Origin of the sequence: Petrimonas mucosa, assembly GCF_900095795.1 — a bacterium.
Classification (GTDB): Bacteria; Bacteroidota; Bacteroidia; order Bacteroidales; family Dysgonomonadaceae; genus Petrimonas; species Petrimonas mucosa.
This window is the reverse complement of record NZ_LT608328.1, coordinates 1,194,043-1,251,713: the sequence shown is the minus strand read 5'-3', so window position 1 is coordinate 1,251,713 and position 57,671 is coordinate 1,194,043. Positions and strand designations below refer to the sequence as shown.

Below are 57,671 nucleotides of genomic sequence, written 5' to 3'. Positions count from 1 at the left end.
GGTTCTGAATATTTTATATCAAGGTGTTGTCAAAGGATGGTATCCTCCAATTATTTTCATGGGTATCGGCGCGATGACCGACTTCTCGTCATTGATTGCCAACCCGAAACTGTTCTTGATCGGCGCTGCTTGCCAGTTCGGCATCTTCGGTGCTTATATCGTTGCACTTGCTTGGGGTTTTGCGCCCAATGAGGCAGGTTCTATCGGTATTATCGGTGGTGCGGACGGTCCAACGGCCATCTTCCTCACATCGAAACTGGCTCCTCAATTGCTGGGTGCAGTTGCCATATCGGCATACTCCTATATGGCACTGGTTCCGGTGATCCAGCCCCCCTTCATGAGATGGTTGACAACATCGAAGGAACGCATGATCAAGATGAAGGCCCCACGTGTGGTTTCGCAGACGGAGAAGATCCTGTTTCCCATTATTGGTCTTTTACTGACCACTTTCCTGGTGCCTTCGGGACTTCCCCTGCTGGGTATGCTCTTCTTTGGCAACCTGTTGAAAGAGTCGGGTGTAACCCGTCGACTGGCTGAGACTGCACGTGGTCCGCTGATCGACACCATCACCATCTTGTTGGGACTTACCGTAGGTGCCTCCACCCAGGCTACCACTTTCCTGCGTCCAGAATCGATCAAGATTTTTGTAATTGGTGCTTTCTCCTTTGTGGTGGCTACTTGCGCAGGAATTCTCTTTGTCAAGTTCTTCAACCTCTTCCTGAAAAAGGAGAACAAAATCAATCCGCTTATCGGCAATGCAGGAGTATCGGCAGTACCTGATGCAGCACGGATATCGCAGGTGGTAGGACTAGAATACAATCCCAGCAATTACCTGCTTATGCATGCTATGGGACCCAATGTTGCCGGTGTAATCGGCTCAGCCGTTGCTGCCGGTATCATGCTCGGGTTCCTCTATTGATACCGTTCACCGGACCCAAGTGGTCTGTAAAAGGGCGTTGCCGCAAGGCAATGCCCTTATTGTACAAAATGGACCTACTGCTACAAAATATTTGACATTAAAATCTTTAAACTATGGGATTTGAACAATTGATGCCTGCTATCGCAGGAATGAGATGGCAAGACCTGGTTATGATAGCCATCGGACTAATCCTCATCTACCTGGCCATTGCAAAGAATTATGAACCCACGCTGCTTCTGCCGATGGGTTTCGGGGCTATTTTGGTGAATATTCCTCTATCGTCTGCCATCACACAGCTTGACCCTGCTACCGGGGAGGCGGTGGAAGGTGTTCTCAATGTTTTCTTCAACGCTGGGATTGCAACGGAGATATTCCCCTTGCTCATCTTCATCGCAATCGGGGCGATGATCGATTTCTCGCCACTCTTCAGAAGTCCCTCGTTGCTTTTGTTCGGTGCGGCGGCACAATTCGGTATCTTCATGACCATGGTACTGGCCTCCTGCCTGGGCTACGATCTGAGAGAGGCTGCCTCAATCGGCATTATCGGTGCTGCAGACGGTCCAACCTCCATAGTGGTTGCCTCCCGGTTTGCTCCCAACCTGCTGGGTCCCATATCGGTAGCAGCCTACTCATACATGGCGCTGGTGCCCATTATCCAGCCGCCGGTGATCCGGTTGCTGACCACCCGCAAGGAGCGGCTGATCAGGATGACGGGAACCGGTCATGCCAACAAGAAGATTTCAAAAAAGGCACTGATTGCCTTCCCCATCGTAGTCACCATCGTTGCCGGCATCATTGCACCCTCATCACTAGCCTTGATCGGATTCCTGATGTTTGGCAACCTGATCCGCGAATGTGGGGTCTTGAACAAATTGTCGCTCTCTGCCCAGAACGAACTGGCCAGCCTCGTCACCATTCTGCTGGGAATCACCATTGCCAGCACCATGACCTCCGACCGGTTTGTCAGGGTAGATACCCTGTTGATCATCGCCCTGGGATTATTTGCTTTTATCTTCGACACCTTTGGCGGAGTGATCTTTGCCAAATTCCTCAACCTTTTCCGGAAGGAGGGTAACAAGATCAATCCCATGATCGGGGCATGCGGTATCTCTGCGTTTCCCATGTCGGCCCGTGTTATCCACCAGATGGGACAAAAGGAGGACCCGTATAACTATCTGCTCATGCCGGCCATCAGTGCCAACGTAGGCGGTCAGATCGGATCGGTTGTTGCAGGAGGAATAATTCTCACACTGGTTCCGTTATTCGCTTAAAAACTGAAGCATATGATAACGACAATAGAAAACACCTTGTTGATTGCCGCTATTGGAATAGCAGGCATCTTTGTCTTCATGGCCATCTTTTACCTGCTGATCGTCTGGCTGGACAAACTGCTTCCGTATGAGGAGGAGGCAAAACCGGAGGAGTAAAATTCTCCTCCGGTATTACTTTCTCCTTACATCTACACCCCACAACAGTTTATCGCGCAGAGTCTCGTAAAAGGTATGCCCCTTTCGCTTGACCACCTTAAGCGTAAAGTCTGCTTTCTGAACCTCGATCTCGGTGCGGACATGGCACACTTGCGACTGACCGTCGAGCGATACCAGAAAAGTGTTGCTACGGCTATCGATCATCAACCTGATCCGGGCATCGTCCTGGATGACCAGCGGTCTCGACGTCAAGTTGTGTGGAGCAATGGGCGACAACACAATACTGGGTGAACTGGGGACAAGTATCGGTCCCCCGACACTGAGCGAATAGGCTGTCGATCCGGTCGGCGTGGCGATGACCAGCCCATCGGCCTGGTATGAGGTAAGAAAATCGTCATCGATATAGGTATGGATGGTCAGCATCGATGCGGTGTCCTGTTTCATGATAGCCACTTCATTCAAGGCCCGACCGGGCTCACCTGCCGATATTTCACCTACCGATATTTCGAGCAGGGAGCGCTCCTCTATCATATACTCCTGCGCAAAAATCTCGCAAAGTGTCTGATCCAGGTCGCTGAAATTGACATCGGCTAAAAAGCCCAACCTGCCGGTATTGATACCCAGGACAGGTATACCCGAGTCACCCACAACAGCTGCCGTACGCAGGAAAGTTCCGTCGCCGCCGACACTCAGTGCCAGATCCACCGGTGGAAGATGGTCGAAAAGCAGGCAGAGGGGACGGATGTTGTCCTGTGTTGGTCGCGAGAGTGAACAGAACAGGGTTTCGGGCAAGTAGAGCGCTGCTGGATGTCGCGTCACTGCATGACAGACATCTATCAGTTGATTCTCAGACTGCGAAGTATATCCGGAAAAAAGGCTTCCAAATAGTGCTATTTTCATTTTTTCAGCTTGTCAAAAATATCTATCTTTGCCTTCCCGTGGGGCAAGGGGAACTTTTTTACATCGACAGATAATACAAAAGTTCATCCAGGCGTTCTTTGTGGGTGTCGGTAACGCTCCCCTCCTTCATCTCGTAATGCAGAACCTTGTAATTGAACCGCTCGAGACTCATCAGTAGAGGGGAGACATCCAGCAGGTTCAGTTTGATGGAGAGGATCAAGGTATTGCCGTCGGCCACCGGGAGGACGAAAAGATTCATGACGCGGGCGTTGTTGCTCTCCACGATCCGGGCGATCTCGGTGAGCGTATAATCAGCCAGCGGAATCTCAACCAGAACCAGTGAATTTTCCGTATCGGATAGTCCGAGAAAACTCTCTGCAGTAAAGGAGAGAGACTGTTTCTCTATCTGATGAGTGATAAAATCTTTCATCTGTTTTTTTAGGCAAAACCGTTATTTCGTATTAATTTTGTAACGTCTTACAAAGATGGGAATTTTTTGGTAAAAAACGGCCATTGGCAGTTTTTTATCGTTCCACATCAGGGAAAATAGCAAATATTTTTACAAAGAGAATAAGGTAAAATAAATGACAAAGCTAAGTGTAAACATCAATAAAGTGGCCACCCTTAGAAATTCCAGAGGGGGGAATATTCCGGATGTTGTCCAGGTGGCTATTGATTGTCAACTTTTTGGCGCAGACGGGATCACCGTCCATCCCAGACCGGATGAACGTCATATCCGCTATGCAGATGTGATCGACCTGCAACCCAGGATAAATACAGAATTCAATATTGAGGGAAATCCGTCACCGGAGTTTATTTCATTGATAAAACGGATACGTCCCACACAGGTAACACTTGTTCCGGACGCCCACGATGTGCTCACTTCCGATACCGGCTGGGACACGGTCGAGCACAAGGATTTCCTTACCGATGTGGTTAACGAGTTCCAGTCGATGGGGGTACGCACTTCCATCTTCGTGGATACAAACCTGGAGATGATAAAAATGGCATCGAAAATCGGTGCCGACAGGATCGAACTCTTTACCGGGCCCTATGCCATGGAGTACAAGAGCAACAGGGAAAAAGCCATCGCACCCTACATCGAGGCGGCAACCATGGCAAAGAAACTGGGACTGGGAGTAAACGCAGGGCATGACCTGAACTTGGAGAACCTCAACTATCTCTACGTAAATATTCCCTGGCTGAAAGAGGTATCCATCGGACATTCGCTCATCAGTGATGCACTCTACATGGGGTTGGAAAAAACAATCAAAGCATATAAAAATTGCTTAAATAGGCCACTTGACAGCCCTAAACCTTAGAATATTGTTTATCTTTACAGAAACTTATAATTACCCTACTCGATGAACTTGTTACAAATTGCTTCTGTTCAGGATACATTGCAGCAGATCACGACCTCGGTTGAACCCCAGACAACGACAAATGCTTTAGACCTGGCTTTTAAGGGTGGATGGCTGATGATCGTGTTGCTGGTTCTCTTGCTCCTTTCGGTATATGTATTGATAGAGAGGACATTGGTGATAAACAAAGCCAGACAGGAGGACAGCTCCTTTATGAACCGCATCAAGGATTACATCCTGGATGGAAAAATTGAGACAGCAATGTCGCTTTGCCGGAACACCAACACCCCCACCGCACGTATGGTGGAAAAGGGCATCTCCCGGTTGGGCAGGCCAACAGCCGATGTCATGTCGGCCATCGAGAATCAGGGAAATATCGAGATCTCCAAACTGGAGAAGGGGCTGCCACTGCTTGCAACCACCGCTTCCGGTGCTCCCATGATCGGGTTCCTCGGAACGGTCACCGGAATGGTGAAGGCCTTTATGAGCATGGCAAGCGCCGGTGCAAACGTGGATGTAACCATCCTGTCGACAGGTATCTACGAGGCGCTGGTAACAACCGTTGGTGGACTTGTTGTGGGTATCATTGCACTTTTTGCATACAACTACCTGACAACGCGGATAAAGGGCATCGTCAACAAACTTGAGATGCGTATCATGGAGTTTATGGATATTTTGAACGAGCCGGTGGCATAAAAGGGTAAGAAGATGGCATTAAAACAGCGATTCAATGTAGAAGCGAGTTTCAGCATGGCCTCGATGACCGATGTGATCTTTCTCCTGCTGATCTTCTTCATGATCACATCCACCATCGTAGTCCCCAATGCCATAAAGGTGTTGCTGCCCAAAGCTCAACAGCAGGCCCAGGCAAAACCGATCACCCGGGTTACCATCGACAAGGATCTGAACTATTATGTAGCCAACGCAAACGAGAGAGAACGGAAGGTCACTTTCGAGCAGATCACGCCCTTCTTGCAATCGGTCTACACGGCCGAACCCGACATCTTTGTGGCACTCTACGCCGATGAGGAGGTTCCTTATCGCGAAATAGTGAAGATTTTGGATATTGCCAATCAGAACCGGTTTAAAATGGTATTGATGACAAGGCCGAACTAATAAAAAAGTTCATTTTAAAACGGAATGGAGATTACAAGGGAAAAAACAGCAGGAATAGCAGGGACAATCCTCTTTGCCATATTGCTACTGCTTATCCTGATGTTCTCTTATTTCACACTGGCACTTCCACCACAGGAACTGGAAGGAATTCCTGTCATGTTCGGGAATGTGGATGAGGCGTTCGGTTCTACCGAGTCGCCCAAGCATGAGATCACACCTGAACCTACACCAGCCCCTACCCCCGCAGCTCCGAAACCGACACCCAACGAACCGTTGATTACACAGAAGAGCGAACCCTCCATTGAGATAGCTGAACGGAGGGAGGCCGAGCGGCGTCAGGCCGAGTTGGTAGAACAGCGCAGACGAGAGGAGGAGGCTGAACGGAGACGGCGCGAACAGGAGGAGGCCAAAAAGCGGGAGATCAACCAGAAGATGAGCGGCCTTTTCGGTGAAAATGCCGGTAACCGGGGTGAAACCCAGGGCAGCGGCACACAGGGGGTCTCCACAGGCAACGCTACCGAGGGTGCCAAATCGGGTATCGGAGGTATCGGCACCTACGATCTGGGCGGTCGCAGCGTTGGACCCGGCGGATTGATCCAGCCTAAATATTCGGTAAACGATTACGGAACAGTTGTCGTCAACATCACGGTAGATCCGAATGGAAATGTCATCAAGGCCGAGATCGGAAAGGGGACCAATACTCCCAATACCGCACTACTTAACGAAGCGCGACGTGCCGCACTCAGAACCAAATTCAACGCCATCAACTCAACCAACAACCAGCAGGGGACCATCACCTACAAGTTCAACCTCAACTGATTGCAATAGATCTACATCACAGGGCCACCACATCCCGGATGTGCGGGAGCCGAACAATTGTCGCTTCCACCTTGTTCAATGTCTAAACAACCCTAACGTTTAAATATTAATCCGATGAAGAAAGTAGCATTATTCTTGGCCAATGGTTTCGAAGAGATTGAAGCCTTGGGTACCGTAGACATTCTACGCAGGGCAGGTATTCCTGTTCAGACCGTATCGATAACCGACGAAAAAAGTGTTGCCGGCGCACACGGCATAACCGTCCAGGCCGATGCGACCTTCTCCGAAGTGGATCTTGCCGGCATGGATCTGCTGGTACTTCCAGGCGGTATGCCCGGCGCAAAGAACCTCAATGAGCAGAAAGAGCTGAAAGCGGCAATAAAAGAGCATGCCGAAAAGGGCAAGGTTGTAGCCGCAATTTGTGCCGCACCGATGGTTTTAGGCGGTTTGGGCCTGCTGGAGGGGAAAAAAGTCACCTGCTACCCCGGTTTTGAAACAGAACTGAGAGGAGCGGAGGTCACCGGCGACAAGGTGAGCGTCGACAACAACATTATCACCGGGAGAGGTCCCGGTCTGGTTTTCGACTTTGCGTTGGAACTGGTAGAAACGATTGCAGGTGCAGGAACGAGAAAAGAGGTACAGGAAGGGTTGCTGCTCTGATCCGGCTACGGAACTTTCGGTTAGCCCCTTCTTGATGTTTCTCGAAAATTCAGGGTGCAAAGAGTTGGTTATTAAGAAAAAACCGACTATCTTTGCACCGTTTTTTTGACAATATAAAGTCTAACTTATTTAATTATTAAAATTTTAAAAACAACAAATGACAGACAATTTAAAAAATGTAACTCCCTTAGAGAATTTCGATTGGGATGCTTACGCAAAAGGTGACGTCTACTCCAAAGAAAACAAAGAAAAACTTACCGAGAGCTACGACAACACGTTGAGCAAGATCAACGACAAGGAAGTGGTGACCGGTATCGTAACCTCCATGAACAAACGCGAAGTGGTTGTAAACATTGGTTACAAATCGGACGGTGTAGTGTCGATGAACGAATTCCGTTACAACCCTGATCTGAAAGTTGGCGACGAGGTAGAAGTATACATCGAAAGCCAGGAAGACAAAAAAGGGCAATTGATTCTTTCCCACAAAAAAGCACGTGCTTCGCGTTCTTGGGATCGCGTAAACGCAGCTTTGGAAAACAACGAAGTAATAAAAGGGTATATCAAGTGCCGTACAAAAGGCGGTATGATTGTGGATGTTTTCGGTATCGAAGCATTCCTTCCGGGTTCACAGATCGATGTGAAACCGATCCGCGACTACGATATTTTTGTTGACAAAACCATGGAATTCAAGGTTGTCAAGATCAATCCTGAATTCAAGAACGTGGTTGTTTCACACAAAGCCCTCATTGAAGAAGAGCTGGAACAACAGAAAAAAGAGATTATTTCGAAACTCGAAAAAGGACAGGTGCTCGAAGGTGTTGTCAAGAACATCACCTCTTATGGTGTATTCGTTGATCTTGGCGGCGTTGACGGCTTGATCCACATCACTGATCTTTCATGGGGCCGTATTCAACACCCTGACGAAGTGGTTAAACTGGACGACAAGATCAATGTGGTTATCCTCGACTTCGACGATGACAAGAAGCGTATCGCTCTTGGTTTGAAGCAGTTGACTCCTCATCCATGGGATGCTATGGACGACAGCCTGAAAGTAGGCGACATCGTTAAGGGTAAAGTGGTTGTCATTGCCGATTATGGAGCATTTGTAGAGGTAGCTCCAGGTGTTGAAGGCTTGATCCACGTTTCTGAGATGAGCTGGACACAGCACCTGCACAGCGCCCAGGACTTCATGAAGGTAGGCGACGAGGTAGAGGCTGTTATCCTGACACTCGACCGCGAAGAGAGAAAAATGTCGCTGGGTGTAAAACAGCTCAAACCCGATCCATGGGAAAACATCGAAGAGAAATATCCTGTTGGAAGCACCCACACTGCTACCGTTCGGAATTTCACCAACTTCGGTGCTTTTGTTGAAATTGAAGAAGGTGTTGAAGGATTGATCCACATCTCCGATCTCTCCTGGACAAAGAAGATCAAACACCCGAGCGAAGTGACCGAAATCGGAGCTCCGATTAAAGTACAGGTATTGGAAATCGACAAGGAGAACCGTCGTTTGAGCCTTGGGCACAAACAGTTGGAAGAAAATCCATGGGATGTATTTGAAACCATCTTCACCGCAGGTTCAGTTCACGAAGGCACCGTACTCGAATTTGTAGATAAGGGAGCTGTGATTGCGTTGCCTTACGGCGTTGAAGGCTTTGCCACTCCCAAGCATCTGGTGAAAGAGGATGGCACACAGGCTCAGGTTGACGAGAAACTGGAATTCAAAGTGATCGAGTTCAATAAAGATGCCAAACGGATTATTGTTTCGCACAGCCGGATCCACGAGGATGCTCAGGGTGGCGGTGACGAGAGCCGGAAAGGCAAACGTTCAGGCAAGAAAGAGGGCTCATCGTCAGCAATGGCAATGCCTGTAATGGAAAAGACCACGCTGGGTGATATCGAAGAGCTCGCCGCATTGAAGGAGAAACTGGATAACCAGAAGGTTGCTGCTTTCAAGAAAGAAGCCAGTGAGAAGGCCAAGGCAGCTGAACTTGAGGCCCAAAAAGCCGAGACCGATGAGTCTGCAGAAAACAAAACTGAAGAGACGACAAGCGAAGAGTAATCCTTACGCTGATCGATAATAAGAAAGAGGCTGTCTTCATTGTGAGACAGCCTCTTATCGTTTCTTGAACTTGATCGGTGGATCACTGTTTATATATCCTCACCGTATTTGTCACGCTGGAAGGTGTTGCAGAACTGCCCTTAAGATAGTTGAACTTCAACTGGATATCCTTATAATCCTGTCCGTTGAAATCTATCAGGTTACGCAGTTGAGCCATTTTGATCGCAGCAAATGCATCCTCATTCTTTTCAGTAGTTCCGGTGGCAGTTCCCGATTTCTCCAGCCGCAACTCCAGTGTAAACTGGTCCATTGCTGTCTGTTGCATCGTTTCGTTATATAGCCTTACCTGAACAGACTCACCCTCTTTCTTGGCCCAACTGTATTGAAGTATCAGAAAATCACCGAATCCTCCGGTTATAGGTAATCCACTGATCATGCCGAAGGAGTTGATTGGAGTTGAACTCCCCTCGGGGGCTTCCTCGTGAAGGTATAGACCGTAAGGTATCTGCTCGATATCCGTCGTAATGGCGTTGTGTACGGTGGAAGAGAGCATCCCGTTGGCTGTTGTCCACGACCAGGTGATCAGGTACCATCTTTCGGGTTCCTGCATCTTTATCTCGTTCGAAGTCATGGCAAATCCCCCGTTGTGGGCAATTTGGGTCCCTTCCGATTGGGTAATGTAAAACAATTGCCCTGAACCGGCAAGATTACTGTCTCCTGCTTCCAGACATGATGTCAGAAAGAGGCCGGAGACCAACACTGCAAAAAGTAAAATCAATTTTCTCATGTACATAATTATTACTGTTTAAAATTCTTAAAAGTCAAACCGGATACCGGCATTGAGATCGAAGACAATCTTTTTGTCGGTATATATCGTTCTATAATCGTAATTTCCTGCATCGAAGTAGTAAGCCCCGCCAATCTTGCCATACAGGTTAAATCCCCCGTAAATGGGATAGAAGAGCCCTACCCCGGCATTTACCGAGATCTGCGGGTTCTTCTGACTGATTTTGGTACTGATAACGCCCTGAGCCGTACTGTTCAACTCCTTGGAAACACTCTGTTCTCTCTTCCTGAATTCACCGTAGATATCTTTTTCTACCATCCCTCCAAACGATGCAAACATACCCAGCCTTCCGATATTCACAAAATTGTAATTCAGGTTGACAGGGATACCAAGGTAGTGGAAAAGCTGCGTCTCCTGGTTTTGAAAATCGACGCTGGTATTTTTTGCCCGGGAGAAGAGGTAGGTGTATACCACACCGGTTTCAACCGATAGCCGGTCGACAATGCTCCTGGAGATGGTAAGGCCGATAGATACGGGCTGATCGTGTACCATCTGGGCCACATTATCCGCAACACTCATGGTATTCAATGGCAAGGCTGCATAGGCCATCTCTGATGGTCCGGCAGCTGATGTACTGCGAAGGGTCATGGGACTGTTTACTATTTTCCTGGAGGATGTCAGCCCTCCTTTCGCATTGATTGCCAACGTCATCGGCTTCTTATTCTCCTCTTCGAGTGAGAGACCTTCGAAAGCGGTGGCCTTTCCGGCATGCTCAAACTCCTTGACGAGCCGTTCTATCTCTTCTGGGTCGGGTTGGGCAATACGTGATCTCGCAGTCACAGCGTCATTATCGGCATGAAGATCTTCAATCTGATCATCAACAACCATTTGCTCCGGATGTTCAGGCTTATCGCTTGCGATCTGCGATTTAGTTGCCTCCCTTTCGGTATATTTGGCAATCAACACCTCCTGTCTACCACCGCCCGCTCTCTGCCTCACCGGAAATTCAGATCTGGCTACCTCAATCTCTTGTTGCATATCGGGTATCTTTATCTCACCAGATGTCATCTCTTCCGCCAGAACAGGATGAACATTCGGTTCAATCGGCTTTGGCAGGTTAAAAAAGAAGAGACTTCCCAGGAGTATGGCTACAGTAGCAGCAGCCGAACCGATAAACCAGTTGCGGCGAACTATTCTGGTCCGCTGCAAGCTGTCGAGCGATTGCTCCAGTCTCTCCCAACCATCGGAGGGCACCGGAACCTCATAATCGCTGAAAACTGACCTGAGCTGTTCTTTAAATATATCTTCTTCGTTCATTGATATTCATATGTATTTCTTCTTCATTATCGATTGCACCTTGTTTTGTAGAAAAGTCTTGGCCCTGAAATATTGCGACCGAGAAGCATTCTCCGTTATGCCCAGCATGGCAGCTATCTCCTTATGTGGCATATCTTCAAAGACTACCATATTAAACACCGTTCTGTAACCTTCTGGCATTCCACGAATTATATCCAGCAACTCTTGCCGGGGAACGTCTCCTACCTCGAGGCAGTCATCCTCCGGAGCATCTAAAAAATCTTCATTCTCTTTTCCGTAATCGTTCAAGAAATCAAGTCTCTTTTTCTCCTTTCGATAATTCTCAAGAGCCAGATTCACGAAAATCCGGCGCAACCAACCTTCAAAAGAACCCTTGCCCGCATAAGAGCCAATCTGTGTAAAAACCTGCAGAAAACCGTCATGGAGAAGATCGCGAGCAGTCTCATTATCTTTGCAATATCGCATACAGACAGCCATCATCTTAGGAGCGTACAACTCGTATAATGCCTTTTGGGCACTACGGTTCTGCTTCTTACATGCTGCTATCAGTTGCGAATCATCCATGCTTTTCGCTTACATTAGTTAAGATGAAAAAAAGGTAAAAACGTTGCACCGGTTACCTCTTTTCCTCTACTCTTTATATTTTTTTAACCAACATCGGGTTTCCTTATCATCAAATTACCTCCAGCAGATCGGAGGTATATTTTTCTGCTAAGATTACTAAATGAAAATGTGTCTAGTTTCAATTGCAATATAACTCTTTTTTCCCTATTTTTGTGCATATAATCACTATAGGACACAAATTTATGAAAGATTTTTTTAAAATGATGTTTGCATCTGCATTGGGCTTCATCATTGCGAGTCTCATATTCTCGCTCGTCTCAATGCTGGTCATGTTTGCCCTGATGGGCTCCTTGATGGGCTCTTTCGGCAAACAGGATACATTTGTGTTACAGGAAAACTCCGTATTAAATCTGAGACTTGAAGGCACCGTACAGGAACGAATTGCAGAAAATGATCCTTTCATTGAGCTGATTGGTGGCGTACCATCAGCAATGGGTCTGAACGATATCATTGGAGCCATCCGCAAGGCCAAGAATAACGACAAGATAAAAGGGATCTACCTCGATACCCGGATTTTTGCAGCATCCAACGCCACACTGGCCGAAATACGTCAGGAGCTGGAAGATTTCAAGGAGAGCGGAAAGTTCATCGTGGCCTATGCCGATACCTACACCCAGAGCGGCTATTACCTGGCCTCTGTCGCCGACAAGGTTGCGATCAATCCACAGGGAATGCTCGACATTCACGGCCTCTCATCGATTCTCCTCTTTTACAAGGATGCGTTGGAAAAGATGGGGGTAGGAATCCAGTTATTCAAGGTGGGAACCTACAAGTCGTTTGCCGAGTCCTTTACGCAGACCGAGATGAGTGACGCCAACCGGGAACAGATCACCTCATTCATCAACGATATCTGGAACAACATGAAAAACGAGATGGCCGCTTCCAGGAAACTGGAGCCAGCCCAGATCGACTCTATCGCCAACCAGTTTCCGATGCTCAGGAAAACCGATTTCCTGCTGGCGTCAAATCTGGTTGACACTCTCCTCTATGAAAGCGAAATGAAGCAGTACCTGCGGGAACTTCTCGGAGTAGATGCTGACGAGAAAATTCCTTCGGCAACGGTAGCAGAGATGAGGTCGGTAAAAACGACACCTGCCATCAGGAAATCTACCAACTCCATCGCACTGCTCTACGCCACGGGGAACATCATGTCCGGTAACCGTTCATCGGGTATTCAGGATAAATACTATGTAAACGAGATTGAAAAACTCCGGAAAGACAAGAACATCAAAGCGGTTGTCTTCCGCATCAATTCTGGAGGCGGAAGCGCATACGCTTCGGAACAGATATGGAAAGCCATCTCCGATTTGAAATCTGAAAAGCCGGTGGTTGTATCGATGGGAGATGTCGCAGCTTCTGGCGGCTACTATATCGCTTGCAATGCCAACAAGATTGTGGCTCAACCCACCACCATAACAGGTTCTATCGGTATATTCGGCATGTTCCCCAATTTCAGCGGGACCTTCAATAAACTGGGAATCAATTCTGATGTAGTCAAGACCAACGATTTTTCCGATTTTGGCAACCCATCCCGGGCGTTCAATGAACGGGAGGCGGCCATGATGCAGGCTTATGTGGACAACGGGTACGACATCTTCCTGACCCGCTGTGCGGAGGGTCGTGGAATAGCCAAAGATAGCCTGGCAAAATTTGCCGAAGGTCGTGTATGGACCGGGAATCAGGCGAAGGAGATCGGGCTGGTAGATGAGCTGGGTGGCGTGGATGAGGCCGTACGCATTGCTGCAGACCTGGCCAATCTGGGCAAGAGTTATGCCGTTTTCGAGTATCCGAAGGCCAAATCTCCGCTCGAGGAAATTTTCAGCAAGGGCAAGGAGGAACTGGCTGCCAAAACGCTGAAGAGCTACCTTGGAGAGAGCTATGAGCTGTTTACGCTCTTGAAGGGGATCAAGGAGCAGGATTATATCCAGGCCCGCATCCCCTTTGAGTTGAACATCAACTGATATTGCCATTTCAAACTTCAAAGATGGAATTACCTCCTCCCAATATTCGTCGCTCACTACTGCCACTTTCGTGGCTGTACGGGCTGGGTGTAAGGTTCCGGAACTGGCTTTTTGACGCAAGGATACTGAAACAGCATAAGTTCGACATTCCGGTTATTTGCGTCGGGAACATCACCGTGGGGGGTACTGGCAAGACTCCCCATATCGAATATCTGATTGAACTCTTGTCGTCGAGATACAGGGTGGCAGTCCTGAGTAGGGGTTACAAGCGTAAAAGAAAAGGGTTCAGGATTGTAGATGTGGACTCGAAACCTCAGGATGTGGGTGATGAGCCACTCCAGATAAAGCAGAAATTTCCCGAAACACTTGTTGTGGTGGACAAGAACCGGAGAGGCGCCATTGAAAAGATCCGCTCCATCGATGCAGAGGAGCGTCCGCAGGTGATTCTGTTGGACGACGGTTTTCAACACCGCCACGTCTCCCCTTCCCTCTCCATTCTGCTGGTCGACAGTAATCGTCCGGTATATGAGGACAAGCTCCTCCCGGCAGGATATCTGCGAGAACCATTACGGGGAAAGGATCGCGCTTCGATCGTCATCGTCACCAAGTGCAGCCGTGATATGCAACCCATCGACTTCCGTATCTATGAAAACGGTCTAGACCTCTATCCCTATCAGGATCTCTACTTTACCACTTTCGATTATGGGAACTTGATGCCGGTCTTTCCCCAGTTGCAGCAGGAGACACTGGAACCAGACGATTTACGTAAAAAACATGTATTTCTGGTTACCGGAATTGCCTCCCCTCAACCGTTGGTGGAAAAACTGGAGTTGAAAACCTACAACCTCTATCCGATCTTCTTCCCCGATCACCACTTCTTCAATAAGGAAGACATCAGGAAGATAACCGATGAAATGGAGACACTGGATGTGGACGAGGACGACAAGATAATTGTAACCACCGAGAAAGATGCCATCCGTTTCAGGGCATTGTCTTTTCTGGATGAAAATATAAAACGGAGAATCTACTATATTCCGGTTAGAGTACAATTCATGAAAAAAAGAGAAAAAGAGTCATTCAATAAAAAAATCAACAAACATGTTAGAAGCAATCAAACAAACAGCCGATTATCTAAAAAATAGAATCGGAGATGTGCCCAATACCGCCATCATTTTAGGAACCGGACTTGGAGAACTTGCCCGGGAGATTACCGACAAGACCGAAATTCCATACACAGAGATCCCCAATTTCCCCGTCTCTACCGTAGAGGGGCACAGTGGGAAACTCATCATCGGCAATCTGGGCAGCAAAAGGGTGCTGGCCATGCAGGGACGATTCCACTATTACGAAGGGTACAACATGAAACAGGTAACATTTCCAATCCGTGTTTTCAAGGCACTGGGAGTGGAATACCTCTTTGTATCCAACGCTGCCGGCGGTATGAATCCCAGCTTCGACGTAGGCGACATCATGCTTATCGAAGACCACATCAACATGTTTCCCGAACATCCGCTTCACGGGAAGAACTACAACGAGCTGGGAACACGGTTCCCCGATATGAGTGAGGCCTACAACAAGGAACTCCGGTTAATGGCCATGGAGATTGCAAAAGAGAAAAATATCAAGTTGCAGCATGGTGTCTATGTCGGCGTTTCCGGACCCACTTTTGAAACTCCTGCCGAGTACCATTTCTTCCGCGTTATCGGAGGTGATGCCGTAGGCATGTCTACCGTTCCGGAAGTTATCGTTGCCAACCATGCCAAAATGAAGGTTCTGGCCTTTTCCATCATTACCGATTTGGGTGTCATCGGAAAGATCGTGGAAGTGACACACGAAGAGGTCCAGGAAGCTGCAAAAATCGCCCAGCCCAAGATGGCGGAGATTATGCGGACCATAGTGGAAAGGATATAAACCTATGCGCACAGAAATAAGCACGCTAGGAGAGTTTGGACTGATAGACCACCTCACCAAGGAGATCCAACTTACACAGCCCACAACCAGAAAAGGTGTAGGTGACGATGCCGCCGTAATCGACAACGGCGGGAAACATACGCTTGTCACCACCGACCTGTTGCTCGAAGGCATCCATTTCGACCTGACCTACGTCCCGCTGAAACACTTGGGATACAAAGCGGCAATTGTCAACTTTTCCGACATCTATGCGATGAACGGAAAACCTCAACAGATAACAGTTTCACTGGGTATATCCCAACGCTTTTCGGTGGAGGATCTGGAGACATTCTATGCCGGAGTGTTGCTGGCCTGCGAGATCTACGGTGTTGATCTGGTGGGTGGCGACACCTCCTCGTCGCTGACAGGGTTTTCAATCTCGATAACCTGTATCGGTACAGCCGATGAAGAGAAGATCGTCTACCGCAATGGGGCCAAAGATACCGATCTGATTTATGTATCGGGCGATCTGGGAGCGGCGTACATGGGGTTGCAGCTACTTGAACGTGAGAAGGCTGTTTTCGGGGAGAAGGGAAATGCAGATTTCCAACCCGATTTCTCCGGCAAGGAGTATATCCTGGAGCGTCAGCTCAAGCCTGAGGCCCGGAGAGATATCGTCCGGATACTGTCGGAGAACGGGATCGTTCCCACATCCATGATCGACGTATCCGACGGGCTTTCATCAGACATCCTCCATATCTGCAAGCAGAGCAACGCGGGTTGCCGCATTTTTGAGGAGCGGCTTCCCATCGATTACCAGACTGCCCTGATGGCCGAAACGTTCAATATGAACGTCACAACCGTCGCATTGAATGGCGGAGAGGATTACGAACTGCTCTTTACCGTTCCCCTCTCTCTCCACGACAAGATGTCTACCCTGCCCGGCATACACTTGGTAGGCCACATCACCAAACCTGATGAAGGGTGCTATCTGGTTACCCGCGACGGGCAGGAGATGAAATTGAAGGCGCAAGGATGGAATCCGTTGGAAAAATAACACCATTTTCCCCTAAGTTCAACTTAGAAGTGCAACATCCACGTGTTGTTTTTTGAAATGATTCTTCACAACAATCATGAAAAACACCGCGGGGGTTTGCCTAACGGCCGGGGGCGCGCAAGCCCCCGAAGAGAGTCGGACAGCAACATAAAAGAAAAAGGAGACCGAAGTCTCCCTAAAATTAACTATTATGTTGCTTATGAAAAAATACAAACAGTTAACTTCAGAACAAAGGTACGCGATTTATTTAGGTTTAGAAAACGGTGACACCCAGCGGACGATCGCGAGCTTGATAGGTGCCAGTCCTTCAGCGGTGTCCAGGGAGTTGCAGCGCAACAAGGACAAGCGCGGGGGCTACTCGTGGCGACTGGCCCACGAGATGGCGATGGAGAGAAGGGAACGCCTGCCCGGCAACCGGTCCACCCCGGAATGGATCAAACAAAAGGTGATCCGGCTCGTGCGCAAGGACTGGTCGCCCGGGCAAATCAGCGGACACCTGAGAAAGAAGGAGAATATCCGGGTCTCCCACGAGACCATCTACAAGTGGATCCGGGAGGACAAGAAGGCCGGGGGCGACCTTTACAAGCATTGCCGTCACAGGCTCAAGCACCGCAAGAGACCGGTGGGCTCCGTTAGAGGCATCCCCAACCGCAGGAGCATCCGGGAAAGGCCCGTGGAGGCCGACGGGAAGCGCTTCGGCGACTTCGAGATGAACACGATGATAGGGGCCGACCAGTCGGAGGCGATACTGACGGTGACGGAAAGGAAGACGAACCTCGTGATGATCGGGGAACTGCCCCGCGGAAGGGACTCGAAAGGGTTGGCCAAGGTGCTGTGCCGCATGTTGCTACCCTACAAGGACGTGATAAGGACGATCACCACGGACAACGGCTTGGAGTTCGCGGCGCACGAACGGATCACGGAGATGCTGGAAGCCCCGGTGTACTTCACCGACCCCTATTCGGCATGGCAAAAAGGATCGATCGAAAACGCGAACAAGCTCATCCGGCAATACATCCCCAAGGGGGCGTCCTTCAAGAACTATCCACCCGACAGATTGAAGCGGATACAGCACAGGCTGAATGAAAGACCGAGGAAAAAATTGGACTTTAACACACCCAAAGTTGAGTTTTACAAACAATTAATGTAAATTGCACTTGCTGCTTGACTCTGCCCCCCAAAAATTCCACCTGAAAAATTTGCATTTGGAGAAAAAATATTTTATCTTTGCACTCGCAAATAAAGCAATGTTGGTGCCATAGCTCAGTTGGTAGAGCAACGGACTGAAAATCCGTGTGTCCCTAGTTCGATTCTTGGTGGCACCACTTAAAAAAACACTTGAATATCAAATATTCAAGTGTTTTTTATTTTTTTGTAGAGCCTGTAAATCTGAACTCCTTTTTCGTGATTTTTTATACTAAATTCCCCCCGAATCTTGGACAACACGTATCGTTAAAAAAATGTACTATTTTTGCTGTCATGAAGAAAAGGAAAACTTACAGCGCCGGCTTTAAACAAAGATAGTTTTAGAAACCCTTCAAGAACGTGAAACAGTCCAGGAGCATACCAGGAAGAATGAACTTCATCCTGGTCATATCCCCACCAGGTAGCGCCAATTTCTATCCCATGCAGATCAGGGCAGTCAATTCTCCAGTCCCGAGTTTTCGGCCTACTTTTCTTCACATGAGGGTTTAAAGTTCAGTATGGACGGTAAGGGACGTGCAATCGACAACATCTTCATTGAAAGATTCTGGCGCAATATCAAGTATGAGAAAATCTATCTTGAGCCGTCTGATAACGGTTTGGATTTATATTGCAAAATAAAGGAGTATATGACGTAATATAATACAGGAAGGCCCCATCAGCGACTGGAATATAAAAGGCAGGTCGATATCTATCGGGCGGCCGCTTGAATTTGTCTAAAAAGAGAGGGGTGTAAAATTCAGGGTCAACGCATTTAAATTTTCAACAACTGTAGCAAAAAGTTGTCATCCCACCCGGCCTTGAGACGTTTTGAAACCAAAGAACCCTTCGATGTGTCTTGTTTTAGAAGGTTGAGTGCTATTTTTCTGATGAAGGAAAAGTTTTGGGCGGAGTTCTTCGCCCTTTTCCTTTGCCGGTCTTCGTCAAAAACCATGTCCAATGTCCAGTGGAGTTTGTTTTCAATGCCCCAGTGCTGACGTATAAAAGTGTTGAAGTTTGCTGCTTGGTCAATGACACTGCTAATGTAGAAACGGGTTTCGGTCTCCTGTTTTTTACCCGTGTCCCTGTGGGCAGTAATCCTGACAATCGTCTTGAGTCCTTTCCAGTGTTCCCTGTTGTCGATGAAACCCAGGTTCGAGATAATTTCACAGGTACGTGTTTCAATCCGTCCGTGCCCTTTTTCCGTCACCTGATCGACCGAGTCCGGATTATGCCGGTTGAAACTGTCCTCCACCTGGGACAAAAGCTCTTTCTGGTTACCCTTGACCGAAAGGATATAATCCGCTTTATTTTCTATGATTTTTTCAGCAATCTTCGTTTGGGTACCAATGGCATCTATGGTAATAATGCTTCCTTCTATGTCAAGCAGGTCCAGCAATAACGGGATGGCCGTGATCTCATTGCTTTTCTCATCCACCTTGAGTTGGCCCAGGACCAATTGGTTTTCTGATGCCCAGGCGCTGACCATGTAGATGGGGTTCTTTTCATGAAAGCTGTCTTTGGACCCTTTTATACACTTGCCGTCCAAGCTGATAACCTCTTTTGTGATATGCTCATCCTTTAAAGAATCAACCCATTTGATGAAAGCTTCTTCAAAAAGACGTGGACGTAAACTGGAAAACACCCTGTTAATCGTATCGTGTGAGGGGATACCGTTGGGCAGTTTGAGGAACGTTTTCAGGAATGAAAGTTTTGTCTTGCCGAAAAGTTCAATTGAATCCCACGATTCCGCCCCACAAATAACGGCGAGTATCGACAGGATTATGATGTCGGATAGCAGGTGTTTCTTGTTCCTGTTGATTCGGTGGTCGGGAATGCACTCAAAATACCGGTGCAAAGAAGTGGCTGGACTTGTCATGTCTTTTTTGAGGCAAAGATACGCATTTACATTGCCTCAAAACAACACAAGTTATTAACAACCAGACGGATAAATTGTTGATAACACTGTCTTTTCTGATTTTTTTATGCGTTGACCCTGGTGTAAAATTCAATTTTATTGCCATTAATAAAAAATATATTTAGGGTTTGCTGAATAATTGGCATTTGTGTTGTATATCAGTAAATTAGTTGGTAAAAAATTTGCATAACTGCAAGAAATTGAGTATTTTTACTTCATAAACCTTGCATTTTATGATACGATACAAGAGCTCCAGGCAGCTTTCAATTTCAGAGTTCAAGATGCCCTTTGAGGCAAAACTGGATGAGAATAACCGGTGGGTTATTCTTTCAAAAATAGTTCCCTGGGAAGAGTTCGCCCGGCTTTATTACAAGAACTTCAAAAGCAACCGGGGTGCCCCCACCAAAGATGCCAGGCTTGTGCTGGGAGTAATCATCATCAAGCACATCATGAAGAGTGACGACCGTGGAGTAATAGAGATGATACAGGAGAACCCCTACATGCAGTATTTTCTTGGTCTCGAAGCTTTCACCTATGAACAGGTGATGACACCGTCACTGCTGGTCTCCATCAGAAAGCGAATCGACCTTGATGTCTTTGAATCATTGACGGACGACTTGATAAGAAAAGGGTTGAAGCTAAAAGCCGGGGCAAATCAAGAAGTGGTTGACAAGGATGCGAAGGATGAAGAAGATGATAATGATGACGATCCCGATCCGCATCCCGGGAACAAGGGGAAGCTCCAAATGGATGCAACGGTCTGTGATGCGGATATCAAGTATCCCACCGATCTGGATCTGCTGAACGAGAGCCGCCAGAAGGCAGAAGAGCTGATCGATGAGTTGTGTTTGAAACTGGGTATTAAAGATAAACCCCGTACATACAGAAGGGTTGCACGCAAGGATTTTTTGAATGTGTCGAAAATGAAGAGAAAACCAGCCAACGTGTTACGAAAAGCGATACGCAAGCAGATCAACTACCTGAAACGGGATGTGCGGACTATCAACGGGATACTGGACACCATAAAGGATAAACCGATTCCCTTCGACCGGCGGCAACTAAAGTATTTTTTTGTCATCCAGCATCTGCTGGAACAACAGGAGACGATGTATAAGAAGAAGAGCCATCAAGTAGAAGATCGCATAGTGAACATTCATCAGCCACATGTTCGCCCCATCGTCCGTGGTAAAGCCAAGGCCAAGACGGAGTTTGGCGCCAAGATCAACATCAGCCTGCTGGATGGCTATGCCAGGGTAGATCATTTCCACTGGGATGCGTTCAATGAGGGGCAGGATCTTCAGTCACAGGTTGAACGCTTCAGGAAGCTGACAGGGAAGTATCCGGAGCTGGTTCAGGTGGACAAGATATATCTTACCCGGGAGAACAGACGGTTCTTGAAAGAGAAAAGAATCCGCTACACCGGGGAACCACTGGGACGAAAGCCGGCAAAAGAGATCAAGAGCAGATACCAAAAACGTAAAGAGCGACGAGAGACGGCGGAACGCAACCAGGTTGAAGGGAAGTTTGGACAGGGCAAGCGTGGATATGGTTTAAATGATATCCGGGCCAGACTCTCCTCGACGTCAAGGAGTTGGATAGGGGCTATCATTTTTGTGATGAATCTGATCCGGCATATGAGGGATATTCCCTTACCTTATTTTGTCTCGTTACTACAGAAGTTAATGATAGTGAGAAATATAAACATTTATCCACTCGGGCCACAAATGAAATTGTGTGCCTGATTGGGAATTAATAAGCAGACCCTATTTATATTTGCGAAAATATTTAACTTATTCTGTTAATAGAAGAGTTCATTAAAATTATAGTTTAGATTTTAGCAGCAATGGCTGCAAACTCAATGAGTTCTTTAACAAGTTTATCATTTAATCTTCTGTTCGGTTTTATGCCAGACATGCAAATAAATCGTTCAAGCAAAAAACATTGTGTATCATAACCTTAGATGATGCCATCGAATAGGGATACCTCTTTTCTTTGCCAACATCCTTACCAGGTTTACTGATGTAAGAGATGCATTAAAGTTGAACGATAGCTTTGCTACGTCCCTTGCCTGCGATTGCATCAGTCCGGTGAAGCCTTTGGCATCCCTGAAGCAAAACTCGATCTGAAAACGGGTGCGGTAAAATTCTATGACATCTTTTCCACTCATCTCAGGATTGGTAGAGAAGAACAGTTTTGGTTTTTTCCCATCTTTGAAATACCAGATGACAAGCCTGACCATCTGTTTAAGTGATTTGGAATAGGCTACCAAGGTGTAGAGATCACCGTTATCAATATTGATCTTTTGCACTCTGGTTGTATCCAGGTTGGCCATGTCAATCTTTCCGTCGTAGAATTTGGGCCTGCCCCTTTTACCTGTAGGTTTTTCTCGTGTCGGGTAATAAAGGACGGCATCATCCCTGAAACGGCTGACCAGATTAAATTTCATCTCTTGCAGACCCGTAACAAAGTTGTTCTTTGCGAAGTAGGCATCGGCAACCACGTAACGGCTTGTCCGATGGAGTTTATCCCGCATCGATTTAATGACCAGCAGGTACCAGTCGATCAGGTTGGCATCGCGACTCTCCAGGGTTTGACGGTCCGGAGTCTGAACGGCCTGTAGATTGATGCAATCCTTGTTGTCGATGTCTATAAGGCCCACTCCCAGGATTTCCAATCCTCTTTTCGCCTGACCGGCTGCACCCGACCAGAAGTAACCAATCCAAGGGGTATTCTTTCCTGATTTGGATATATAACTGGGATCAATGGCAATTGCCTTGCGATCTCCGGTTAATACCCTATCAGACAAGGACAAGTTAAACTCCAGCCAATCAAAATCCTTCGAGAAGTTCTGGCGAAATCGCTGTTCACACGACTTGCCATATCTCCACAATTGCAGGAAATTAATCCTGCCGGGAATGACCAGATAGGAAATTAGCGTCTCCATAAGGAATGATTTGAAACTTTTGTTTAACTTCGTAGTTAGTTCAATTAGAACATCACCGCAGATATCTCTATATTGGTTTTTAATTGACATTAATCAATCATAAAAACACTGATAATCAGCCGATTGGCCATATTTTTATGTTGTACCATGTTGCATATATCATTGAATTTTAAATAATTAATTGAATATTTAACGAATAATCGTTGATAAGATGAGGTAAAGATATAAATGCATGAAATTTGGGGTAGTATATATAATGGCATTCCCATCTTTTGTTAATTGAGTTTAACATAGGGGTATACTTGTATAATTATTACCAATCTCATTTATGGCAGTTTCCGTTTCTCTATTTTTTCTTGCTAAAATTGAAATATGGAAATACCGAAATTCTTATCTTTTCATCAATTCAATTTTCAGATAGGGAGGGAGAAGAACCTCTATCGGCAATTTGAACGGGTTACACGGCTTTTTTACAACTTTTGTGTCAGAGTAAAATAAATTTCTATCTAAACGAAATGAACTTAACATTCAATAACTCCCTCAGAGGAGATACTAATACTGGAATACCGGCATTATATGATTTACTGTACTATGGAAGCTTCTGTAAATGTGGAAATTAATTATCTCTTCGTAATAATACTTATGTTCAACAGTTCCGTTTAGGAAAAAACGAGAAAGTATTTGACTGATTGTCAGCCGGAAGGCCACAATGTTGTAGAGTTTTTAAAGTAACAAGTTTAGAAATCATCGAAGTATCAAAAAAACAATAATGAACGAAGGCCCAATGAAGCAATTATGTATTGCCATGATCGACAGACATTTGAGTTTATCGAGACCGATTTTCCCACTTCTTACAAGAGAAACGAATATGTTTTACAACCTATGATATGAAGAGATTATCCTGGGAGTTGTTGAAATTAAATTAAATCATGTCAAACTATTCATATACATTGCTATACCATTAAAATCTAAAATAGCTCTTTGAAATATTTGAAATTTAGTTGGTTGAAGACGATTTTCGATTAAACGGATTTGAATTCTCATCTTTGCGACCCTAATCAGGATTGCAAATGCATAAAGACAAATTTGTGTTCGCTCGGCTGGTCGCCTTCTTAGATAGGAATAAATTCAATTACATCGTTCGAAAGTATGATGGCGACAAATATGTTAAGCATCTCACTGACCGATAAAACGCATCTTCGAGACCTCTTCGACAAAACTAAATTTCAAAATAACAAAGAACGATTTGGACCAGGTTTATTTGATTTTTAATAACGTCCCAATTTTAATGGGACACTAGTGAATTATATAATATTATTTAACATGAAAAAACAATTGTATTTAAATCTCAGGGTCAACGCATAAAAAAATCAGAAAAGACAGTGTTATCAACAATTTATCCGTCTGGTTGTTAATAACTTGTGTTGTTTTGAGGCAATGTAAATGCGTATCTTTGCCTCAAAAAAGACATGACAAGTCCAGCCACTTCTTTGCACCGGTATTTTGAGTGCATTCCCGACCACCGAATCAACAGGAACAAGAAACACCTGCTATCCGACATCATAATCCTGTCGATACTCGCCGTTATTTGTGGGGCGGAATCGTGGGATTCAATTGAACTTTTCGGCAAGACAAAACTTTCATTCCTGAAAACGTTCCTCAAACTGCCCAACGGTATCCCCTCACACGATACGATTAACAGGGTGTTTTCCAGTTTACGTCCACGTCTTTTTGAAGAAGCTTTCATCAAATGGGTTGATTCTTTAAAGGATGAGCATATCACAAAAGAGGTTATCAGCTTGGACGGCAAGTGTATAAAAGGGTCCAAAGACAGCTTTCATGAAAAGAACCCCATCTACATGGTCAGCGCCTGGGCATCAGAAAACCAATTGGTCCTGGGCCAACTCAAGGTGGATGAGAAAAGCAATGAGATCACGGCCATCCCGTTATTGCTGGACCTGCTTGACATAGAAGGAAGCATTATTACCATAGATGCCATTGGTACCCAAACGAAGATTGCTGAAAAAATCATAGAAAATAAAGCGGATTATATCCTTTCGGTCAAGGGTAACCAGAAAGAGCTTTTGTCCCAGGTGGAGGACAGTTTCAACCGGCATAATCCGGACTCGGTCGATCAGGTGACGGAAAAAGGGCACGGACGGATTGAAACACGTACCTGTGAAATTATCTCGAACCTGGGTTTCATCGACAACAGGGAACACTGGAAAGGACTCAAGACGATTGTCAGGATTACTGCCCACAGGGACACGGGTAAAAAACAGGAGACCGAAACCCGTTTCTACATTAGCAGTGTCATTGACCAAGCAGCAAACTTCAACACTTTTATACGTCAGCACTGGGGCATTGAAAACAAACTCCACTGGACATTGGACATGGTTTTTGACGAAGACCGGCAAAGGAAAAGGGCGAAGAACTCCGCCCAAAACTTTTCCTTCATCAGAAAAATAGCACTCAACCTTCTAAAACAAGACACATCGAAGGGTTCTTTGGTTTCAAAACGTCTCAAGGCCGGGTGGGATGACAACTTTTTGCTACAGTTGTTGAAAATTTAAATGCGTTGACCCTGATTTAAATCTTATCTTTTTCGTTGTGGCTACTGTTTTTTGGTCATGCGAAAGTAACAAGTCCGATAATTTCGGGCGGCAAGATTATGATCCCAAAAAACCGGTCGTAATCACCGGCTTTGAACCTGATTCAGGTGGGATGTCCACTAAAGTTTTCATTACAGGGGACAACTTTGGATCGGATCCATCCAAGATCAAAGTCTATTTCAATAATGTGCCGGCACCTGTAATTGGTTCTGACGGAAAGCATATTTACACGATTACTCCACGTCAGCCGGGTAGGGAGAATATCATCTCTGTTGTGGTGAACGGTGATTCCACAGCTTTTACGAAGAAGAAATACTTGTATAGGACAATGTATGTCATTCAAACCATTACCGGAAGAAAAGGAACGACCCAATTCAAGGGGGGGAGATTATCTGAGGCCGAATTTCATCAGCCTTCCACAATAGCTGTGGATACAACGGGTAACATCTTTATTTCCCATTGGCGCGTTCCGTTTTGTTTTGTTAGAATCAACGAGAAAGAAGACATCGTGGAAGCGGTATTACCGGGAAGTTCAACGGATGCCACTTATGCATTGGGTGCACCGACAGTAGATGCAAACGGGACAGTCTCTGCCATTTCCGATGGAGGTAGATTATTCTTTACTTTTGATCCGCTTGAAGCCTGGACACCAAGACAACGTTCAATTCTGCCGGCAGGGGCTAATGGCATTCCCTTTACATTTAGTACTGCACACAGCCTTGCAGCGCATCCGGTAACAGGTGATCTCTATACGCGTTATTTTGCTTCGGGACATCTTGTCAAGATCGATCCTAATACAAGGGAAGGGACATTAGTATCGGAAACGTTAACCTCATCCGACTCATACCTTGTTTTTGACCCTGTGAACCCCAATATCCTGTATATTGCCTATTCATCGTTGCATTGTATTGGTAAATATGATTTCGAAAAGAATGAACATACAATTTTTGCGGGAAGGAACGGTGAAGCAGGCTGGCAAGACGGACCTTTGTCGGAAGCCCGGTTTAATACTCCCAACCAGTTGATTGTTGCACCCAATGGAAATCTCTATCTGGCAGACAGGAACAACCATTGTATACGTATGATTACCCTTGACGGAAATGGCGGCGGCATGGTATCTACCGTTATCGGAAAAGGAGGTATTGCCGGTTATCAGGATGGCAATCCCGAGGATGCCTTGTTCAATCAACCAAGAGGTGTGGCTGTAACACCGGATGGAAACATATATATTACAGACCTTGGAAACAATGTGGTCCGAAAGTTAACTATAGAATAATTACCATTAATAATTGAAAATTTATTATGCAAATTGATTATAAAAAAATAGTGGTTGTTTGTTTACTGTGCCTACTCCCGTTATTAGCTGCGGCACAGGTATTTAACATGGGTGGCACCGTATTTGACGAAAATGGAGAGACGCTTCCGGGAGTTAGTATTTACCTGAAGGCGCAAGCAATGGTCGGTACGGCTACTGATGCCGACGGAAAGTTTAAGATCAAGGCTTCCAAAGGGGATGTACTTGTGTTTTCTTATATTGGTTACGAAGTTAAGGAATATCTTGTTGATGCTGAGAATAGCAATATTACCGTGACGTTGGTGCCGACTGCCACTCAAATAGAAGAGGTGGTTGTTACCGCCTTGGGAACTCAGCGAAAGATCAGCGTTGTGGGTGCTGTTACATCAGTCGATGTACAAGAACTACAAACACCTGCCACCAGTATTGCCAACATGTTGGGAGGACGCGTGGCCGGTATGATTACCCAACTGGGCAGTGGTGAACCGGGTAAAAACATTTCGGAGTTCTGGGTACGCGGTATCGGTACATTCGGTGCAAGCAGTTCGGCGTTGGTGTTGATAGACGGTTTAGAGGGTGATATAAATTCGATCGACCCTGCCGACATCGAGTCATTTTCCATATTAAAGGATGCTTCTGCTACAGCCGTTTACGGAGTTCGTGGAGCCAATGGAGTAGTATTGGTTACGACCAAACGCGGACAAAGCGGTAAGATGCAAATCAAGGCAAGAGCCAACTTTACACTTTCCTATCTGAAACGCATGCCCGAATATCTGAGGGCTTACGATTATGCCGTTTTGGCCAACGAAGCAAGGGCCGTACGTAACGAAGAGATCCTTTATGACGATATGGAGTTGAAACTGATCAAGTACCATCTGGATGACGATCTTTATCCCGACATCAATTGGCAGGATGAGATCATGAAACGAAACGGCTTCCAGCAGACATATTACGTGAGTGCACAGGGCGGAAGTCAAGCAGCTCGTTATTTTATCAGTTTGGGCACCTCGGCGGAAGATGCCGCCTATAAAGTAGCTCCTGAAAACACCATCCGCTCCGGTGTTGGTTATAATACATATAATTACCGTATCAATCTGGATATTGACCTGACTAAGAGCACTACATTGTATTTCGGAACTGACGGTTTCATGTCGCTCAGGACCCAACCCGGTTTTGCAAATACAGATGCCATGTGGAACGCCCAATCGATGCTTACTCCCATTACCGTTCCTATCAGATATTCGACCGGAGAGTTACCTGCATACAGTTCAGCCGACGGAGGAGGGGGGGTATCACCCTATGTGCTGCTGAATTACACCGGAAAACAGACTAATCAGCATTACATCGGTAAGGCGACACTGGCTTTGGCGCATGACTTCTCCTATTGGGTAAAAGACTTGAAACTAAGGATGCAGGGAGCCTATGACAACCTCTCATGGAAAGACGAAACCCGCTATGTAATGCCCGAATTGTATCTGGCGAGCGGCCGTACCACCTGGGGAGAATTACAAAGGGCGAAGAGCTTAGATGCAGTGAGTCCCCAATATTCAAATTATCAGAGGCAGTCACGTAAATATCACTTCGAAAGTACGGTCACCTGGGATAAAGTCCTTGCGGACAACCACCGTGTAAGCGCGTTACTTTACTATTATATGAGTGACTCGCAGGACACATATGACGCTGATAATGCCGCTGCAGGACGTCGTGCCCTGGAAGCTCTTCCCAAAAGGTATCAGGGTATATCCAGCAGATTAACATACGGGTATAAGAACACCTATATGATCGACTTCAATTTCGGTTATACCGGTTCCGAAAACTTTGAACCCGGGAAACAGTTCGGTTTCTTCCCATCAATTGCATTGGGTTGGGTACCTACCAGTTATGAGTGGGTGGCCGAAAATATGAGTTGGCTCAGCCATTTCAAACTACGCGGTTCGTATGGATCGGTAGGTAGTGACCGTATTGCCGATTTCCGGTTCCCGTTCATGACCATTATCGGAGAAAACCAGCCTGTGGGTTGGGGTAGTACACTCAATGGTGTGAGCGAATTGCAGTTCGGGGCCAATAACCTGATGTGGGAAAAGGCATTGAAAGCCAACCTGGGGGTTGAAACCAATTTATTGGATGACCGGTTTACATTAGTAGTGGATTTCTTTAACGATAAACGCGAAAATATTTTCCAACGCAGGGAAACGATCCCCGGTTATGTAGGGTTGGTCTATTCTGCACGCCCCTATGGTAATGTGGGAAGTATGCGCAGCTACGGTACAGACGGTAACATCTCCTATACGCACATATTCAATAAGGAGTGGAATTTTACAGTACGCGGCAATTATACCTATTCAGCCAACGAAATCATCAATTGGGAACAACCACCTACAAGGTATCCCTACCAACCCTATAACGGATATCCTTTGTCTTCGATACGCGGTTACATCGCCACCGGTCTGTTTACAGACGAAGATGATATAGAATTCAGCGCAAAACAGTCATTTGGCGGATTTAAGGTTATGCCCGGTGATATCAAATATAAAGATATCAACGGCGACGGTGTGATCAATACCGACGACCAGGTCTTCCTTTCTGATCCTACCTACCCGCGATTAATGTATGGTTTTGGCGGTGAGATGAAATACAAAGATTTCACGTTAGGCATATTGTTCAAGGGAACAGGAAAAACCGATTTTTTTCATGTGGGGTATTACCATTCAAGTTACGGCACCAATGGCCCAGGTTATGTGCCATTCAATAATGGAAGGATCGGGAATGTGCTGACAATGGTCAATGACCCATCCAACCGTTGGGTACCGAAGGAATATGCTTTGGCAAACGGTATTGACCCGGCTTTGGCTGAAAATCCCAACGCCCGCTTCCCGCGCCTCTCATACGGATATAATGCCAATAACTCACAGTTATCTACTTTCTGGAAGGGTGATTCACGCTACTTACGCCTGCAGGAGGTAACACTCAATTACCATCTCAAGTCGAATTACCTTAAACGTTTCGGCTTGTCATCGGCAGATATACAGTTGGTTGGAAATAATCTTTATGTTTGGGACAAGGTGAAAGAGTGGGATCCGGAACAGGGATTCAGAAACGGACGCGCTTATCCGATACCGGCGAGGGTTACAAATTCGACAAACTGGGCTCCTTTGCCTGTGATGAGGCATTTTCGATCATGATCTCCGATTACTCTTCATTGGATTTCGTACAGGGGAACATAACACCTACCAACCTCAGGTCGTTCAACATCTGGAACAGCATGTATATCATTGTCCGTAAAGTCAATACGGTTTTAGCGAATATCGACAAGGCCAAAGACCTGACCGGCAGGGATAAGGATGAACTGATGGGTTATCTCTATTTCATGCGCGCCTATGCCTATTACAGATTGATCACCTATTACGGTCCCATTGTGATTGTAGGTGATGACCTGATGGAAACCAACGAGTCGGAGGAATACTACGACCGTCCACGGGCCACCTTCGATGAATCGGTAGACTATGTTTGCGATGAACTGGAAAAGTCGGCCAAGTTGATGCCCGACCAAGTCTCACCCAGTTATTTTGGTCGTCCATCTGCCGGATCGGCATTGGGCTTGAGTGCACGACTGCGGTTGATTCAGGCAAGTCCCCTCTGGAATGGAGGAACGGCCGCCCGTAGAACCTATGGAACCTGGAAAAGGTCGACCGATGGAGTAAACTATGTATCACAACAATACAACGAGCGCAAATGGGCTGTGGCTGCAGCTGTTTGCAAGCAGATCATAGACATGAACATCTTTTCTTTGCATACCGTAAGGAGAATGCCGGATACCGCACCCCTACCCAGCAATGTGCCACAGGATAATTTCCCGTATGGTGCAGGGGATATCGACCCGTTCCGTTCCTATGCCGATATGTTTACCGGTGAGTCGCCGTTTGCACGTAACCCGGAATATCTGTGGGCACAGAAATCATCCGGATTGGAGAATTATTCGAGACATGCCTTTCCGTATGAAATTTATAACGGGTATGGTACGGTATCGGTTCCTCAAAAAGTGATTGATGCCTATCGCATGGCGGATGGACGTACTATTGAGAACTCAAGCGATCAATATCCCTACGAGACTGATGGTATGTGGAATAACGGTACCGATATGGTATTTTCGGGATATACTTTAAAGGGAAATGTGCACAAAATGTATGTAAACCGCGAAATGCGCTTCTATGCAAGTATCGGGTTCAGCGGCGCACATTGGCCGATGCTCTCAACCTCAAACTTAAGCAAGAGGAATATTCAATTCTGGTATAATCTGAATGGTAACGCCGGTAAAAATTCAGTCCGTAATTTGCCATACAACGTAAATACAACAGGCTATTCACTGAAAAAATTCGTACACCCCGAAGATTCATGGGGGGCACCGGGACAAGGTACCGGCTATGAAAACTCGAGAAGATTAGAGAAAGCATATCCCATTATCCGCTATGCAGAAATCCTGCTTGCCTATGTGGAAGCTTTAAATAATCTTACCTCTACCCATACTGTTGGAGAATACCAACTCTCAAGGGATATCGAAGAGATGCGTTTTTATTTCAATATGATTCGCTATAGAGCCGGATTACCGGGTCTGACCGATGCTGAACTGGCCTCAAAAGAAGAGATGCAAAGTATTATTGAACGCGAACGTATGGTGGAATTGTTGCACGAAAATGCACGATTCTGGGATGTACGGCGTTGGGGTAAGTATGAAATTACAGAGAGAGAGCCTATACAGGGTATGGATATGGATGCAGACGGATTAGCCTTTTACAACGTAGTACCAGTTAATCAAACCGTGGCTAGAAACAGGGTAGTGGATAAGAAGTTGATTCTTGTCCCCATTGAATTGAATGAGATAAGGAAATCACCTTCGATGGATCAGAACCCGGGATATCAATATTAATCGAAAGAAAAATTGAAAAATATATGAAACTATCATTGAAAATATTCATAGCTTGCATCGTTGTGTTTGGTTTTAGCGGTTGCAACACCGACTCCATTTATCAGGAAGAACAATACAAGACTTTGGTTTATTTGTTAAGTGGTTCGGATAATGTTTTTGCCACATCCTACACACTCAATGAGGATGAACCAGTAAGGTATGTATCTATTGGATGCGGCGGTTCAAACAGTAATGAACAGGATATCACGGTAACGCTTGAGCCGTATACTGAAATGTTAGATAAGTATAATAGTTTGAATTATAATTAGTCAGCCCTTAAAAAGTATTCAATCGTCTATGATACAGTAAAATAATAGATATTTTCCTTGGTTATATCTGCAAGTTTTCGTAAATTTGAGATATAAATCTTGCAGAAAATCATGCTGGCAAAACAACAAGACCGTTCACAACACTCATTGTTCTTTTCACTGGAAAGCACATTGAATCATAAGCACCCGCTATTCATTCTGGCCAATAAAATTGATTGGGAGATGTTTGAAAGAGAGTTCTCACCCCTGTATTGTCCCGATAACGGACGTCCGGCGAAGCCCATTCGCCTGATGGTGGGATTATTGATCCTGAAACACATCCGAGATCTCTCGGATGAAAGCGTGGTGGAACAATGGAGTGAAAACAATTACTACCAGTATTTTTGTGGTGAACAGGAATTCCAACCTCGTGTTCCTTGTGAAGCGTCAGAGTTGGTTCATTTCCGTCACCGCATCGGCAAAGAGGGTATTGAGCTGATCTTAAGGGAGAGCATCCGTATCAATGGTAAAGACTCGAACGACAAGGACGTTTACATCGACACCACTGTCCAGGAGAAAAATATCACCTTCCCCACGGATGACAAACTGGCAAAGAAGATTATCAAGAGGTGCTGGAAGATAGCAGACAGGAACAGTTTGGATTTGCGCCAGAGTTACAGGCGAATCCTGAAAGATCTTTCCTACGATCAGCGCTTCCGAAATCACCCACGAAACAAGGGTAAAGCCAGGAAAGCGGATAAGAAAGTGAGAACCATAGCCGGACGGCTGGTACGCGATGTGGAAAGGAAGCTGGGTACCATGGTTGATGGTTACCGGAATGAACTGGACCTGTACAAGCGGGTACTGGCCCAGAAGAAGAAAGACAAGAACAAGGTTTATTCACTGCACGAGGTGGATGTGCAATGCATCAGCAAGGGGAAAGAGCATAAACTGTACGAGTTTGGAAACAAGGTATCCATCACACGAACCGGTAGCGGTGTAATTGTTGGAGCACTGAGTTTTAGAAATGAATTTGACGGGCACACGCTAGACAAGGCTATCGAGCAAGTGGAGAAGTTGACGGAAAGAAAACCCCGAAACGGTATCTGCGACAGGGGGTACCGGGGAAGAAGTAAAGTCAGGGATACACTCATCCACATCCCCAAATCCTTTTCAAAGGCTCTAAGCACCTATAGGAAGAATAAAGAGAGAAAGTACTTCCGCAAGCGGGCAGGTATTGAGCCTGTAATCGGACACCTGAAAGAAGATCACCGTCTCTCCTGCAATTACTACAAGGGAATCACCGGGGATGAGATCAATGTTATGCTCGCAGCTGCCGGATTCAACTTCAAAAGGATGATGAACAAGTGGAAGTCATCTTTTTGGCTCTTCCTTGAAAAGATAATTGTGTTCCTGAACAGGCAACTTCACCCCATCAGGGGAGGTGAAATTTTACAAACCAGAGAAAAATGGGCTTTTTAAGGCTCGACTAATTATCAGAGCGAGTATGCCAAATTGTTACCTGCCGACAGGTACGAAATTGAGTCATACTCTGTAACATTGCCTGCCAAATCAAATTATCACTATGCAAGACTGCCCATAAAAGTTAGGCCGTTGGGATTGTCTCCCGATTCGTTGTATTTCATACCGTTGAGGATTAAAAGTGTTTCACGGTATGATGTGAATGAAGAGAAAAGAGATGTATTGTTCCGTGTGGCCATAGAAAATGATTATGCAGAGCAATTAGTACCTACCTATTATGTAAAAAGTGGATCAATGACCGATCCGATTACCGTATTAAGTGGTACAAAATTAGTACAACCGTTGGAAAAAGATAAGGTGAGAATGTTTGTCGGTAACGAAATCTACGGGAGTACTACAACCGTTGAGGACATTGAGAGACTGTCAATTGTGGTACAGATCAATGAAGATAATTCACTCACGATTACTCCCTATGGTTCAATGGAAGTAGAGATGCTTGACAACGTAAATGGTTATAACAGATACGTTCCTGATCTTGTACAAGGTACAAGTAAACAACGCGTATTCTACCTCAACTATCGTTTTAGACTTAAACAGAGCAACGGAACCTACTCCGGATGGAGAGAAGTAGAGGAAAGGTTGATTCGTGTAGAAGATAATTGATAATATAAGAACTGATTAAAGAAAAAAAATATGAATAGATTTTTATATAGGGCATTTTTCATTTTCGTCGGTTTGTTGATCTTCTCAGCTTGTGCCGACGGACCGGAAAGAGATGTGGAATACACGATTTATACCACCCAGTCTTCAATTGAATTGTTAGAAGGTGAAGAATTTCAAATTAATGCAAGTCCAACGACTCAAACATTCACCTATGAATCGACCGACAAATCTGTGGCAACAGTCAGTTCAACAGGGTTAGTACGTGGAATCAGTGACGGTACATGCTTTATCAATATTACAAGCAGTGAAGGGTTGAGTAGGTCAATACCCGTAGATGTGGAAAAGCTTCGACTCCTTGAAGGGATTGATGTGTACAACAAATCCAATTTGATGTCGAATGACTCTATTTCAATTATATTAGGTCAAACTATGGAGTTGGCCGGAAATGCAATACCCTCTAATTACAATGAAAAAGTCCCATTCAACCTTATTTGGGAATCGTCGGACGAAGACATTGTAACAATCGATGATAGGGGTAAAGTTACAACTGTTTATTTTGGTAAAGCCGAAATTACGGTCAGCGTAGCAGATAAACCCTCCGTAAAGAAGGTTATACCTGTTGAAGTTATGGAGAATCCTATCACATCCATTCAGTTAGAAAAGGAATTGATTTTGAGATTAAATCAAAAACACACTGCGGAAGCCTCACCGTTACCTGTAAATTACGCTGTTAGAGATTCTTCTCTTGTTTGGAAATCCTCTGACGAATCGGTTGTGAAAGTGATGGATGGCGAATTAGAAGCGGTTGGCACAGGAACAGCTGTTGTTACTGTTTCAGTTAAAAGTGATCCTACCATATTTTCGGATTTAACTGTAGTCGTTGCACTGAATCCGGTTACTCTCGACCGTACAAGTTGGGAAATTATCGATTGGAACTCATGTATCTCTGAAGAGCCGCAATACGCATCACTTAACCGCACTCCGGAGAAAATGCTTGATGGAAACTTAGGTACTTTCTGGGGATCGAAGTGGGATGCTCCCAAGCCACTTCCCTATTACTTCATCTTCGACATGAAAAAAGAGTATAAGATCTACAGTATTAGTATTACTAAACCAAACGATGCCTGGAGAGGGAACATTAAAAACGGATATATAGAGATCAGTAATGACAATGTTAACTGGACAAAATTATCCGATTGGAGTGTGCCCAGCAATGCGCCACGTTCACACTCTTTCATCCAGGATGGATCTTCAGCTCGATATATCAGATTTGTTATCAGCGACGCATTTGAGTATGATAAACCGGCAACTGGTCCAGCAAGCGGAGCACGCTGTGATATAGCCGAATTTAGTGTGTTGGGTGAAGAATAATTGAAATTATAAAGAAGATGTTTGGAAAAGAGATCTCTTTCCGAACATCTTCTTTCATATTAATTTATAGTGCAATTTAAAACCACCTGTCCACGAGGAGGTGATCTTGAAATTTAGTTTTTACCCCTGTTTAATAGGTATTATGGAGGTAAATCCGTAAATTTGGCTTTCAATCACCTCTTTTAAGATAGATAGTTGAATTCAGATAATTTCATTAGTTAACTAGGGTCTGCTGAATAATTGGCATTTGTGTTGTATATCAGTAAATTAGTTGGTAAAAAATTTGCATAACTGCAAGAAATTGAGTATTTTTACTTCATAAACCTTGCATTTTATGATACGATACAAGAGCTCCAGGCAGCTTTCAATTTCAGAGTTCAAGATGCCCTTTGAGGCAAAACTGGATGAGAATAACCGGTGGGTTATTCTTTCAAAAATAGTTCCATGGGAAGAGTTCGCCCGGCTTTATTACAAGAACTTCAAAAGCAACCGGGGTGCCCCCACCAAAGATGCCAGGCTTGTGCTGGGAGTGATCATCATCAAACACATCATGAAGACGGACGATCGCGGGGTGATAGAGATGATCCAGGAGAATCCTTACATGCAGTATTTTCTTGGTCTCGAAGCTTTCACCTATGAACAGGTGATGACACCGTCACTGCTGGTCTCCATCAGAAAGCGAATCGACCTTGATGTCTTTGAATCATTGACGGACGACTTGATAAGAAAAGGGTTGAAGCTAAAAGCCGGGGCAAATCAAGAAGAGGCTGACACGGTTACGAAGGATGATGAAGATGAAGATGGAGATGATCATGATGACGATCCGCATCCGGGTAACAAGGGTAAGCTTCAAATGGACGCAACGGTCTGTGATGCGGACATTAAGTATCCCACAGACCTGGATTTGTTGAACGAAAGCCGTCAAAAGGCAGAAGAACTGATTGATGAACTGTGTTTGAAACTGGGAGTTCAGGATAAACCCCGCACATACAGGAGAGTAGCGCGCAAGGAGTTCCTGAATGTGTCGAAAATGAAGAGAAAACCTGCCTACGTGTTACGAAAAGCGATACGCAAGCAGATCAACTACCTGAAACGGGATGTACGGATTATTAACAAGATGCTGGACACCATAAAGGATGAACCGATTCCTTTCGAGAGGCGGCAACTGAAATATTTTTTTGTCATCCAGCATCTGCTGGAACAACAGGAGACAATGTACAAGAAGAAGAGCCATCAGGTAGAAGATCGCATCGTGAGCATTCATCAGCCACATGTTCGCCCCATCGTCCGTGGTAAAGCCAAGGCCAAGACGGAGTTTGGCGCCAAGATCAACATCAGCCTGCTGGATGGATATGCCAGGGTGGATCATTTTGACTGGGATGCCTTCAACGAGGGGCAGGATCTTCAGTCACAGGTTGAACGCTTCAGGAAGCTGACAGGGAAGTATCCGGAGCTGGTTCAGGTGGACAAGATATATCTTACCCGGGAGAACAGACGGTTCTTGAAAGAGAAAAGAATCCGCTACACCGGGGAACCACTGGGACGAAAGCCGGCAAAAGAGATCAAGAGCAAATACCAAAAACGTAAAGAGCGACGAGAGGCTGCAGAACGCAACCAGGTTGAAGGGAAGTTTGGTCAAGGCAAGCGTGGATATGGTTTAAATGATATCCGGGCCAGACTCTCCTCGACGTCAAGGAGTTGGATAGGGGCTATCATTTTTGTGATGAATCTGATCCGGCATATGAGGGATATTCCCTTACCTTATTTTGTCTCGTTACTACAGAAGTTAATGATAGTGAGAAATATAAACATTTATCCACTCGGGCCACAAATGAAATTGTGTGCCTGATTGGGAATTAATAAGCAGACCCTAACTAAACAAAAATGCAAAACAGACGTGAATTTATAAAAAAGATGGCCATTGGCTCAGTAGCCCTTAGCTCTACAACGTCGTTATTTCCGTCGACAGGCGAAAGATTAGCGAAAGATGTGAGAAGAACGGTATCAGCCAACTCCAATATCAATATTGCCTTGATTGGTAAAGGAGGCATGGGTACCTCCAATACACATACGGCCTTATCGGTGCAGGGTGTGAAGCTTGTGGGTGTATGTGACTTGTACGATAAACGGTTGAAGGATGCCAAGGCTCAATGGGGAAATGATCTCTTCACCACAAAAGAATATAAGGAAATCCTATCCCGGAAAGATGTGGATGCCGTTATTATTGCCACCCCCGACCATTGGCATCAACCAATAGCCATTGAGGCGATGAATGCCGGAAAACATGTCTATTGCGAAAAGCCGGTTATCCATAAGTTGAACGAGGGCAAGGCGCTGATTGAAGCCCAAAGAAAAACCGGCGTTAAGTTTCAGGTCGGCAGCCAGGGAATGGCCTCGTTGGGGAACCGGGCAGCCCGGTTATTGGTGCAGCAGGGAGTAATCGGTCCCGTTAATTTTGTAGACGGCCAGTTCACCAGTGCACCCGGCCGGTTGAATGCTTTTACAGCTCCCGAAGATGCTTCCGAAGAAACAATCTGGTGGAGCCGCTTTTTGGGAAACGCGCCTAAAAAGCCGTTCAATCCCCAACATTTTTTTGCATGGCGTAACTGGAAAGATTACGGCACGGGCATAGCAGGCGACCTGTTTGTACATGTTCTGTCGAGTATTCATTACATCATGGATGCGGAAGGTCCCGAAAAGGTATATACAACCGGCGGATTACGTCATTACACCGATGGCCTGCGCGATACTCCCGATGTAATGCTAGGTTACTTTGATTATCCCGACAGAAATAACTTGGGGGCATTCACGGTTCAGTTGGGAGCCAATTATGTGGATGGCGTTTCGAAGAAATGGGGAAGTATGGATTTCAAGATTGTCGGTTCGAAAGGGACATTGGACGTAGGATGGGATAAAGTTGTGCTGAAGACAATGGAAGATGTGAACCCAAAAGATCTTGAAGTATTGGAGCAATTGGGACAGGGAATGAATGCCCCCGAGAAAATCTCCCCCCGGGAGTATGTCTTTCATGCCGAAAAGGGATATAAGGGAGGTCATTATGATCATCACTTTAACTTCATCAATGGTATCAGAAACAATACTCCATTGACTGCAGATGTGCTGTTTGCCGTCAGGACAGCAGCTCCTGCACTATTAAGTTTCGAAAGTTATCTACGAAAAGACGCAATTCAATGGGATGCCCAAAAACTCAAAATAAAGAAATGAGACAGTTAAGAATAATTCTTGCATTATTGCTGATAACCGTCTCTTGTCAAGTGACTGAGAGCAGCAGTTCGAGACAGGCAGCAAAAAAAGATAATAATCTCTTTCGACTCCCGAAGGAAGAAAAGAGAGAGGGATTTAAGGTGCTATTCGACGGCACATCCATGTCGCAATGGACAAGCAATACGGATGAGTATGTTTTGGAAAACGGATGTATCGTGATGTATCCTAAAACCGGGCACGGTAATTTATATACAAAACAGGAGTTCGACAATTTTATTTTACGCTTTGAGTTTTTATTGACCCCCGAAGCGAATAGCGGATTGGGAATCCGTCATAAAATGATCAGTGCACCGAGCGGTTACGATGGCATGGAACTGCAGATCCTGGATAATGAGGCTCCAATCTATAAGGAGTTGAAGCCATACCAGTACCACGGATCGGTATATGGGTGGATACCTGCGAAACGGGGCTTTTTGAAACCTGCTGGGGAGTGGAATTCACAGGAGGTGATTGCGGATGGCGACAATATTAAAGTCATTTTGAACGGTACCGTAATTGTTGACGGCAATTTAAGAGAGGCAACCAAAGACACTCCCGCCGACAAGGTGCCGGCAACATTATTCTATAAGAAAGGGCATATCGCCTTTTTGGGACATAATTCTGTTGTCAAATTCAAAAATATCCGGATCAAGGAGTTAAAGCACTAAGAGAGTCTATTCTTCCTTATCCCCAAACCGTTCGATAACTTTGAGTGATTTGCGTTCGGTTCCGATTATCGGTCTTTATACAGTCGGTAATCAACAAGTTTGAGATGCCCAAAAATGTAGAGAAGCTTATTAAAGCAGGCTTTTATAAATGTGAATGGGATACTTGTAAAATTATACCGTTCCTGATTGGGTAAAATTGCCTGTTCAGGAACAAAAGTAGAGTAATAAGTTGTAAAAGTTTGGACTTGATCTGACAGTAGGGCTATTTTGTTATATTCTATACGATGGGTTTTCTAAGCCATAATTTCTTGGAATAGGAAGATAATGAGAGGGGGATTTTAGTCCCCCTTGACCATTCCAGTCAGTCAGGTTATCGCTGGCAGGTTGCTCCCCAGCAGAGCCTGTTTCCTTTTCACCTGACGGAGGCAAAGATACAACATTTTGGTAATGATCGGATAACATTTTCTCCTTTGTAAGATGAATGCTGTCCAGCCACGTTTGCATTGGAGTTTTGCCATAGCAATGTTTACCGGTATGAGGTCTTTCATTGTTATAGTACTCTAGCCAGACATCCACATCATTTTGAAGTTCTTCCAGATTGTTATAAATCTTTTTGCGGAATGCCGTGGCATAAAACTCATCCTGCATAGTCCTGTGAAACCGTTCGCAAATACCATTGGTCTGGGGACTCTTGGCCTTTGTTTTGCTGTGCTCTATGTCTTCAATGGCCAAATACAACTGATATTCGTGATGTTCCCTAGCACCGCAGTATTCAGTACCCCTGTCAGTTAAAACACGCAGTAAAGGAATACCATACTGGTCATATAAGGGGACAACCCTGTCATTGAGCATATCAGCGGCAACCAGTGCTATTTTGCGGTCATACAGCTTGACTGTCGCCACTTTGGAATAGGTGTCGATGAAGGTTTGTTGGTAAATCTTGCCCACACCTTTGATATGACCGACATAGTAGGTGTCCTGCGCGCCAAGATAACCGGGATGACAGGTCTCTATCTCCCCGTGCGCGACTTTTTCCTCCTTGGCCTTCTCCAGGGCTGCCACCTGCGATTCGGTAAGAATTAATCCCTCCTGTGCAACCTTACTTTCAAGGGCTTTCAATCGCTTTTGAAAAGTCTCCAGGTCATGCCGGAGCCAAACACAACGGACTCCACAGGGAGAGATAAACAAGCCCTCTTTCTTCAATTCATTAGAGGCCCGGGTTTGCCCGAAAGCTGGGTTCTCTATCGCAAAAGCGACGACTCGCTCTTCGATATGCGCTTCAATACGATTCTTGATATTGGGCTTCTTCCTGCTCATTTCCCGGAGGGCTTCTTCTCCTCCTTCTGAAAATAAGTCCTTGTAACGATAAAATGTATCCCTGCTATATCCTAAATACTTACAGGCCAATGATACGTTTCTTAATTCTTCGGCCAAGTTCAATAAACCTAACCTGCTTTTGATTACTTTTGTTTCTACATTCATTTCTGACAGTTTTAAAGGGTGAAACTTGATTTTGTCTTTAGCATTACAAATTTAATTTGTTTGCCCTTTAACTGTCAGATTAAATCGAAACTAATTCAAATATAGTGTATTGTCTTCTCTATTTTTTTTTAAGTGTTGAATCATCTTAGTAGGTTTTTAAAATATACCGTCTTATTTATTATTTTATAATACTATTAACCGACTAAACTTAAAATCAGTCGATATTTATTTTTAGTTTACTGTTTATTAATTAGTTGTATTTCTTGCTTGCCTTTTTTCAAAAAGCTACCCCCCCACTTAGAACAACGACATCTGCACGTTTGCTGGACTTTTATTTCTACTTTTTGTGCGTTTAGTGTAGGCTCTGCGTCCTTCGGTTACTACCCATGTTAAGTTCAAATGGCTTATTAGGTGTATCCTGATCAAAGCAGCAATGGTTGAAAACGCTTTTTTGCTTTCGGACAAAACCCTTACAACGTTCAACAGCAAGTGTGCAATCAGCGTACACCAGATTTGCGTTTTTATTCCGTTCTCTGTTTCTGAGTAAAAGAAATGCAACTGAAAGTTTTGTTTCAGTTTCTTGAACGTCAACTCTATCGTCCAGCGGTATTTATAAATCAAAGCCACCTCTTCGGGCGTTATTTCCCAATTGTTGGTGATAAACTTGTACTTTCTGCCTTTTTCGTCTTTGTAGTAAACCAAGCGAAGACATAGCGTTTCGGGTTTCTTCTCTCGCTTATACTCCAAATGAATGTGTCCTATCTTATAAACGCCAAATTCTTCTTTTGTGAGATTTTTTTCAAAAAGAACCTCCTGTAATTGGGCTTTGGCATTATCTTTCAGGCGGCAGACGAAATTTACGCCCTCCCTTGTCCAATCGGCAAACTGCTGATAAAAGTTGTAGGCTTTATCGAAAACCAACATACTGCCTTTTGCCGGATTTAGATGTGCCAGAAACTTTTTGTCATGCATTTTGGCTTCGCTGATAGTGGCAAAAACCGCCGTGTCGGCGTGTATGTCGGTCAGCATATGCACTTTTAGCCCGCCTTTTTTCTTGCCGTCATCTTTACGGTTGCGCCCAACACCCTTCATGACTTCCGAAAACAGAGTGAATGTGCTTGAATCAAAGGCGTAGAATTCTTCAAAACTCACATCTTTTTTTCGGCTGACCGACAAAAGCGGACGAAAATAAGCTATCAATGCAAAATAATAAAGCTTGAAAAGCTCTTCGCTTCTGTCGCGCAAAGCATCGCCTGCAGTGCTTTTAGCCGGCGAACAGTCCATATTCAGGTAATTCAATTTGCCTTCCAAAACTCGCATGCTGTCGCACACTTCGCCCATCGAATCGCAGCGTGAAAATATCCCGAATAGCATGACAATTAGCTGATCCCATGAAAAAAAGGTTTTATAATAACGGTCGCTACCGCATTGTTGTACCAATAAGTCAAACTGCTCGCGTGGCAGCATTTTTACAATTTGTTTAAAAATCGGCTGACCGACTAAATTTTTTGTCTTACCTTTGCTCATAGTTGAAAATTTGCGTTGCAATACAAATTTACAACTTAGGGGTGAAACTTAGGTGGAACCCCTACTTTTTTCTAAATATTTTTGTCGGTCAGTAGTGATAGTTAATATAATGTTAAACCTGTACATTGCATGTTGCCAAAAGTTGTACACTCAACATTGCCATTTTTTGTACATTGTAAATTTGCTAGTTACATGAGGTCAAACCGATCACACAATCTAGAGGATGATGCGAAAATATGATTACCTTCTCACCCGATTTCTTAGCGTTAACCAACAATTTTTGCAACCATTGTAACTGGCGGCTACTGACACCTCCGTTGTATTCTACAGGATTGTGACCCAACTCTTTGAGTTTTTTATTGATCTCTTCCAATTCACTCTCCCTCCATGTGCCAACCACATTCGAGTATGACGCTATCTCATTTGTATTCAGCATGATAAATCGCCACCCACCTCTCTTAAAAGAGTAATATTCATCGGGCATGTTCAATAACCTGAACAGTTGACCATTATCTTGTATCCCCCCATAATCGTGATTACCGGTTGTATGATATACCGGAGTATGGTGTCTTTTAAATTTCACGAGTACTGAATCCAAGTTGTGAGGGGTATCCCTATCTACCAGGTCACCCAGATTAACCGTAAACTCTACTTTTTCCCTATTCAGATGATCTACACACTCGTCCAGCTTTTGCAATGAATGTCTGTAGTATCTGCTTCCTCGTGTATCACAGTCACAGTATTGAATGTCTGCAACAAGACCAAATCTGACAGGGCTATCTCCCTCAACCCTGTTGACGATGCCTCTGGAGGTTTGACAACCTAAAACAACAGTCGTCAAAACCAGGATGTAACAAGTTTTTCTGAATAACTGCATAAATAAATATGAATATTGGCTGCCGTCCGCAAAAGTCAGAATCTGCATTGGGTATTTCTACAAAGAGATCCCCCGACAAGATCCTGACCTTGATTGGCAGCACCGACGGTATTCAATCAGGTCAAAAGTAATGATTAATTACTATTGCCGAAAGTTAATCTTTGGACTTGCAAACTTAATTGAGACAAAAAGTTAAGCGACATTTTTAATTGATTCTTTTTTAAGATTATACTGATCCCAAAATTCATCAATGGTTAAGTTACCCAATGCTGAGAATCTCCTTTTATGATTATACCAGGATTCAATATATTCAAATACATGCAAGCGCATTTGCTCTCTTGTTTTGAGTTTGGTACCATAGACCAATTCAGATTTGAAAGTTTTGAAAAAGCTTTCAGCCACTGCATTATCCCAACAATTTCCCTTTCCACTCATACTTTGCTCCAGCTTCAAGGATTTCAACAGGTTTACAGTTTGTTTGCAGGCATATTGGATGCCCCGGTCAGAATGAAATATCATTCCTTCTCCAAAAGGTCTGTTCCTGTTGGCCATCCTTATGGCAGGGACTACGGTATGGGATGCATTCATATGATCGCTTATGGACCATCCGATCAGTTTGCGGTCAAAAAGATCCAGCACACAGGTCAGATAAAGAAATCCATCCTTACACGGAATATAGGTCAGGTCAGAGACACACGCTTTTACAGGCTCATTCTGATTAAACCTGCGATTCAGCAGATTTGGAGCAACCTTATAGTTGTGAGAGGCATCCGTCGTCACTTTGAATCGTCTCGAGAGTTTGCTGCGCAAGCCCATTTCTTTCATATGGCATGCTACTGTGGTTCTCGAAACAGGAATTCCGGATACCTGCAAATCCTTCGCCAGCCGGGGGCTTCCATTGCGTCCTTTGGCAGCAAAATAGGCATCTCTGATCTTTTCGTCCAACTCCATATATTTGCGCTTACGTTTGCCCTCCGGATCTTTAAGCCAGCGGTAATAACTGCTCCTGGGGACTTTCAATACTTTACACATCACCTCGATCGTCCATTGTTTCGAGTTGTATTCCTTTATAAAGAGATAGATCAACGATCTCTCTTGGAGATGATGCTCAAAGCTTTTTTTAATATGTCCCGCTCCGTTTCAGCCTCACCAAGACGTTTTTCCAGTTCAGCAATCCTTTTGGTGTCTTCACTTAATGACTGGACTCCGTGTCCGGGGAAACTGGCTTCCCCTTTCTGCTGGAACTCTTTCCGCCAACGATATAAAAGAAAAGGGGCAATACCCAATTCCTGTGCAAGCTCGGAAATATTCTTGCGTTCTAAACTGAGTTTGACCGCATTCTCTTTGAATGCCTTGTCAAAATGTGTCCTTTGTTTTCTCATATTACACAAAAATAAGCTTTTATGCTTAACTCTGTGTCCCGGCTAAGTTAGTAATTTCAATTGAAAAAAATGAAAATTTCCATTACGAGAAATGCTCAACCGGGAACCGGTCCATATCATTGGCAGGCATCCGTTATGCGGTGGTGTCACCTTTTTTGGGGAAGCAGGTGGCTGATGAGGATATCTCCTCTGTATCAATAAAAAAAGAAAAGCTCGCCGTTATAGCGAGCTTCTGGCGGTATGGACGGGACTCGAACCCGCGACCCCCTGCGTGACAGGCAGGTATTCTAACCAGCTGAACTACCACACCGTTTGCGCATCGTTTCCGATAGCGAGTGCAAAGGTAGTTATATTTTTAGAACCTGCAAATATTTTGTCCGTTTTTTTCTATTTTTCTCGTATCAGTCGCGAATTCGGTCACTGTTTATCTCTCATGGCTTCAACCATTGATCAAACCAACGGAAAAATTCACGTTGGAAGAGGATGCCGTTCTGCGGCTTGGAGATCCAGTGGTTCTCATCGGGAAAGATCAGCATCCGTGAAGGAATACCTCTGAGCTGCGCGGCATTGAATGCCATCATCCCCTGCGAAGCCAGGATCCGGTAATCGTACTCACCGTGCGTGATCATGATAGGAGTATCCCACCTGTCCACAAAACGGTGCGGCGAAGTTGCATATGTCTTTTGTGCTGTCGCATTGGTCTTATCCCAATATGGACCACCCATATCCCAATTGGCAAACCACATCTCCTCAGTTTCGAGATACTGCGCCTCCAGGTTGAAGATACCAGCATGCGACAGGAACGCCTTGAACCGTTTCTCATGATTGCCCGCAAGCCAGTAGACGGAAAAACCACCGTAACTTGCTCCGGTACAACCCAGACGGGTTTCGTCGACAAATGGCTCCTCGGCCAGAGCATCGATGGCCGACAGGTAATCTTTCATGTTCTGGCCGCCGTAATCCCCGCTGATCTGTTCGTTCCACTCCTGACCAAATCCGGGAACTCCACGCCGGTTGGGTGCCACCACAATATAGCCGTTGGCTGCCATCAGTTGCAGGTTCCAACGGTACGACCAGAACTGGCTTACCGTATTCTGGGGACCACCTTGGCAATAGAGCAGCGCCGGATAGCTCTTGGTTGAATCGAAGTTGGGCGGATAGACTACCCAGGTAAGCATCTCTTTTCCGTCGGTAGTTTTTATCCAGCGCTCTTCCGTTTCACCAAAAGTCAACTGATCCAGGATGTGCTTGTTCTCAAACGATATTTCTGTGGCTTGTCCGTTGGAGAGTTCAACGGCATATATCTCGTCGGGTTGCGACATGGAATGGCGTTTTGCGATCAGTTTCCCGTTCCCGAGGGCAACCGTAGCGTAGTCATGCTTACCCTTGGTGATGGGGGTAATCTCCTTCGATTGGATATCGGCAGAGAAGAGTTGTGTCTTGGCCTCGACACAGGCCACCAGATAGATGGTCTTGTTATCGGTATTCCAGACGAAGGCATCGGTGTTGTAATCGAAATGCTCCGTCACGTAATTCTTTTCACCCGTTGCCAGATCCATTACAAACAGCCGGTTCTTATCGGACTCATACCCGTCCCTCTCCATGCTTTGCCACGCGAGTTTCGTCCCGTCGGGCGAGAACTGGGGATTCACATCGTATCCCATCATCCCTTCGGTCATGTTGGTTGTCTTTCCGCTCTCCACATCATAGAAATAGATGTCGGAGTTGGTGGAAAGGGCATACTCCTTGCCGGTTTTCTTTCGTGAGGTGTATGCGATGGTCTTTCCGTCGGGACTCCAGGCCAGCTGCTCAATCCCCCCGAACGGCAGCATGGGAGCTTCGTAGGGCTCATCCTGAAGCAGGTCGACAATGTTTGTAAGCTTGTCATCACTGACATCAGCCAGGAAGACATGTGGTATCTGTTCCACCCAGCTGTCCCAATGCTTGTACATCAGGTCATCCACGATCCGGCCAGATGCCTTAGGCAAGTCGGGATAGCGCTCCTTTACAGTCTCCAAGCTCTTTACACTCTTGATAAACAACACCTTTTTATTGTCGGGAGAGAAGATAAAACCGTCTATCCCCTCCTCCACATCGGTGATTCTCTTCATGCCACTCCCGTCGGGGTTCATCACCCAGATCTGGGACGATCCGCTTTCGTTGCTCAGGAACGCGATCTTCTTCCCGTTCGAGATCCATTGCGGGTTGCTCTCCCTTGCATTGGTCACCGTCAACTGCTTTTTGTCGCTCCCGTCGGTATTTATCACGAAGAGCTCGGTATTGGTCTTGTTCTCTTTGATATCTACATAGGTAACCTGATAGAGTACCCTTGACTTGTCGGGCGATACCTCGACACTACCGATACGGCCGAAACTATAGAGAACTTCGGGAGTCATTATCCCGTTCTCAACCTTTATCTTCGACTTCCCGATAGCCTCCCCCAGGTTTTTTGAATCGACATCCGATTTCTGCTCGGTGGGAGTACAGGAGAGTATCAATCCGGTCGTTGCCATTACCATAAAAAATGATTTAAGTTTCATAGATTATTTAATTTATTGCTGTTTGATTTCTGATCCGTGATCTTTTCCACAATTCTTCCGTCCATCATATGTATGGTCCGGTCGGTAATCGAAGCCAGTTGCTCATCGTGAGTGACCACAACAAAGGTTTGGTTCAGCCGTTCACGAAGCTCGAAAAACAACGAATGCAACTCTGCCTTGTTGTCGGTATCAAGACTCCCTGAAGGTTCATCGGCAAACACCACCACAGGATCGTTGATCAGAGCACGGGCCACCGCCACGCGCTGTTTTTCTCCGCCGGAGAGTTCCGACGGCTTATGTTCCATCCGTTCACTGAGTCCCATGATTGTCAGGAGCTCCTTCGCCTTTTTCTCGGCCACACCCTGTCTGACATTGCCTATCAGGGCCGGAATCATCACGTTCTCCAATGCAGTGAACTCCGGCAATAGCTGGTGAAACTGAAAAACAAACCCGATGTTCCGGTTGCGGAAGTCGGCCAGTCTCTTTTCTCCAAATCTGCTCAGATCGTTATTGTCGATCAGTATCCTTCCCGCATCGGCTTTCTCGAGCGTACCCATTATCATCAGCAGCGTCGTTTTTCCTGCGCCGCTGGGTCCCACAACCGATACGATCTCCCCCCTGTTCACTTCCAGATCAATCCCCTTCAGCACCTGAAGATCGCCGAAGCTTTTATACACCTGTTCAACCTTTATCATTCAATACTCTTTCTAAATCCTGTGCGAAGATAGTAAAATACTCTCTCTTATCGGGTTTGGCAGGGTTACAAGAAAAACCCATTAGCATTTATTAACTAAACTGTTCCTGCAGATTGGGCATGCATGACGTATATTTGTCAAATCACTTATACTGGATAAATTATCGCCGATGAAGAACCTGCATGCATTCAGGGAAGAATATAGAAGCGGAAAATTGCATGAAACGGAGATGGGAGCCGACCCAATTGAACAGTTTCAGCTGTGGCTGCAGGCAGCTATCGACGCAGGAGTCCCGGAGCCGAATGCAATGACTCTTGCCACATGCACTCCAGACGGGAAGCCCTCAGCCAGGGTTGTACTGTTGAAGGAGGTCAACCATGACGGCTTTGTCTTTTTCACCAATTACCTTAGTCGCAAAGGGAGAGAACTGTTAGAAAATCCATTCGCCGCACTTGTTTTCGACTGGCACGGCATTGAGCGCCAGATTCGGGTGGAAGGAGGGGTGGAAAAGCTTGCCGATCAGGATTCAGACAACTATTTCAGCGAACGCCCTCGTGAAGCGCAGATCGGTGCCTGGGCGTCCCCCCAAAGCAGGATACTGGATAGCCGCGAAGAGTTGGAAGAGTTTCAAGCTTCCATTGAAAAGAGATTTGCTGACCAGACGATTCCTCGCCCATCCCACTGGGGAGGCTTCATCCTTCACCCTACCACGATTGAATTCTGGCAGGGTCGTCCGGGACGACTGCACGACAGACTGGTTCATCACAAGACCGAGGAGGGATGGACACTACACAGACTGGCTCCTTGAGAAGTAAACAATGTTCCTCAATCATTCTCCAAATGAAAAAAAGAGTCGTTTTATCTTGTCTGATCTCGGCAGTCACCCTTGTCCAGGCTCAAACCATATGGAAGATAGGCGAAAAGGACAACAGCGCTGCCGAGTTTGCACTGGCTCCCGACAACTATGCTGATTTTCTAAAAGAGGATTTCGGTTGGGAGGATAAATTTTATATCATTGGATTGTCGGATCCGAAAAACGACTTTCCCTATGTTCTTCCCGGAACAGCCGATGCGTGGGCAGGCTCCGTCAACATGTCCGGTATCCGGACCCAGGAGCTCAACATCCTTTTCCGGATAAAAGAGAGCGCAAATTACAACGGCTTTAAACTGATCGTGGATCTTCTGGATACTCACAGTGAAAATCCACCGCTGCTCAAAATCACGGCCAACGGCCATCAATTTAAATACAATCTGCCAAAAGGGAAGAGCGACGCTTCATTAAGGGGTGATTACAGCGCTGTTGCACCCAGTACCATCGAGGTGCCCCTGGAAGATATCATCAAGTCCGGTGCAAACCGTATCCAGTTGAAGATCATTGAAGGATCATGGCTGATTTTCGACGATATCCGGCTGGAGGGTCCAACATCGGCCGGACTGGAAACGTTGAACCGTTTTGCCTATCTCCGGGAGGTAACTGCCGCCGATTATCAGCTCAACGACAAGATCCAGCCCCTGTTGATCGATGTGGAACACCTGGAGGGTCTGCCTGAATTGACCGTCAAGCTGGATGGCAAGACAATACTGAAACAACGGCTTGAAAAAGGGCGGTACAACCTTGAGGCGCCGATGCCTGCAGTAAGTAAGGAGAAAACGAGCGAATATGAGGTACTGGTAAACGGCCAGCCAGTTGAAAGGGGGAAAATTATCCGCTCCCCTAGACAGATCGTCACCCCGGCCGATTATGTGGAGACTCACATGGGAACGGCTCACTCCCGATGGATGATCGCTCCCGGGCCCTGGATGCCGTTCAGTATGGTAAAACTCAGTCCCGACAACGAGAATGCGGGCTGGCAAGCCGGTTACGATCCTTCAATCGAGAGTGTGGGTCTATTCAGCCACATCCATGAATGGACAATGGCCGGTTTGGGAATGTTGCCCGTTAACGGAGCATTAAAAACAAGAGTTGGCGATCAGAGACAGCGGGAACCCGATCCGGAAGGTTACCGTTCCGCGATCGATAAAGCCACCGAGGAGACTTCGCTCGGTTATTACGCCGTAAAACTGACCGACTACGGTATCAAAGCCGAACTTACGGCTACCACCCGTTGCAGCTTCCAGCGATATACCTATCCACAGGAGAAAGATGGCCGGGTGATGATCGACCTGATGATACCCGCCGAGTACCGGTACGCCATCCTGGATGCATCCGTCAGACAGGTTGACGACCACACCATCGAGGGGTACAGCGTTCAGCAAACCAGACAGGTATGGTCTGAAGATGACAACCAGGACTATACCCTCCATTTCACCGTTGAATTCGACAGGCCGATCAGCCGTTTTGGCGGATGGATAAACGACTCCATTCTCAACGACATCAAGGAGGTGAAAGCGCTGAACCCGGGGAGGATGGGTTGTTTTGTGGAGTTTGATACAACAACCGATCCGGTGGTCCAGTTAAGAACCGGAATTTCATTCGTCGATATGGAGGGGGCGCGACACAACCTGAGAGAAGAGATCACGAAACCGTTCGGATGGAGCTTCGATGCAGTGAGAGACTATAACAGGCAGAGCTGGAACGATATCTTGTCGCGAGTAGTGATTGAAACAAACGATGGTCGCGAGAAGAGCCGCTTCTATACCAACATGTACCGGGCATTCTGCCGCAACACCTTCAGTGACGTGGACGGCAGGTGGCGGGATGCCACCGAGCAGATACAACAGTTCAAGGATCCGGCCAATGAAGTTGCACTGGGGTGCGATGCCTTCTGGAATACGTTCTGGAACCTGAACCAGGTGTGGAACCTGATCGCTCCGGAATGGAGCAGCAGGTGGGTGAAATCTCAACTGGCGATGTACGATGCCAACGGCATGCTGGCCAAAGGTCCCGCCGGAATGGAATATATCCCCGTGATGGTTGCCGAACATGAGATCCCGTTGATGGTGAGCAGTTATCAGATGGGAATTCGCGATTACGATGTGGAGAAGATGTACTCGGCAATAAAAAAGATGCAGACTGTAATGCCCCAAAAAATTGGAGACGGACTTGCCGGAAACCGCGATATCGAAGCCTATCTGACCTACCGGTATGTACCGTCCGATCTTGGCCGGTTCTCTAACTCGCTGGAGTATTCGTTCGACGACTGGACAGTTTCACAGCTGGCCAAGGCGCTGGGCAAGGAAGAGGATTACACCTATTTTGCCGACCGCGGCACATGGTGGAAAAACACCATTGATCCCGAGACCGGATTTGCCCGCTTACGCAAAAGCGACGGCTCATTCGAAAAGGAGTTCGACCCGTTCGTGACAGGGGCCAATCATCATTACGTAGAGGGGAATGCCTGGCAGCTTACATTTTTTGTTCCGCAGGATGTCCCGGAGTTGGCAAGAACAATCGGTAGAGATCGTTTCCTGAGCAGATTATCCGAAGGATTCCGTGAAAGTGAAATCTGGCGGTATAACGCTCCCGGTGAACGTTATGGCGACTTTCCGGTGGTACAGGGGAACCAGCAAAGCATGCATTTTGCCTTTCTTTTCAACTGGGTGGGTGAACCGTGGCAGACTCAGAAATGGAGCCGATCCATCCTGGAACGGTACTATGGTTATGGCGCGGGCGATGCTTACCTTGGCGATGAGGACCAGGGGCAGATGAGCGCCTGGTTCGTCATGGCTGCACTGGGACTGTTTCAGACGGACGGAGGATGCAGCACGGAACCGGTGTATGAGATTGCCAGCCCTTTGTATGAAAAGGTTGTGATCAATCTCGATAACCGTTACGGCCGTGGGCGGCAATTTACCATCAAGGCAAATGGTGCCTCACGTCTTAACCCACATTGCAGCACGATTATAAATAGAAGTTAAACTTACCCTCTATTTACGTTAAATCCGCTTGTTTTACGTCTGTTTGATGACCATGAATTTTTGTATCAGGCTGATATTCAATGTCGGTTTATTTTAAAACACGAATGTAGTCCCCCATTTGATGTTGAAAAAAACGTATCCCTTGATTACTTTTGCGTTGTATGTTTTTCAAGACAAGCATAAAGCAAAAGGATGGGGGCCATGAGTATACCCATTACCGGTTGTGTGAGAGCTACCGGGAAGGCCGCTTCATCCGTAATCGCACGCTGCTCTCTTTGGGTGACCTGGAATCAGTTCTTCCACCTGAAAAGATTCCCTTTCTCTGTCAACGCATCAACCAGGTTTACTTCGAGGGCAAAACATTCATCATCTCATCGCTTCGTGATGACAAGGTGGAAGCCCTGTGCACGAAATACGTGGGACTACTCCATGAAGCGCAAAAGATAGAAAAGGCAAAAAAGAAGGCAGCCGGTATCGAGCAGGTGTACATTGACAGGACAACGAACAGCGATATTCGGGAGGTTGGTGGCGAATGGCTCTGCCTTCAAGCTTGCCGCCAATTGCTCCTGCCAGAGTATTTTGAGACTTTCGGCTGGGAGAAACAAGATATCGCCCTTGCTTTAACACAGATCATCGCCCGGGCTGTTTACCCCGCATCGGAGTTTAAAACCAGCCGTTGGTTGAAGGAGAACTCGGCGCTTTGTGAACTAACCGGTGTTGATCCTTCGGCCATCACCAAGGATAAGCTTTACCAGATGGCTCACCGGCTTTATGATGAGAAGGATGGCCTGGAACGTCATTTTTCCAACCGTACGAACGATCTTTTTTCCTTGGATGACAAGATCATTATCTATGATTTGACAAATACCTACTTCGAGGGAGCTATGCGAGAGAGCCGGATAGCGAAGTTCGGGCGCAGCAAGGAAAAGCGTAACGATGCCAGACAGGTGGTGCTGGCTGTGGTGGTCAACCCGGAAGGTTTCCTGAAGGAGTCACAAATCTTTGAAGGCAACATGACTGATCCTGAAAGCCTGCAATATATTCTTGACAAGATGAAATCCCATAGGGGGAGATCCGATAAAAAGCAGGTGGTGGTCATGGATGCCGGCATCGCCACGAATGATAACCTGAAGATATTGAAAGAGGAATCCTTCGACTACATCTGTGTCTCACGGGGTAAACTCAAAGAATACCGTGCAACAAGCCTTTCCCCTGTGGAAATACGGGATAAATCCAACCAGCTCATCGAGATCAGTCAGGTAGAAGTGGATGGCGAAAGTGACAGCTTCTACAAGGTGAAGAGCTATAGCAAGGGTCTCAAGGAAGCGTCCATGGAAAACCGTTTCACGCGGGCCTTTGAATGTGGACTGAGCCAGGCAGCCGAAGCCCTGAAAAAGAAAGGAGGCACCAAAAAGCTTGAAAAGGTGTGGGAACGCATCGGCCGGCTAAAGGAAAAATACCCTTCGGTACACCGCCTGTATCAGATCCATGTGGAGCCCGACGAAAGGGGGATTCATGCCACATCCATATCCTGGGAGAGAATCGAGGCAAAGAGCGAATCAAGACATGGGGAATACTTCTTGCGTACTTCCCTGTCGGTACATGGAGAGGAGATCACCTGGCTGATTTACAACACTATAAGAGAAGTAGAGTCGACGTTTCGTTGCCTGAAGACTGATCTGAACCTGCGTCCCGTGTTTCATAAAACGGATGAGGCGACAATGGCTCATCTTCACCTCGGGCTGTTGGCCTACCAGCTGGTAAGCACGATCCGTTTCAAACTGAAACAATTTGGGATTACCCATGAGTGGAGAGAGATTGTCCGGATCATGAACACGCAGAAAATGGTGACAACGCACATGGTAAATACCGATGAAGAGTGTGTGTCGATTAGAAAATGTTCACTCCCTGAATCCAAAGTAAGAATCATATATAAGGTGTTGGGATACGATGAAAAACCATTTATCAGGAAAAAATCTGTAGTCCCCCAATTGAACCTTGAAAAAAATATATACGCAGGGATACAGGGAATTAGCTCCGGTTAGCTGCAATGTGGGTTAACAAGTATGTACAGTCGGCCAGACTGAATGGCAGACCGCTGACCAGCTTCAGGTTTCCGGCAGCCGATCTGCTGAAAGGTGGAATCCTGGAGCTTGAAATGGGAGATAAGCCAAACTACGGCTGGGGAATAGAATGAGAAAAGTTCACCGTTTTCTCAAATAGAGTTTGAAGTAACCCTCTTCTTCAATCGCACCCAGATATTCGTGTCCCTGCTTCTCACACCATTTCGGAATATCGGTGCGGGTTCCCTCGGCTACGGCAAGGATCTCAAGCACATCATCCGGAGAGATGGTAGCCATGGCTTTCTTGGCCTCCAAAAGAGGACCCGGACATGCTGAGAACCGTGCATCCACCGAAGCTGTCACAGATAACCCTTTTAAATCTTCTGCTCTCATGCTTTTCACTTTTTAAATTAGCCACTGCATGCTGCTCTCTCCTGCGTCGGCCACAAAGGTGGTGGCACCAGCAAAACGGAGATGGGGGTAGTCTATCATCTCTTCCCGTTTGAAGCCCATCAGGTTCATCGACATCTCGCATACCGTGATCTCGATACCCAAGGCGGCAGCCTCCTCGAACATCGCGTCAAGCGACATCACGTTCTGTTTCCTCATCAGGCTCTTGATCATCATGGGACCCATCCCCCCCATGTTCAGCATCGACAGTTTCAGCTTATTACGTCCCTTGGGAAGCATCATGCCAAACATTTTTGAAATCAAATCCTTCCCCTCGGCCTTTTTCCGGGGATCGCGCAACGCCGACAATGCCCAGAAGGAGAAGAAGAGCTTCACCTGGGTGTCCATTGCTGCCGCAGCCAGGGAGATGATCATGGCCGCCAATATCCTGTCCATGTCACCTGATACGATGGCAATTGACAACTGATCTTTACGCGAACTCTCGAGCCGGTTGACCTTAGCTTTAAGGGCATCCAGTTCTGCCTGGAGCTTCTCCAGGGTTATTGCATCCATACTCTCCATTTTAAAATATCGCTAAAAGTGAATAAACGGATGCAAATTAAAGATATATTTTTAATTATCCTTACATTTTGAAAGATATTTTACAAGACAGCAATCGAACTGATCACCACAGGACCAAGCAGGCCAAAGGGAATATGACAATAATCATCACGCCATAGTGTGGCTTTTCCCTTGAGGCGAAGATCGTACCAGTTATCCTCACCTCCCCCTTCGTTGGGCCACTCGGCCTTACCCGTAAAACTGGCCGGGCCAACCTTTTTCAGCTCACCATCCCGGTGGTGATGGGGGCCCATCAGGTTCCGCAACGAATTGACCAGCTCCACCTCGATCCTGTTCTCTCCCTCCCTTATTGCACCGGTTATGTCCACTTCCCAGGGACTGAAGATCATCGGTTCAAACTCCTCTCCATTTAGCCTGACAATTACTGCAGTCGATTCAAACGCCGGGAATGAGAGGAGATATCTTTTCGACGGATCAATCTTTTCAACATTGAATCTATTGCTCAAGATAAACCTCCCCGCATAAAAAGGATATCCCTGCAGCACCAGATCATTGTCGAACAGGCTCCGTTCACTGGATATCTCGAAACGCTCCATGCGGTAAACCGGCTTCTCCACCAGTGTCTTATCCCGATACTTATGGGACCGACCAACCGGCAGGGACGAAGGGACAGCGGTTACCCCAAAATCGCCGACCAGATAGATACTCTCGATCTCAGTCCCATACCTTTTTACAGCATTCAGACTACCCGTCTCGGGAGCGGTATAGTTCACCGTCAGGGTGATCTCATTCTTCCCTCTTCTCAATGTTCCGGAAATATCCTGAACACGTAATGCATGGTCGCGGTAGTAGCTGTCACCCTCAAAACGGATCTCTTTACCGTTAACCGCAATGTTGTACAGGTGTGACTGCTCTACCACCAAGGAGCAGTTTTCAGGAATATCGGCCACCTGGGGCTCAAATTGCAAAATAAGCGAGCCGTTGTACCGCTCTTTTGTAAGTCGCCGATGAATACCGATGACCGGCTCGGGATCACTGAAACTATTCCCGTTGTCGGTGGAATACCGGGCAAAATCAAGGGTCAGCGCATTGGGGTCGAGACGTTTTCCCTCCCATGCATTCTGAATGCGTATCAGTTCGGTCTTCTCACCCCCAATCCGATACTCAACGGAAAGATCAGCATCTTTCGAGGCTTCACCAAAGGTTACGATCCACGACTGGGTCGCCGCAAAACGGAGCTTTATCTCTCCATCTTCCCCCGGGGTCAGTTTCATGGAGGCTCCATCTTCGGGATTCCAGAGGACAGGATTGGTTACAGGCCCGGCAAACTGCAAGTTGCACTCCACCTCCTTGAGCCGGGAGGTGTTGGATAGTTGCAGGATTCCCCCGTTGTCCACCTTCCTGAAATGGGTCCATACATTTTCGCTGTCGACACCTTTCAGGGCATATTCTGCAGGGAGGAGACCATCAAGCAGATCGACAAACTCATCCTCGCTTACGAGCCGACTGATCCTTTTCAGCGACTCCACGGCATCGGGATTAGACTCTCCGTCTACATAACCGGGATAATACCCATATACCAGAATTTTCCCGCCGGAAGCATGAAAACGTTCCAGCAAGTCGAGCGTACTGCTCCGGACAACCAGCATGCCGGGAAGAATCAGCAACCTATAAGCCATCTCTCCTACTACCAATTCGCCATTCTCAACCTTTGCAATCTCAGACAGTATCTGCTCGTCGCCGAGATCAAAGTTTCGGTGACTCTTCAGCAACTGGGTCATACATTGACTGTAAATATTGAAACTGTTGTTCCGGATTCCCAGATATTCCGATTCGAGCGGATGAATCAACAACAGGTTGGCAGCGTACTTGCCGATGGTATTCACATAACAGATTCTGGCTGAATAGTCCTCAAACAGGCTGTTATACTCCCAGTAGGGTTGAGCAGGACTGAAGTTTGGCGGATAATCGCGTTTGCGTTCCCCCTTCATGCTGTAGGAGGTGAGGTGAGGCACGATAAAGTTGATGCCGTTGATTGTCAGCCAGTCGAGCAACCACTTACGGTCTTCAAAATTCATATTATGGCCGCTAATTCCATACGACTCGCTCATCCTTCGTGCAATACCGTACTGGTTGGCAACACTCGACACACTCCTGGGTATGTTCAGTTCGGGGTAATAGAGCCCAAGCTGGTCGATACCGGGCATCTGCATATGCCGGTAATTGATCATCGAATTGCCGGAATTGGCCATCGTCGTTTCGAAGGTATTTTCCCCGTTGAGATGGCCGGTGAATATGGTGTTCATCTCCTCGCAATAGGCACCGATCTGACGGGCAAAACTCTCTTCAAAGCAGCGAGAGATCGTCTGGTAATAGTCGTAACGGACCTTGCTGTAATTTCCGATGGTATCGAACAGCATCGGGATTACAGGCAGCAAATCGTACCCATGCATCTCCTTGAACTTGTCAATGACCACCGGTGAAAAACTTACTGATCCCTCCTTGCCTCCCGATACCCTTGCTGAAACTTGGGGCTCATCGGTAAAGATCCCTGGGACTGTCTTTCCGATCTTTGCCCTGTACCGTTCAAGATATGGAGCATAGGCACTGTCGATAAATGTCTTCACCATATCGGAATTTAACAGGTCGGTGTAACAGGTTCCGTTGAACCAACCGTTCCCCATCCGGGCCTTGTAAATAATGTACCTATAGCGGTCATCCTCGTATAAAACCGAGTCGATCTCATCTACCTCCTCATCCTTCTCT

47 protein-coding genes, 2 tRNA genes and 3 pseudogenes (2 of these 52 only partly in view) are annotated in these 57,671 nt (G+C 46.2%); 34 read left to right on the top strand and 18 right to left on the bottom strand.

Annotated features, from left to right (window positions below; translation table 11 throughout):
* The 3 genes from ING2E5A_RS04960 to ING2E5A_RS15500 form a co-directional block, all read left to right on the top strand.
* A protein-coding gene (locus ING2E5A_RS04960) for a sodium ion-translocating decarboxylase subunit beta (protein ID WP_071136450.1) crosses the window boundary here: on the top strand, positions 1-919 show its 3' portion. 239 nt of this gene lie to the left of the window's left edge; 919 of the gene's 1,158 nt are visible here — the last part of the coding sequence; its start codon lies beyond the left edge, outside the window; its stop codon occupies positions 917-919.
* 113 nt (positions 920-1,032) lie between these two features.
* Complete coding sequence (locus ING2E5A_RS04955) at positions 1,033-2,190, top strand: sodium ion-translocating decarboxylase subunit beta (protein WP_071136449.1); 1,158 nt, start codon at positions 1,033-1,035, stop codon at positions 2,188-2,190.
* Between the two features lie 12 nt (positions 2,191-2,202).
* Positions 2,203-2,346, top strand: coding sequence for an OadG-related small transporter subunit (locus ING2E5A_RS15500; protein ID WP_173652379.1), 144 nt, complete (start codon positions 2,203-2,205; stop codon positions 2,344-2,346).
* A 15-nt stretch (positions 2,347-2,361) separates the two neighbouring features.
* Here the strand turns inward: ING2E5A_RS15500 and ING2E5A_RS04950 are convergent, their stop codons facing one another.
* Together ING2E5A_RS04950 and ING2E5A_RS04945 are read right to left on the bottom strand one after the other, a co-directional pair.
* The gene (locus ING2E5A_RS04950) at positions 2,362-3,246 is read right to left on the bottom strand and encodes an NAD kinase (RefSeq protein ID WP_071136448.1); all 885 of its coding nucleotides are present in this window, start codon (positions 3,244-3,246) and stop codon (positions 2,362-2,364) included.
* Between the two features lie 58 nt (positions 3,247-3,304).
* Positions 3,305-3,676, bottom strand: a complete 372-nt coding sequence (locus ING2E5A_RS04945; RefSeq protein ID WP_071136447.1) for a hypothetical protein — start codon at positions 3,674-3,676, stop codon at positions 3,305-3,307.
* 154 nt (positions 3,677-3,830) lie between these two features.
* On the opposite strand from ING2E5A_RS04945, the gene ING2E5A_RS04940 reads away from it, so the two are divergent.
* The 6 genes from ING2E5A_RS04940 to rpsA all read left to right on the top strand — a co-directional run bounded on the left by ING2E5A_RS04940 (position 3,831) and on the right by rpsA (position 9,264).
* On the top strand, positions 3,831-4,568 hold the full coding sequence (locus tag ING2E5A_RS04940; RefSeq protein WP_071136446.1) for a pyridoxine 5'-phosphate synthase: 738 nt from the start codon (positions 3,831-3,833) through the stop codon (positions 4,566-4,568).
* A 42-nt stretch (positions 4,569-4,610) separates the two neighbouring features.
* Positions 4,611-5,303: a MotA/TolQ/ExbB proton channel family protein gene (locus ING2E5A_RS04935; RefSeq protein WP_071136445.1), complete on the top strand. Its 693-nt coding sequence runs from the start codon at positions 4,611-4,613 to the stop codon at positions 5,301-5,303.
* Between the two features lie 12 nt (positions 5,304-5,315).
* On the top strand, positions 5,316-5,723 hold the full coding sequence (locus ING2E5A_RS04930) for an ExbD/TolR family protein (protein ID WP_071136444.1): 408 nt from the start codon (positions 5,316-5,318) through the stop codon (positions 5,721-5,723).
* A gap of 24 nt (positions 5,724-5,747) precedes the next feature.
* Positions 5,748-6,542 carry an energy transducer TonB family protein gene (locus ING2E5A_RS04925; protein WP_071136443.1) on the top strand — a complete coding sequence of 265 codons (795 nt, stop codon included), beginning with the start codon at positions 5,748-5,750 and terminating at the stop codon, positions 6,540-6,542.
* A 114-nt stretch (positions 6,543-6,656) separates the two neighbouring features.
* Complete coding sequence (locus ING2E5A_RS04920; RefSeq protein WP_071136442.1) at positions 6,657-7,202, top strand: DJ-1 family glyoxalase III; 546 nt, start codon at positions 6,657-6,659, stop codon at positions 7,200-7,202.
* 157 nt (positions 7,203-7,359) lie between these two features.
* A complete protein-coding gene (rpsA, locus tag ING2E5A_RS04915) occupies positions 7,360-9,264 on the top strand; it encodes a 30S ribosomal protein S1 (RefSeq protein WP_083373197.1) in 1,905 nt (634 codons plus the stop codon).
* A gap of 82 nt (positions 9,265-9,346) precedes the next feature.
* On the opposite strand, the gene ING2E5A_RS04910 is transcribed toward rpsA, so the two are convergent.
* Genes ING2E5A_RS04910 through ING2E5A_RS04900 form a run of 3 tightly spaced genes read right to left on the bottom strand, consistent with a single transcriptional unit; the run spans position 9,347 to position 11,932 of the window.
* Positions 9,347-10,051, bottom strand: coding sequence for a hypothetical protein (locus ING2E5A_RS04910; RefSeq protein ID WP_143102480.1), 705 nt, complete (start codon positions 10,049-10,051; stop codon positions 9,347-9,349).
* Between the two features lie 27 nt (positions 10,052-10,078).
* The gene (locus ING2E5A_RS04905; RefSeq protein WP_071136440.1) at positions 10,079-11,368 is read right to left on the bottom strand and encodes a porin family protein; all 1,290 of its coding nucleotides are present in this window, start codon (positions 11,366-11,368) and stop codon (positions 10,079-10,081) included.
* Positions 11,369-11,374: 6 nt separating this feature from the next.
* Positions 11,375-11,932, bottom strand: a complete 558-nt coding sequence (locus ING2E5A_RS04900; RefSeq protein WP_071136439.1) for an RNA polymerase sigma factor — start codon at positions 11,930-11,932, stop codon at positions 11,375-11,377.
* Between the two features lie 242 nt (positions 11,933-12,174).
* Here ING2E5A_RS04900 and sppA point away from each other — a divergent pair, with 242 nt between their 5' ends.
* The 6 genes from sppA to ING2E5A_RS04870 all read left to right on the top strand — a co-directional run bounded on the left by sppA (position 12,175) and on the right by ING2E5A_RS04870 (position 18,225).
* Positions 12,175-13,953 (top strand): signal peptide peptidase SppA, encoded by a 1,779-nt coding sequence (sppA, locus tag ING2E5A_RS04895; protein WP_071136438.1) that lies wholly within the window; start codon positions 12,175-12,177, stop codon positions 13,951-13,953.
* Between the two features lie 23 nt (positions 13,954-13,976).
* Entirely contained in the window at positions 13,977-15,095 is a 1,119-nt protein-coding gene (gene lpxK / locus ING2E5A_RS04890) for a tetraacyldisaccharide 4'-kinase (RefSeq protein WP_071136437.1), read from the top strand.
* A complete protein-coding gene (locus tag ING2E5A_RS04885; protein ID WP_071136436.1) occupies positions 15,052-15,864 on the top strand; it encodes a purine-nucleoside phosphorylase in 813 nt (270 codons plus the stop codon). The genes lpxK and ING2E5A_RS04885 overlap by 44 nt, the downstream gene beginning before the upstream one ends.
* A gap of 4 nt (positions 15,865-15,868) precedes the next feature.
* On the top strand, positions 15,869-16,900 hold the full coding sequence (gene thiL / locus ING2E5A_RS04880) for a thiamine-phosphate kinase (protein ID WP_071136435.1): 1,032 nt from the start codon (positions 15,869-15,871) through the stop codon (positions 16,898-16,900).
* A 199-nt stretch (positions 16,901-17,099) separates the two neighbouring features.
* Positions 17,100-18,050, top strand: coding sequence for an IS30 family transposase (locus ING2E5A_RS04875; RefSeq protein WP_071136434.1), 951 nt, complete (start codon positions 17,100-17,102; stop codon positions 18,048-18,050).
* 102 nt (positions 18,051-18,152) lie between these two features.
* A tRNA-Phe gene (locus ING2E5A_RS04870) sits at positions 18,153-18,225 on the top strand.
* Between the two features lie 632 nt (positions 18,226-18,857).
* Here ING2E5A_RS04870 and ING2E5A_RS04865 read toward each other — a convergent pair.
* Positions 18,858-19,961 carry an ISAs1 family transposase gene (locus tag ING2E5A_RS04865; RefSeq protein WP_071136433.1) on the bottom strand — a complete coding sequence of 368 codons (1,104 nt, stop codon included), beginning with the start codon at positions 19,959-19,961 and terminating at the stop codon, positions 18,858-18,860.
* 272 nt (positions 19,962-20,233) lie between these two features.
* Between ING2E5A_RS04865 and ING2E5A_RS04860 the strand changes: the two genes are divergently transcribed.
* Positions 20,234-21,742 carry an IS5 family transposase gene (locus ING2E5A_RS04860; RefSeq protein WP_071135755.1) on the top strand — a complete coding sequence of 503 codons (1,509 nt, stop codon included), beginning with the start codon at positions 20,234-20,236 and terminating at the stop codon, positions 21,740-21,742.
* A gap of 206 nt (positions 21,743-21,948) precedes the next feature.
* Here ING2E5A_RS04860 and ING2E5A_RS04855 read toward each other — a convergent pair whose 3' ends face one another.
* Positions 21,949-22,944, bottom strand: coding sequence for a transposase (locus tag ING2E5A_RS04855; RefSeq protein WP_231960445.1), 996 nt, complete (start codon positions 22,942-22,944; stop codon positions 21,949-21,951).
* Positions 22,945-24,014: 1,070 nt separating this feature from the next.
* Between ING2E5A_RS04855 and ING2E5A_RS14985 the strand changes: the two genes are divergently transcribed.
* From ING2E5A_RS14985 to ING2E5A_RS04800, 14 genes and pseudogenes are all read left to right on the top strand, one after another.
* A complete protein-coding gene (locus ING2E5A_RS14985) occupies positions 24,015-24,134 on the top strand; it encodes a DUF4372 domain-containing protein (protein ID WP_231960444.1) in 120 nt (39 codons plus the stop codon).
* A pseudogene (locus ING2E5A_RS15250) lies at positions 24,109-24,216 on the top strand (IS4 family transposase); the annotation flags it as partial. The gene ING2E5A_RS14985 and the pseudogene ING2E5A_RS15250, both read left to right, overlap by 26 nt.
* Positions 24,217-24,413: 197 nt before the next feature.
* Positions 24,414-25,517 carry an ISAs1 family transposase gene (locus ING2E5A_RS04850; protein WP_071136433.1) on the top strand — a complete coding sequence of 368 codons (1,104 nt, stop codon included), beginning with the start codon at positions 24,414-24,416 and terminating at the stop codon, positions 25,515-25,517.
* Positions 25,518-25,554: 37 nt separating this feature from the next.
* On the top strand, positions 25,555-26,832 hold the full coding sequence (locus ING2E5A_RS04845; protein ID WP_083373196.1) for an IPT/TIG domain-containing protein: 1,278 nt from the start codon (positions 25,555-25,557) through the stop codon (positions 26,830-26,832).
* Positions 26,833-26,858: 26 nt separating this feature from the next.
* A complete protein-coding gene (locus ING2E5A_RS04840; protein ID WP_071136431.1) occupies positions 26,859-30,032 on the top strand; it encodes a SusC/RagA family TonB-linked outer membrane protein in 3,174 nt (1,057 codons plus the stop codon).
* A complete protein-coding gene (locus ING2E5A_RS04835; protein ID WP_231960464.1) occupies positions 29,921-31,774 on the top strand; it encodes a RagB/SusD family nutrient uptake outer membrane protein in 1,854 nt (617 codons plus the stop codon). Before ING2E5A_RS04840 ends, ING2E5A_RS04835 begins: the two co-directional genes overlap by 112 nt.
* Positions 31,775-31,797: 23 nt before the next feature.
* The gene (locus ING2E5A_RS04830) at positions 31,798-32,082 is read left to right on the top strand and encodes a DUF1735 domain-containing protein (RefSeq protein ID WP_071136430.1); all 285 of its coding nucleotides are present in this window, start codon (positions 31,798-31,800) and stop codon (positions 32,080-32,082) included.
* 111 nt (positions 32,083-32,193) lie between these two features.
* Complete coding sequence (locus tag ING2E5A_RS04825) at positions 32,194-33,543, top strand: IS5 family transposase (RefSeq protein ID WP_071136048.1); 1,350 nt, start codon at positions 32,194-32,196, stop codon at positions 33,541-33,543.
* Between the two features lie 24 nt (positions 33,544-33,567).
* Positions 33,568-33,726, top strand: a pseudogene (locus ING2E5A_RS15885) (DUF1735 domain-containing protein); the annotation flags it as partial.
* 15 nt (positions 33,727-33,741) lie between these two features.
* A complete protein-coding gene (locus tag ING2E5A_RS04820) occupies positions 33,742-34,206 on the top strand; it encodes a BT_3044 domain-containing protein (protein ID WP_231960442.1) in 465 nt (154 codons plus the stop codon).
* A gap of 30 nt (positions 34,207-34,236) precedes the next feature.
* Positions 34,237-35,577, top strand: coding sequence for an Ig-like domain-containing protein (locus ING2E5A_RS04815; protein ID WP_071136428.1), 1,341 nt, complete (start codon positions 34,237-34,239; stop codon positions 35,575-35,577).
* Between the two features lie 334 nt (positions 35,578-35,911).
* Entirely contained in the window at positions 35,912-37,426 is a 1,515-nt protein-coding gene (locus ING2E5A_RS04810; RefSeq protein ID WP_071136427.1) for an IS5 family transposase, read from the top strand.
* 65 nt (positions 37,427-37,491) lie between these two features.
* Positions 37,492-38,802: a Gfo/Idh/MocA family protein gene (locus ING2E5A_RS04805; protein ID WP_231960441.1), complete on the top strand. Its 1,311-nt coding sequence runs from the start codon at positions 37,492-37,494 to the stop codon at positions 38,800-38,802.
* A complete protein-coding gene (locus ING2E5A_RS04800; RefSeq protein WP_071138203.1) occupies positions 38,799-39,509 on the top strand; it encodes a 3-keto-disaccharide hydrolase in 711 nt (236 codons plus the stop codon). Before ING2E5A_RS04805 ends, ING2E5A_RS04800 begins: the two co-directional genes overlap by 4 nt.
* A gap of 453 nt (positions 39,510-39,962) precedes the next feature.
* On the opposite strand, the pseudogene ING2E5A_RS04795 reads toward ING2E5A_RS04800, so the two are convergent.
* From ING2E5A_RS04795 to ING2E5A_RS04760, 8 genes and pseudogenes are all read right to left on the bottom strand, one after another.
* Positions 39,963-40,991, bottom strand: a pseudogene (locus ING2E5A_RS04795) (IS481 family transposase); the annotation flags it as partial.
* 297 nt (positions 40,992-41,288) lie between these two features.
* On the bottom strand, positions 41,289-42,518 hold the full coding sequence (locus ING2E5A_RS04790; protein ID WP_071136425.1) for an IS4 family transposase: 1,230 nt from the start codon (positions 42,516-42,518) through the stop codon (positions 41,289-41,291).
* Between the two features lie 184 nt (positions 42,519-42,702).
* Entirely contained in the window at positions 42,703-43,395 is a 693-nt protein-coding gene (locus tag ING2E5A_RS04785) for a metallophosphoesterase (protein ID WP_161941954.1), read from the bottom strand.
* Between the two features lie 192 nt (positions 43,396-43,587).
* Positions 43,588-44,481, bottom strand: a complete 894-nt coding sequence (locus ING2E5A_RS04780) for an IS3 family transposase (RefSeq protein WP_071136423.1) — start codon at positions 44,479-44,481, stop codon at positions 43,588-43,590.
* Positions 44,478-44,777, bottom strand: coding sequence for a transposase (locus ING2E5A_RS04775; RefSeq protein WP_071136422.1), 300 nt, complete (start codon positions 44,775-44,777; stop codon positions 44,478-44,480). Before ING2E5A_RS04775 ends, ING2E5A_RS04780 begins: the two co-directional genes overlap by 4 nt.
* 233 nt (positions 44,778-45,010) lie before the next feature.
* A tRNA-Asp gene (locus ING2E5A_RS04770) sits at positions 45,011-45,087 on the bottom strand.
* A gap of 121 nt (positions 45,088-45,208) precedes the next feature.
* Complete coding sequence (locus ING2E5A_RS04765; protein ID WP_154670103.1) at positions 45,209-47,296, bottom strand: S9 family peptidase; 2,088 nt, start codon at positions 47,294-47,296, stop codon at positions 45,209-45,211.
* 17 nt (positions 47,297-47,313) lie between these two features.
* Positions 47,314-48,012, bottom strand: coding sequence for an ABC transporter ATP-binding protein (locus ING2E5A_RS04760; RefSeq protein WP_071136420.1), 699 nt, complete (start codon positions 48,010-48,012; stop codon positions 47,314-47,316).
* A gap of 169 nt (positions 48,013-48,181) precedes the next feature.
* Between ING2E5A_RS04760 and pdxH the strand changes: the two genes are divergently transcribed.
* From pdxH to ING2E5A_RS15245, 4 genes are all read left to right on the top strand, one after another.
* Positions 48,182-48,820, top strand: coding sequence for a pyridoxamine 5'-phosphate oxidase (gene pdxH, locus ING2E5A_RS04755; RefSeq protein ID WP_071136419.1), 639 nt, complete (start codon positions 48,182-48,184; stop codon positions 48,818-48,820).
* 32 nt (positions 48,821-48,852) lie between these two features.
* Positions 48,853-51,870: a GH92 family glycosyl hydrolase gene (locus ING2E5A_RS04750; protein WP_071136418.1), complete on the top strand. Its 3,018-nt coding sequence runs from the start codon at positions 48,853-48,855 to the stop codon at positions 51,868-51,870.
* 161 nt (positions 51,871-52,031) lie between these two features.
* Positions 52,032-53,915 (top strand): IS1634 family transposase, encoded by a 1,884-nt coding sequence (locus ING2E5A_RS15680; RefSeq protein WP_071136417.1) that lies wholly within the window; start codon positions 52,032-52,034, stop codon positions 53,913-53,915.
* Positions 53,916-53,920: 5 nt separating this feature from the next.
* Positions 53,921-54,067, top strand: coding sequence for a glycoside hydrolase domain-containing protein (locus tag ING2E5A_RS15245; RefSeq protein WP_154670034.1), 147 nt, complete (start codon positions 53,921-53,923; stop codon positions 54,065-54,067).
* A gap of 7 nt (positions 54,068-54,074) precedes the next feature.
* On the opposite strand, the gene ING2E5A_RS04740 is transcribed toward ING2E5A_RS15245, so the two are convergent.
* From ING2E5A_RS04740 to ING2E5A_RS04730, 3 genes are all read right to left on the bottom strand, one after another.
* The gene (locus ING2E5A_RS04740; RefSeq protein WP_071136416.1) at positions 54,075-54,326 is read right to left on the bottom strand and encodes a sulfurtransferase TusA family protein; all 252 of its coding nucleotides are present in this window, start codon (positions 54,324-54,326) and stop codon (positions 54,075-54,077) included.
* A gap of 12 nt (positions 54,327-54,338) precedes the next feature.
* Complete coding sequence (locus ING2E5A_RS04735) at positions 54,339-54,896, bottom strand: DsrE/DsrF/DrsH-like family protein (RefSeq protein ID WP_197678525.1); 558 nt, start codon at positions 54,894-54,896, stop codon at positions 54,339-54,341.
* Positions 54,897-54,985: 89 nt separating this feature from the next.
* Positions 54,986-57,671 carry the 3' portion of a glycosyl hydrolase gene (locus ING2E5A_RS04730; protein WP_071136415.1) on the bottom strand. Its footprint extends 413 nt past the window's final position, so 2,686 of the gene's 3,099 nt are visible here — the last part of the coding sequence; its start codon lies off the right edge, out of view; it ends in the stop codon at positions 54,986-54,988.

What these genes read in the sequence shown, in the direction of transcription:
- ING2E5A_RS04805 (WP_231960441.1), top strand. Translation starts at nt 37,492, where the DNA reads ATGGCCATTGGCTCAGTAGCCCTTAGCTCTACAACGTCGTTATTTCCG.
- ING2E5A_RS04945 (WP_071136447.1), bottom strand. Translation starts at nt 3,676, where the DNA reads ATGAAAGATTTTATCACTCATCAGATAGAGAAACAGTCTCTCTCCTTT.
- ING2E5A_RS15680 (WP_071136417.1), top strand. Translation starts at nt 52,032, where the DNA reads ATGTTTTTCAAGACAAGCATAAAGCAAAAGGATGGGGGCCATGAGTAT.
- ING2E5A_RS04785 (WP_161941954.1), bottom strand. Translation starts at nt 43,395, where the DNA reads ATGCAGTTATTCAGAAAAACTTGTTACATCCTGGTTTTGACGACTGTT.
- ING2E5A_RS04900 (WP_071136439.1), bottom strand. Translation starts at nt 11,932, where the DNA reads ATGGATGATTCGCAACTGATAGCAGCATGTAAGAAGCAGAACCGTAGT.
- lpxK (WP_071136437.1), top strand. Translation starts at nt 13,977, where the DNA reads ATGGAATTACCTCCTCCCAATATTCGTCGCTCACTACTGCCACTTTCG.
- ING2E5A_RS04855 (WP_231960445.1), bottom strand. Translation starts at nt 22,944, where the DNA reads ATGGAGACGCTAATTTCCTATCTGGTCATTCCCGGCAGGATTAATTTC.
- ING2E5A_RS04935 (WP_071136445.1), top strand. Translation starts at nt 4,611, where the DNA reads ATGAACTTGTTACAAATTGCTTCTGTTCAGGATACATTGCAGCAGATC.
- ING2E5A_RS04850 (WP_071136433.1), top strand. Translation starts at nt 24,414, where the DNA reads ATGACAAGTCCAGCCACTTCTTTGCACCGGTATTTTGAGTGCATTCCC.
- ING2E5A_RS04930 (WP_071136444.1), top strand. Translation starts at nt 5,316, where the DNA reads ATGGCATTAAAACAGCGATTCAATGTAGAAGCGAGTTTCAGCATGGCC.
- ING2E5A_RS04910 (WP_143102480.1), bottom strand. Translation starts at nt 10,051, where the DNA reads ATGAGAAAATTGATTTTACTTTTTGCAGTGTTGGTCTCCGGCCTCTTT.
- ING2E5A_RS04925 (WP_071136443.1), top strand. Translation starts at nt 5,748, where the DNA reads ATGGAGATTACAAGGGAAAAAACAGCAGGAATAGCAGGGACAATCCTC.
- ING2E5A_RS04830 (WP_071136430.1), top strand. Translation starts at nt 31,798, where the DNA reads ATGAAACTATCATTGAAAATATTCATAGCTTGCATCGTTGTGTTTGGT.
- ING2E5A_RS04735 (WP_197678525.1), bottom strand. Translation starts at nt 54,896, where the DNA reads ATGGATGCAATAACCCTGGAGAAGCTCCAGGCAGAACTGGATGCCCTT.
- thiL (WP_071136435.1), top strand. Translation starts at nt 15,869, where the DNA reads ATGCGCACAGAAATAAGCACGCTAGGAGAGTTTGGACTGATAGACCAC.
- ING2E5A_RS04775 (WP_071136422.1), bottom strand. Translation starts at nt 44,777, where the DNA reads ATGAGAAAACAAAGGACACATTTTGACAAGGCATTCAAAGAGAATGCG.
- ING2E5A_RS04840 (WP_071136431.1), top strand. Translation starts at nt 26,859, where the DNA reads ATGCAAATTGATTATAAAAAAATAGTGGTTGTTTGTTTACTGTGCCTA.
- ING2E5A_RS04740 (WP_071136416.1), bottom strand. Translation starts at nt 54,326, where the DNA reads ATGAGAGCAGAAGATTTAAAAGGGTTATCTGTGACAGCTTCGGTGGAT.
- ING2E5A_RS15245 (WP_154670034.1), top strand. Translation starts at nt 53,921, where the DNA reads ATGTGGGTTAACAAGTATGTACAGTCGGCCAGACTGAATGGCAGACCG.
- ING2E5A_RS04765 (WP_154670103.1), bottom strand. Translation starts at nt 47,296, where the DNA reads ATGGTAATGGCAACGACCGGATTGATACTCTCCTGTACTCCCACCGAG.
- ING2E5A_RS04950 (WP_071136448.1), bottom strand. Translation starts at nt 3,246, where the DNA reads ATGAAAATAGCACTATTTGGAAGCCTTTTTTCCGGATATACTTCGCAG.
- ING2E5A_RS04825 (WP_071136048.1), top strand. Translation starts at nt 32,194, where the DNA reads ATGCTGGCAAAACAACAAGACCGTTCACAACACTCATTGTTCTTTTCA.
- ING2E5A_RS04875 (WP_071136434.1), top strand. Translation starts at nt 17,100, where the DNA reads ATGAAAAAATACAAACAGTTAACTTCAGAACAAAGGTACGCGATTTAT.
- ING2E5A_RS04885 (WP_071136436.1), top strand. Translation starts at nt 15,052, where the DNA reads ATGTTAGAAGCAATCAAACAAACAGCCGATTATCTAAAAAATAGAATC.
- ING2E5A_RS04940 (WP_071136446.1), top strand. Translation starts at nt 3,831, where the DNA reads ATGACAAAGCTAAGTGTAAACATCAATAAAGTGGCCACCCTTAGAAAT.
- pdxH (WP_071136419.1), top strand. Translation starts at nt 48,182, where the DNA reads ATGAAGAACCTGCATGCATTCAGGGAAGAATATAGAAGCGGAAAATTG.
- ING2E5A_RS14985 (WP_231960444.1), top strand. Translation starts at nt 24,015, where the DNA reads ATGCATAAAGACAAATTTGTGTTCGCTCGGCTGGTCGCCTTCTTAGAT.
- sppA (WP_071136438.1), top strand. Translation starts at nt 12,175, where the DNA reads ATGAAAGATTTTTTTAAAATGATGTTTGCATCTGCATTGGGCTTCATC.
- ING2E5A_RS04800 (WP_071138203.1), top strand. Translation starts at nt 38,799, where the DNA reads ATGAGACAGTTAAGAATAATTCTTGCATTATTGCTGATAACCGTCTCT.
- rpsA (WP_083373197.1), top strand. Translation starts at nt 7,360, where the DNA reads ATGACAGACAATTTAAAAAATGTAACTCCCTTAGAGAATTTCGATTGG.
- ING2E5A_RS04750 (WP_071136418.1), top strand. Translation starts at nt 48,853, where the DNA reads ATGAAAAAAAGAGTCGTTTTATCTTGTCTGATCTCGGCAGTCACCCTT.
- ING2E5A_RS04790 (WP_071136425.1), bottom strand. Translation starts at nt 42,518, where the DNA reads ATGAGCAAAGGTAAGACAAAAAATTTAGTCGGTCAGCCGATTTTTAAA.
- ING2E5A_RS04920 (WP_071136442.1), top strand. Translation starts at nt 6,657, where the DNA reads ATGAAGAAAGTAGCATTATTCTTGGCCAATGGTTTCGAAGAGATTGAA.
- ING2E5A_RS04955 (WP_071136449.1), top strand. Translation starts at nt 1,033, where the DNA reads ATGGGATTTGAACAATTGATGCCTGCTATCGCAGGAATGAGATGGCAA.
- ING2E5A_RS04865 (WP_071136433.1), bottom strand. Translation starts at nt 19,961, where the DNA reads ATGACAAGTCCAGCCACTTCTTTGCACCGGTATTTTGAGTGCATTCCC.
- ING2E5A_RS04810 (WP_071136427.1), top strand. Translation starts at nt 35,912, where the DNA reads ATGATACGATACAAGAGCTCCAGGCAGCTTTCAATTTCAGAGTTCAAG.
- ING2E5A_RS04860 (WP_071135755.1), top strand. Translation starts at nt 20,234, where the DNA reads ATGATACGATACAAGAGCTCCAGGCAGCTTTCAATTTCAGAGTTCAAG.
- ING2E5A_RS15500 (WP_173652379.1), top strand. Translation starts at nt 2,203, where the DNA reads ATGATAACGACAATAGAAAACACCTTGTTGATTGCCGCTATTGGAATA.
- ING2E5A_RS04815 (WP_071136428.1), top strand. Translation starts at nt 34,237, where the DNA reads ATGAATAGATTTTTATATAGGGCATTTTTCATTTTCGTCGGTTTGTTG.
- ING2E5A_RS04905 (WP_071136440.1), bottom strand. Translation starts at nt 11,368, where the DNA reads ATGAACGAAGAAGATATATTTAAAGAACAGCTCAGGTCAGTTTTCAGC.
- ING2E5A_RS04760 (WP_071136420.1), bottom strand. Translation starts at nt 48,012, where the DNA reads ATGATAAAGGTTGAACAGGTGTATAAAAGCTTCGGCGATCTTCAGGTG.